Origin of the sequence: Phocaeicola plebeius (assembly GCF_003437535.1) — a bacterium.
Taxonomy (GTDB): Bacteria; Bacteroidota; Bacteroidia; order Bacteroidales; family Bacteroidaceae; genus Phocaeicola; species Phocaeicola plebeius_A.
In genome coordinates this window covers 1-57671 of record NZ_QSQT01000018.1, presented here as the reverse complement: position 1 = coordinate 57671, position 57671 = coordinate 1, and the positions used below count along the sequence as shown (strand labels likewise).

46 protein-coding genes and 3 tRNA genes (1 of these 49 running past the window's edge) are annotated in these 57671 nt (G+C 44.0%); 22 read left to right on the top strand and 27 right to left on the bottom strand.

What is annotated here, in order from left to right; genetic code table 11:
- From DXD04_RS10450 to DXD04_RS10410, 9 genes are all read right to left on the bottom strand, one after another.
- Nucleotides 1-256, bottom strand: partial view of a hypothetical protein gene (locus DXD04_RS10450; protein ID WP_005650230.1) — the 5' portion only. Its footprint begins 50 nt before the window's first position; 256 of the gene's 306 nt are visible here — the first part of the coding sequence; the start codon lies at nucleotides 254-256; the stop codon falls past the left edge of the window.
- A gap of 53 nt (nucleotides 257-309) precedes the next feature.
- Nucleotides 310-513, bottom strand: a complete 204-nt coding sequence (locus tag DXD04_RS10445; protein WP_117673114.1) for a hypothetical protein — start codon at nucleotides 511-513, stop codon at nucleotides 310-312.
- A gap of 62 nt (nucleotides 514-575) precedes the next feature.
- Nucleotides 576-815 (bottom strand): DUF6956 domain-containing protein, encoded by a 240-nt coding sequence (locus tag DXD04_RS10440; protein WP_005650234.1) that lies wholly within the window; start codon nucleotides 813-815, stop codon nucleotides 576-578.
- A complete protein-coding gene (locus DXD04_RS10435) occupies nucleotides 812-1033 on the bottom strand; it encodes a DUF3873 domain-containing protein (protein WP_072543831.1) in 222 nt (73 codons plus the stop codon). The genes DXD04_RS10440 and DXD04_RS10435 overlap by 4 nt, the downstream gene beginning before the upstream one ends.
- A 12-nt stretch (nucleotides 1034-1045) precedes the next feature.
- Nucleotides 1046-1303 (bottom strand): hypothetical protein, encoded by a 258-nt coding sequence (locus tag DXD04_RS10430; RefSeq protein ID WP_022232584.1) that lies wholly within the window; start codon nucleotides 1301-1303, stop codon nucleotides 1046-1048.
- A 26-nt stretch (nucleotides 1304-1329) separates the two neighbouring features.
- Nucleotides 1330-2610: a PcfJ domain-containing protein gene (locus DXD04_RS10425; protein WP_117673112.1), complete on the bottom strand. Its 1281-nt coding sequence runs from the start codon at nucleotides 2608-2610 to the stop codon at nucleotides 1330-1332.
- 1 nt (nucleotide 2611) lies between these two features.
- Nucleotides 2612-3022: a PcfK-like family protein gene (locus DXD04_RS10420; protein WP_022217992.1), complete on the bottom strand. Its 411-nt coding sequence runs from the start codon at nucleotides 3020-3022 to the stop codon at nucleotides 2612-2614.
- 7 nt (nucleotides 3023-3029) lie between these two features.
- Nucleotides 3030-3287 (bottom strand): DUF6926 domain-containing protein, encoded by a 258-nt coding sequence (locus DXD04_RS10415; RefSeq protein ID WP_005650248.1) that lies wholly within the window; start codon nucleotides 3285-3287, stop codon nucleotides 3030-3032.
- An 18-nt stretch (nucleotides 3288-3305) separates the two neighbouring features.
- A complete protein-coding gene (locus DXD04_RS10410) occupies nucleotides 3306-3527 on the bottom strand; it encodes a hypothetical protein (protein WP_022217990.1) in 222 nt (73 codons plus the stop codon).
- Between the two features lie 30 nt (nucleotides 3528-3557).
- Here DXD04_RS10410 and DXD04_RS10405 point away from each other — a divergent pair, with 30 nt between their 5' ends.
- From DXD04_RS10405 to DXD04_RS10390, 4 genes are all read left to right on the top strand, one after another.
- Nucleotides 3558-3854, top strand: coding sequence for a hypothetical protein (locus DXD04_RS10405; protein WP_117673110.1), 297 nt, complete (start codon nucleotides 3558-3560; stop codon nucleotides 3852-3854).
- Nucleotides 3855-4032: 178 nt separating this feature from the next.
- A complete protein-coding gene (locus tag DXD04_RS16695; RefSeq protein WP_181977480.1) occupies nucleotides 4033-4329 on the top strand; it encodes a hypothetical protein in 297 nt (98 codons plus the stop codon).
- A gap of 378 nt (nucleotides 4330-4707) precedes the next feature.
- The gene (locus DXD04_RS10395) at nucleotides 4708-7782 is read left to right on the top strand and encodes a metallophosphoesterase (RefSeq protein WP_117673108.1); all 3075 of its coding nucleotides are present in this window, start codon (nucleotides 4708-4710) and stop codon (nucleotides 7780-7782) included.
- A gap of 376 nt (nucleotides 7783-8158) precedes the next feature.
- A complete protein-coding gene (locus DXD04_RS10390) occupies nucleotides 8159-10216 on the top strand; it encodes a glycoside hydrolase family 20 protein (protein WP_259299543.1) in 2058 nt (685 codons plus the stop codon).
- A gap of 6 nt (nucleotides 10217-10222) precedes the next feature.
- Here the strand turns inward: DXD04_RS10390 and DXD04_RS10385 are convergent, their stop codons facing one another.
- From DXD04_RS10385 to DXD04_RS10365, 5 genes are all read right to left on the bottom strand, one after another.
- Nucleotides 10223-11257 (bottom strand): carbohydrate porin, encoded by a 1035-nt coding sequence (locus DXD04_RS10385; protein WP_259299542.1) that lies wholly within the window; start codon nucleotides 11255-11257, stop codon nucleotides 10223-10225.
- Nucleotides 11254-13908 carry a magnesium-translocating P-type ATPase gene (mgtA, locus tag DXD04_RS10380; RefSeq protein WP_181977479.1) on the bottom strand — a complete coding sequence of 885 codons (2655 nt, stop codon included), beginning with the start codon at nucleotides 13906-13908 and terminating at the stop codon, nucleotides 11254-11256. The genes DXD04_RS10385 and mgtA overlap by 4 nt, the downstream gene beginning before the upstream one ends.
- 180 nt (nucleotides 13909-14088) lie before the next feature.
- Nucleotides 14089-15459, bottom strand: a complete 1371-nt coding sequence (locus tag DXD04_RS10375) for a HAMP domain-containing sensor histidine kinase (protein ID WP_117673104.1) — start codon at nucleotides 15457-15459, stop codon at nucleotides 14089-14091.
- Nucleotides 15456-16151: a response regulator transcription factor gene (locus DXD04_RS10370; protein ID WP_117673102.1), complete on the bottom strand. Its 696-nt coding sequence runs from the start codon at nucleotides 16149-16151 to the stop codon at nucleotides 15456-15458. The genes DXD04_RS10375 and DXD04_RS10370 overlap by 4 nt, the downstream gene beginning before the upstream one ends.
- 80 nt (nucleotides 16152-16231) lie before the next feature.
- Nucleotides 16232-16305, bottom strand: a tRNA-Ala gene (locus tag DXD04_RS10365).
- 118 nt (nucleotides 16306-16423) lie between these two features.
- Between DXD04_RS10365 and DXD04_RS10360 the strand changes: the two genes are divergently transcribed.
- The 4 genes from DXD04_RS10360 (at nucleotide 16424) to DXD04_RS10345 (ending at nucleotide 20530) form a co-directional block, all read left to right on the top strand.
- Nucleotides 16424-16918 (top strand): GNAT family N-acetyltransferase, encoded by a 495-nt coding sequence (locus DXD04_RS10360; RefSeq protein ID WP_117673100.1) that lies wholly within the window; start codon nucleotides 16424-16426, stop codon nucleotides 16916-16918.
- A 131-nt stretch (nucleotides 16919-17049) separates the two neighbouring features.
- Nucleotides 17050-19497, top strand: coding sequence for an FAD-dependent oxidoreductase (locus DXD04_RS10355; RefSeq protein WP_117673098.1), 2448 nt, complete (start codon nucleotides 17050-17052; stop codon nucleotides 19495-19497).
- A gap of 2 nt (nucleotides 19498-19499) precedes the next feature.
- Nucleotides 19500-19889 carry a MarR family winged helix-turn-helix transcriptional regulator gene (locus tag DXD04_RS10350; RefSeq protein ID WP_007562955.1) on the top strand — a complete coding sequence of 130 codons (390 nt, stop codon included), beginning with the start codon at nucleotides 19500-19502 and terminating at the stop codon, nucleotides 19887-19889.
- A gap of 14 nt (nucleotides 19890-19903) precedes the next feature.
- Complete coding sequence (locus DXD04_RS10345; protein WP_117673096.1) at nucleotides 19904-20530, top strand: epoxyqueuosine reductase QueH; 627 nt, start codon at nucleotides 19904-19906, stop codon at nucleotides 20528-20530.
- On the opposite strand, the gene DXD04_RS10340 is transcribed toward DXD04_RS10345, so the two are convergent.
- Nucleotides 20493-21152, bottom strand: coding sequence for a hypothetical protein (locus DXD04_RS10340; RefSeq protein ID WP_177298813.1), 660 nt, complete (start codon nucleotides 21150-21152; stop codon nucleotides 20493-20495). The genes DXD04_RS10345 and DXD04_RS10340 overlap by 38 nt on opposite strands.
- 175 nt (nucleotides 21153-21327) lie before the next feature.
- Here DXD04_RS10340 and DXD04_RS10335 point away from each other — a divergent pair, with 175 nt between their 5' ends.
- The 3 genes from DXD04_RS10335 to DXD04_RS10325 are packed head-to-tail and all read left to right on the top strand — an operon-like array spanning nucleotide 21328 to nucleotide 23164.
- On the top strand, nucleotides 21328-21879 hold the full coding sequence (locus DXD04_RS10335) for a DUF4251 domain-containing protein (protein ID WP_117673094.1): 552 nt from the start codon (nucleotides 21328-21330) through the stop codon (nucleotides 21877-21879).
- Between the two features lie 16 nt (nucleotides 21880-21895).
- Complete coding sequence (locus DXD04_RS10330) at nucleotides 21896-22519, top strand: DUF4136 domain-containing protein (RefSeq protein ID WP_022053690.1); 624 nt, start codon at nucleotides 21896-21898, stop codon at nucleotides 22517-22519.
- Nucleotides 22520-22537: 18 nt separating this feature from the next.
- Nucleotides 22538-23164 carry an outer membrane beta-barrel protein gene (locus tag DXD04_RS10325; RefSeq protein ID WP_117673092.1) on the top strand — a complete coding sequence of 209 codons (627 nt, stop codon included), beginning with the start codon at nucleotides 22538-22540 and terminating at the stop codon, nucleotides 23162-23164.
- Nucleotides 23165-23222: 58 nt separating this feature from the next.
- Here DXD04_RS10325 and DXD04_RS10320 read toward each other — a convergent pair.
- Together DXD04_RS10320 and DXD04_RS10315 are read right to left on the bottom strand one after the other, a co-directional pair.
- Nucleotides 23223-23294 (bottom strand) — tRNA-Glu (locus DXD04_RS10320).
- A 42-nt stretch (nucleotides 23295-23336) separates the two neighbouring features.
- A tRNA-Glu gene (locus tag DXD04_RS10315) sits at nucleotides 23337-23408 on the bottom strand.
- 659 nt (nucleotides 23409-24067) lie between these two features.
- Between DXD04_RS10315 and DXD04_RS10310 the strand changes: the two genes are divergently transcribed.
- The 7 genes from DXD04_RS10310 to DXD04_RS10280 are packed head-to-tail and all read left to right on the top strand — an operon-like array spanning nucleotide 24068 to nucleotide 38865.
- Entirely contained in the window at nucleotides 24068-25099 is a 1032-nt protein-coding gene (locus tag DXD04_RS10310) for a fimbrillin family protein (protein WP_117673090.1), read from the top strand.
- 19 nt (nucleotides 25100-25118) lie between these two features.
- Nucleotides 25119-26717: a fimbrillin family protein gene (locus DXD04_RS10305; protein ID WP_117673088.1), complete on the top strand. Its 1599-nt coding sequence runs from the start codon at nucleotides 25119-25121 to the stop codon at nucleotides 26715-26717.
- 22 nt (nucleotides 26718-26739) lie between these two features.
- Nucleotides 26740-29907, top strand: a complete 3168-nt coding sequence (locus DXD04_RS10300) for a SusC/RagA family TonB-linked outer membrane protein (RefSeq protein ID WP_117673085.1) — start codon at nucleotides 26740-26742, stop codon at nucleotides 29905-29907.
- 19 nt (nucleotides 29908-29926) lie between these two features.
- A complete protein-coding gene (locus DXD04_RS10295) occupies nucleotides 29927-31909 on the top strand; it encodes a RagB/SusD family nutrient uptake outer membrane protein (RefSeq protein ID WP_117673158.1) in 1983 nt (660 codons plus the stop codon).
- Nucleotides 31910-31949: 40 nt separating this feature from the next.
- A complete protein-coding gene (locus tag DXD04_RS10290; protein WP_117673083.1) occupies nucleotides 31950-34970 on the top strand; it encodes a SusC/RagA family TonB-linked outer membrane protein in 3021 nt (1006 codons plus the stop codon).
- A gap of 18 nt (nucleotides 34971-34988) precedes the next feature.
- Nucleotides 34989-36740, top strand: a complete 1752-nt coding sequence (locus DXD04_RS10285; RefSeq protein ID WP_117673080.1) for a RagB/SusD family nutrient uptake outer membrane protein — start codon at nucleotides 34989-34991, stop codon at nucleotides 36738-36740.
- 46 nt (nucleotides 36741-36786) lie between these two features.
- Nucleotides 36787-38865, top strand: a complete 2079-nt coding sequence (locus DXD04_RS10280) for a rhamnogalacturonan lyase family protein (RefSeq protein WP_117673078.1) — start codon at nucleotides 36787-36789, stop codon at nucleotides 38863-38865.
- A gap of 152 nt (nucleotides 38866-39017) precedes the next feature.
- Here DXD04_RS10280 and DXD04_RS10275 read toward each other — a convergent pair whose 3' ends face one another.
- The 4 genes from DXD04_RS10275 to DXD04_RS10260 form a co-directional block, all read right to left on the bottom strand.
- Nucleotides 39018-41015, bottom strand: a complete 1998-nt coding sequence (locus DXD04_RS10275; protein WP_117673076.1) for a fructose-1,6-bisphosphatase — start codon at nucleotides 41013-41015, stop codon at nucleotides 39018-39020.
- Between the two features lie 23 nt (nucleotides 41016-41038).
- Nucleotides 41039-42700, bottom strand: a complete 1662-nt coding sequence (locus tag DXD04_RS10270) for a putative transporter (protein ID WP_117673074.1) — start codon at nucleotides 42698-42700, stop codon at nucleotides 41039-41041.
- 161 nt (nucleotides 42701-42861) lie between these two features.
- Nucleotides 42862-45051 (bottom strand): glutamine synthetase III family protein, encoded by a 2190-nt coding sequence (locus DXD04_RS10265; RefSeq protein WP_117673072.1) that lies wholly within the window; start codon nucleotides 45049-45051, stop codon nucleotides 42862-42864.
- Between the two features lie 56 nt (nucleotides 45052-45107).
- Nucleotides 45108-46337, bottom strand: a complete 1230-nt coding sequence (locus DXD04_RS10260) for an LL-diaminopimelate aminotransferase (protein ID WP_117673070.1) — start codon at nucleotides 46335-46337, stop codon at nucleotides 45108-45110.
- Nucleotides 46338-46494: 157 nt separating this feature from the next.
- On the opposite strand from DXD04_RS10260, the gene DXD04_RS10255 reads away from it, so the two are divergent.
- Both DXD04_RS10255 and DXD04_RS10250 read left to right on the top strand, forming a co-directional pair.
- Nucleotides 46495-47382 carry a YitT family protein gene (locus tag DXD04_RS10255; RefSeq protein WP_022053684.1) on the top strand — a complete coding sequence of 296 codons (888 nt, stop codon included), beginning with the start codon at nucleotides 46495-46497 and terminating at the stop codon, nucleotides 47380-47382.
- Between the two features lie 15 nt (nucleotides 47383-47397).
- Complete coding sequence (locus DXD04_RS10250; RefSeq protein ID WP_117673156.1) at nucleotides 47398-47985, top strand: Crp/Fnr family transcriptional regulator; 588 nt, start codon at nucleotides 47398-47400, stop codon at nucleotides 47983-47985.
- A gap of 38 nt (nucleotides 47986-48023) precedes the next feature.
- Here DXD04_RS10250 and DXD04_RS10245 read toward each other — a convergent pair whose 3' ends face one another.
- From DXD04_RS10245 to thiD, 5 genes are all read right to left on the bottom strand, one after another.
- Nucleotides 48024-49271 carry a hypothetical protein gene (locus DXD04_RS10245; protein ID WP_117673068.1) on the bottom strand — a complete coding sequence of 416 codons (1248 nt, stop codon included), beginning with the start codon at nucleotides 49269-49271 and terminating at the stop codon, nucleotides 48024-48026.
- A gap of 4 nt (nucleotides 49272-49275) precedes the next feature.
- A complete protein-coding gene (locus DXD04_RS10240; RefSeq protein ID WP_117673066.1) occupies nucleotides 49276-50934 on the bottom strand; it encodes an AMP-binding protein in 1659 nt (552 codons plus the stop codon).
- A gap of 126 nt (nucleotides 50935-51060) precedes the next feature.
- Nucleotides 51061-52761, bottom strand: coding sequence for an alpha-amylase family glycosyl hydrolase (locus DXD04_RS10235; protein WP_117673063.1), 1701 nt, complete (start codon nucleotides 52759-52761; stop codon nucleotides 51061-51063).
- Nucleotides 52762-52874: 113 nt separating this feature from the next.
- A complete protein-coding gene (gene fabD, locus DXD04_RS10230) occupies nucleotides 52875-53762 on the bottom strand; it encodes an ACP S-malonyltransferase (protein WP_117673061.1) in 888 nt (295 codons plus the stop codon).
- A 60-nt stretch (nucleotides 53763-53822) separates the two neighbouring features.
- Nucleotides 53823-54656 carry a bifunctional hydroxymethylpyrimidine kinase/phosphomethylpyrimidine kinase gene (gene thiD / locus DXD04_RS10225; protein ID WP_117673059.1) on the bottom strand — a complete coding sequence of 278 codons (834 nt, stop codon included), beginning with the start codon at nucleotides 54654-54656 and terminating at the stop codon, nucleotides 53823-53825.
- An 82-nt stretch (nucleotides 54657-54738) separates the two neighbouring features.
- On the opposite strand from thiD, the gene DXD04_RS10220 reads away from it, so the two are divergent.
- Entirely contained in the window at nucleotides 54739-55803 is a 1065-nt protein-coding gene (locus tag DXD04_RS10220; protein ID WP_117673057.1) for a mannose-1-phosphate guanylyltransferase, read from the top strand.
- Between the two features lie 83 nt (nucleotides 55804-55886).
- Here DXD04_RS10220 and tpx read toward each other — a convergent pair whose 3' ends face one another.
- On the bottom strand, nucleotides 55887-56390 hold the full coding sequence (gene tpx, locus DXD04_RS10215; RefSeq protein WP_117673055.1) for a thiol peroxidase: 504 nt from the start codon (nucleotides 56388-56390) through the stop codon (nucleotides 55887-55889).
- A gap of 126 nt (nucleotides 56391-56516) precedes the next feature.
- Here tpx and DXD04_RS10210 point away from each other — a divergent pair, with 126 nt between their 5' ends.
- A complete protein-coding gene (locus tag DXD04_RS10210; RefSeq protein WP_117673154.1) occupies nucleotides 56517-57431 on the top strand; it encodes a DUF368 domain-containing protein in 915 nt (304 codons plus the stop codon).
- The last annotated feature ends 240 nt before the right edge of the window (nucleotides 57432-57671 follow it).

The following is a 57671-nucleotide window of genomic DNA, read 5'->3' as shown; positions in this document are numbered from 1 at the left end:
TATCAAAGTACACTCCCTCGTATTTGGCTATCTCCTTGACCTTGATGTCCGCATACTTCGTCAGTGTCTGACGATAGAAATACATGGTGTATGTATCCGTGTCCTCATCCAATATGATTTTCAGTCTGTTGGCTGACGTCTTGTTCCTTGCAAGGCTCATTTGAAGTCCGTTGCCCAAATTGATATAGTTACGGCTTCCTGTCATGACGGTAAATCCATGACCGCCCAACTGCTGTAAGATTGTATTCGCTATCATCTGTATATGAATTTAAGTTATTGTCAATGGGTGGCTTTTGCCACCCAATTTTTTTATACGTTCATGCTCTGCCTTATATGCTCCAATGTGCGCTCGGCAATGGGGCGTGTTTCCTCCGTCCAAAGGTCATAGTCATGTACGGATATTTCCACACTCTGCAAGTCACGGATATAGCCGGACACATAATCTCCTGTAGGGAGGTAAACGAACTGCATCCATGCGTCCCTGCTGTCTGTCAATATAAAATAGTATTTCATGTTCTTTCTTTTTTATGGGTTATCTGTTTCGGGTGTGGGCGGTATTGTGTACCGCCACACCTTTAGTATTCTTTCATTTCGGCAATGGGGGTATATTTTCTGAGCCATTCCACCACATGCACCATGTTGTATTCGGAAGTAATGACTGCCGTATGTTCGTTTATCGGGGTCATTCTTGTACTTTCGTAGCTTTCTATCCATTCCTTTAGTGTTGCTACATCACAAGTATCGGTACACATCATATCCAAAATTCTGATAGGGTCGCTGAATGTCACAATCAAAGTATCATAGTATGCTGTCATAATCTGTCCTCCTTTCCTTTTATCCATTCATCACGCAGGTGTCTGCACTCCTCCAATGTCGGTCTCACGCAAGAGAAAAGTTCTCCGTCCGTGTGTCGGTAGTCATACTGGAAAAGGGTTGTTCTTTTCCGTCTGATAGTCGTTTGGTACTTTTCGTACTTCTCAGTACCTGCCGTCTGGCAGGTACTCACTCCGTTGATGGTCATTCTTGTTGTCATGGTAGTCATTTATTAAAATTCAACAATCAGCAGTCGGTTCTCCATTACCTTTTCGGGGTCGGTTATCATCCTTTGGGCTACCCAAAGGTGATGCGCTCCGAAGCCGTAGGCGAACAGCCTTCCGAAGTTCTCGTTTTCTGAAAGTTTCGCCATTGAATTGCGGATTTCCTTTTCACTGAAACTCAAGGACAAGGTGTTTATCAGACTGACAAAGATGTCGGTAACTTTCTCGTCCCATAATATCAGTATGTTTTCTATCTTTATTTCCATATCATGTATATTTTGAAGTCTATAAATCAAGCACTTATCCGCTTGCGGATAAGTTCGGCATTGCTCTCTACAAGGCTGATGATGCGGTCGTGGTATTCGGTATTGGAATTGCATACACCTCTGCTCTGCACCACCTTGAATGTTGTCAGTGAAACCTCTACCGTTTCAATGCGTTTGCCGTCAATGGTTGCGGATAGTATAAGAGAGTCTGTCCTCTTGTGATAGCTTCCCACACAATGGTGCATCAGTTTACCTTCAAGTTGCATTTCCGCCACACTCTCAATGACCTTTACAAGAATAAGGTTGTCGGTAAACACAAGTCCGAAGAACTTACCTTTGGACTTCAGATAATTCTTTTCGTCCTTGACCAACTGCTCCCTGCGTTGCTCTGCTCTTTCCCTTTCAATCTGTTCTTTGCGTTTTCTGACAAGTCGGTCATGTTCCTTTTTTAAGTCTGTCGGACAAACATATTTTGGGCAGTGGGTGTCTTTCCCGAAATGTCTGAGCAGTCTTACAAGGTCACACCACATGGAGGCATCTGCAATATGATAGCCGTTTCGGATACAGATTTTTATGGAGTTCCAATATTCATGTAAATTGATATTTGATATGACGGCATATCTGAACATTTCTGTCTGTCCCGCTTTAAGCAATGTTTCCTTTTTGCTGTCGGTCAGAATGGCGGTAAAAAATTCGTATGGGGTCAGTTCGTGGAATGCTCCCTTGAAGCCGTTCCGCCTTAATTCGGGAATGATGCGCATTGCCGGATAAGTCTTGTATGCGTCTATGTTGTATGCTTTCAGCATCTTGTTGCTGCGCAAATCCATATCGCTCCATTCACTCCAAAGGTCATAGTACATCGTGTGCATGGCTCTCAGTCGGGCAATAACCTCGGTCTTTCCGTTTGGGGCAATCCACCACTGCACCACCTCCCGAATGGAATACTCTGCCTTTTGTCCCACCTTGCATATTACACTTACCATAAAGTAGCGCAACACTTGATAGCCTTTTCGGGTCGTAATGATTTCATAATATGCGCTGTCCCTGAAAACTCTCTTTCGGGTATCAAGTATTTCAAGTTCCTTTCCGCAATGGGGACAGCTACAGCCACATATAGTTTCCGCAAGAGTGTGTCCGCCTTTCCAACGATGTCCACATTCCGAACAAGTGATAGTTCCGCCTTTTGTGCGGTAGGCATGATGCTTGAAGCAATGTTCAAAAGCGTATGCTTTCTGCTTGTCTGTCAATTCGGGCAGTCCGCTTGACAAACGGACTACCTCTTTCTGTATACGTGTTCTCGGTTTCATATTAAAAATCAAATAATGAGGGTTGGACTTGTGTTTCTTTTTTCGCTGTCGGCTTGTTGCGGTTCTGTAGCTTTTGGAGTTCCATCTGCTGATATTGGGCAACCGCCTTTCTTCTTGCTTCCTGCTTTTCCTCTTCTGTCAGTTCCACCACATGGTTTACAACTACTTGACATTGTATAGGCTTGCCTACTTCAATCTCGTTTTCATCGTAATAGTGAATGGCTTGTCCGTAAATCTCTCCGTCTGAAAAGCCGTTGCAACCGCTTTTCTGCACATAGTTCAGAATGTATGTGACACAATCGTCTATGTTCTTGGCTGGGTTGCGGTAGCTTTTGGCGAATAGTTCATCTTCCGCTGCTCTCTGCTCCAAAAACATCTGTATGGTTCGTTTGAAATGGTCTGTTCCTTTCATCATAATCTCAAATTTTAGTCGGGTTGTCGTTCAAATAAAGTATCTCGCAATCTTCCACTTCTGTGGGAAGTCCGAAAAGGGGGTAATGGGTGAAATAAGGCTGTGCGTTCCCTTCTTCATCTGTGAGGGGTGAAACATCTTGTACTTGCCATTGCTTCATCCATCTGTCTATTGTCTGAACTTCATCGTCTGTGAGTGCGGTTGCATCACCATTGATGATGTAGGCTAAACTCCATGTGGGTATCTTTTCCGTTGTCCTGTTCATATCCGTTCCTTTATGTGGTCAGACAATCTCTTGTAAAATCTCCGTGTGGTATTGTGGAGGACATTCCACCAAAAGAAAACCGATAAAGTCCTTTCTCGCTTCCTTGTTGAGTTCGTGGTATAGCCTTCTTAGGGTTGAATGGTTGCCGTTGATGTAGGTTTCCACCATATACTCAAAGATGTTGTCCACCTCGTAAAATCTGCATTGCTGCGCTGCTGTCCTGCTGTATCGTCTTGCCATATCCTTATTTGTTAAATAGTTAATAACCAAATGAAAAAGCCGATTGCCGTCATTACTGAGAATAGGGAGATTAGGATGCCGAACATGATGCTCAACATGCCGAATAGGATTTCTCCTATGATACCTACTACCAAACTGCCAGCACAAAAGGCTATGTTTGATGTTGCCGTTACTACTGCGGATAATGCTTTCCACAATACCTTTCCGATGTCACTCAATATCATTCTCATATTTTCCGATTTTAGATTGTTGATTACCTTGTTCGGATTTGGAGTGGGCGGTTTCTTTTTCTTTTCGCCTCTCTGTATGTCCGATGTTTTCTTGTGACGTCTTCCGACCGCATTGGTCGTTTTCGTTTCGGGGGCTTCTCAAAGGTTAGGGAGTAGGATTAGCAAATTTTTTAGACAAAATACTACCCCTGAAAGGGCGTGGAGATTTTTCGACAAAAAATTTGAGTTCCTAATCCCGTCTTTACCTTTGCCCCAAGCAACGAAAATGACACCTGATGCCGTCCTGGATGGCGGTATGGAAACAGAGGCATACGCATAGAGAGGCGGAAAGGAAAAGGGACAGATGTATTGGCGTGCAGCGCCATGTGGATGGATTAAGGGCGGTGCTACAAATAAGGGTAAAGTTGGCTTTCCGACCGCCGTGTGGAAGTCCTGTAACCGTCATTGTCATGCGTGCATGGCTTGCGGTTACTGGTGTTCCTCCGGTGGTACATTGTAGTAAAACGGGATTGTCTGCCGTTGCTTTGTCTGCAATGGAAGGCAAACTGGTTTTACGACACGGGACTTTGTAGCCGAAAATGGTCACAAGAACAGATCCACGCTTGGCGTGTCCTGTAGAAGTGGCATTTTCGGCTACTTGTATATGGATGAAATAATGACTATAAGAACGGTTTTACCGTTTTAGTACAAGCATATAAAAGAAGTGCCCACGGCGATGGCAGTGTCATTTATGACATTGTGGTCGCTGTGGGCTTTTCTTTTGCTTGTACTGTTTCTGAAATCGAATTTTGTGTGTCATGGGAAGATTCCTGGTTATTATTCGTGAGATTGCATTTTAAATAGCCTTTGCTGTTATATAAATAACAATTTGCTTGCTTTTGAACTTGATAATTATTAATTTTACAATATAATACAAAAAGTATTTTGCAAATTATTAGAAGTATAGCTATATGAAATTAGGAATCATTCAACTCTCTGATATTCATTTTAACTCATTGGAGGATTTTGTTTTAGGTAAAAAAGACTTATTTATAGATGCTTGTTGTTCTGAATTAACAGATTGTTCAAAAATAGTATTAGTTATCACTGGAGATATTTCATTTTCAGGAGATATGAATCAATATGATATCGCATATGAGTTCTTCAAGGAGATTGAACGCCAAATAAGAGAAAGATCTACATATATTAATTCATTTCAATATGTAATAGTTCCAGGAAATCATGACTGCGATTTTAAAGATGATTCAATAAGAGATATTGTAATAGATAGAATTTTATTAACTAATACAAAAATTGATGATAATATTATTGCCAAATGTTTGGAACCTCAAAAGAATTTTTGGAATTTTCTTAGTAGAATTACAGGTGTAAATTATGAACCATGCATTTCGTATAAAGTAGAAGTTCGTTTAACCCTTGATGAAAATATTGTTTTCCATTGTTATAATTCAAGTTTCCTATCAACATTAAATGAAAAAATTGGTTCTTTGATAATTCCTAAAGAAAAATATTTGTACCGTGATGGGACTAAGGAGAAAGTTGTGATTTCCCTATTTCATCATAATACTGGATGGTTATCTCCTGGTAATACACAAGAGAATCCTAAAAAAATGTTTGAATCTCACCTAATAGATGTTTCTGATATCGTGATGTGTGGTCATGAACATAGTCTCAAGCAACAGGTTGTTACAAGCTTAGAAAAGAAAGAGAATATAATATATCTAGAAGGAGGAGCGTTTCAATATAACGACATGTCAGAATTTGGCATATTAAAATATGATACAAGCACAAAGGAAATAGAGAATTTGAGATTTAAGTATGATGCAGATGAATTAATATATAGAAATATATCTGCAAGCAATAATATTTTTTATCTTCATAAAAAAATTATAGGAATTACATTGGATGATGTTTTTTATCAGTGGCTCAATTCAATTGATATACCAATAAAACATCCATTAAAAGAAAATTTGATATTACCAGATATATTCGTTTATCAAGATCTTGAGCCTATTGAGACTTTTAGCACAAAATATATTCAATATATTAATTCTAAAAGCATTCTTAAAAATGATTTTGGAGGAAAAATTACAATAATAGAAGGAGACACTCAATCAGGAAAGTCATCTTTAATGAAAATGCTTTTCTTAAATTTTTATGATAAAGGAATGTATCCATTATTAATAAAAGGAAAAGATATTAAAGCTATAAATATAAATGAACAAATAAAGAAAGCATATAAGCAACAATATAATAATGATAGTTTTTCCTATGAAAAATTCAAACAACTGAATAAGGATAAAAAAATTATTATTGTTGAAGATTTAAATGAATCTTACTTAAATAATGAAGGAAAATCTGCACTTTTAAATGAACTAATAAAATTTGCAGAAAAGATTATAGTGACGACAAAGGTACAAAATGATATCAAAAGTCTAATCATTAGTTCTCAAAAAGAATCCGATGTAAAACGCTTTCATCTGAAAAGTCTCGGATATGAAAAACGAAATGAGTTGATAGAAAAATGGATTCGTTTAGGACAAGATCCATTTACATGCGATAATATAGCAATAGAGCATGAGATTAAATTAACATTTGATCAAATATCAAATTTATTAGGAGAGCAATATGTACCTTCCTATCCTATATTTATATTGTCATTCCTGCAAGGACTAAATGGCAGTTTACGAAGATTCGATATTTCGCAAACATCATATGCCTTTTGTTATTATTCTTTGATGATAGCAGCTTTATATAAGGCTGAAGTTCCCCATAATAAAATAGAAGGTATTATAAAATTCCTATCAGAATTTTCATATGAGCTTTATTGCCTTAATAAAGATTCATTTACAAAAGATGAATTTTATGCTTTTTACACTAAGCATAAAGAAACTTACTTTGTTAGTTTTACACCCGATAAGCTATTAGAGATTTTATTTAAATCATATATTATAAAGGATGAAAGTGAGAATTTCTGCATCCCATATAAATATATATATTATTATCTTATTTCTCTAAAAATATCATCTATAGATAATAAAAAAGAACAAGAAAAGATTGTTACAAATTTATGTAACAATTTACATAAAGAACGTGAAGCTAATATTTTGATATTTCTAGTAAATCATAGTAATATAAGTTTTATTATAGATGAGTTACTCTTAACTACAATGCTTCCATTTAATGAGTATGATCCAATAACTTTAGATACTACGGACAAGTTGTTTACAATGTTAAATGACCTTGTTGATGATATAGGACATAAAGTATTAAGGGACGATGTTAACCCTCATGAAGAAAGAATAAAGCTATTAAAAAAATCGGATGAAATTTCACAAAAAATATCATTTGAAAATGAAAAAATTAACGATGAGGACTTTGAGAAGGATGAGAATCTTAAAGATATAAATGATTCTTTTAAAATAGTAAAGATATTAGGCCAAATTGTAAAAAATCAAAAGGATACTTTTTCAAAGAATCAAATAGTCTCGCTAATAAAGCAATCCTATTATGTTAGTTTTAGGTCAATTTCTTTTTTTGTAAAAATGATAGATGATGCACAAGATGAAATTGTTAATCTCATAAAAGATAAGAAATTAGATATAAAAGCTGATGCTAAAATTGAAGTTAAGATTCAGAAGTTGTTACAAATGATGCTGTATCGTGTGTGTCTTTCTTTCTTTTCCAATTTATCGTTATCTATTGGTACCCCCAATATGAAAGAAGTATTCAATGATATTGCAAAAGATATAGGAACCCCTGCTGCAAGAATTGTATCATTTACAATAAACACATATTACAACAAACTAAATGTCAAAGAATTAAAAGATTTAGTTAATGAGTTTGAAAATAATCCAGTCGTATTAGAAATAATTAGAGCGAGAGTTGTTAATTATGTATATCATAATTCTTTAGATTATAATATTCGACAACAAATAGGTTCTATTTGTAAATTGAAACTTGTTAATAAAGCAGGTTATATGAAGTATATTAAGGAAAATGTAAAATTAAAATCAAATTCATAACTAAAGCGGTTATTATTGACATAAGCTAATTGTATAGTATAAAAAAATAATGTATCTTTGTGAAGTAATGATGAAGCATAGACAATTGAAAGTCTATGGATGACAATAAAAGACAGTTTTCAGTTACTAAATCGTTACACTTGAAAAATTGAACTGAATTAAAATGTTGATTTATAAGGATTTTGGAGAGAAAGGTTCATAATCCTGTCTCTCCGCAAGGAAATAGTAATTCTCGTAAAATCAAGGTTTTACGAGATTTTTTTTGTTCTTTCTCAAAAATGAAAAACAGAAAAGTTTGCGCTGATTTGTTTTTTAGGAGAGAAATGGTTAACTTTAAAAATGCATGAAAGAAATTCATATTAAAATTATCGATAAAATGAAATCCTTGTTATTCCTTTATTTCTGTGTGGCAATGGCTTTTTCTGCCATGGCTTCTTCGGTATCTGACACGTATGTGATTCCTAATCCTCAGCAGATGGTGTGTGGGGACGGACATTTTGTGCTTCGTGCACAGGCATCTTTCTCCTGTAACCTGACAGGAACTGATAAAGACGATTTTGTATCTTATGTGAGTAACTCTCCTTTGTCGCTGACTTATAAGAAGAAAGGAAAGGCTGACATTACTTTTAAACTTGTCAGTCCGGAAAATGCGAAGATGAAAGAAGAAGCTTATCGTTTGAAAGTGACAAAAAAAGGTATTCAGGCTGAGGCTACTTCAGCTTCGGGGCTGTTTTATGCTTTTCAGTCTATTGTGCAGCTGGCGCGTGAGAGTGGAAATGGTACGTATCGGCTTCCTGAAGTGACGATAGAAGATGCTCCCCGCTTTTCGTATCGAGGCATGCACCTGGATGTGTCACGTCATTTCTATACAAAAGAATTTGTCAAGAAACAGATTGATGCACTGGCACGGTATAAGCTGAACCGCTTCCATTGGCACTTGACGGATGGAGCCGGATGGAGAATTGAAATCAAGAAATATCCGGAACTGACGCGTGAAACGGCCTATCGTCCTTTCCCAGACTGGAAAAGCTGGTGGAACGGCGGACGTACGTATTGCAGACAAGATGCTCTTGGAGCTTCCGGAGGATATTATACGCAGGAAGATGTGAAGGAAATCGTAGAATATGCCCGTCAGCGTCATATCACGGTGATTCCGGAAATTGAAATGCCGGCTCACTCGGAAGAAGTATTGGCCGCTCTTCCGCAACTGGCTTGTGGAGGGGATTTGAAACCTGGTGGAGAGTTTTGTCCGGGAAAGGAATTGACTTATGAGTTCCTGACCAATGTATTGAAAGAAGTGATGGAGTTGTTCCCTTCAGAATACATTCATATTGGTGGAGATGAGGCAAGTACCAATCATTGGAAACAATGTCCCGACTGTCAGGCACTCATGAAAGCAGAGGGAATGAAGGAAGAAGGTGAATTGCAGGAATATCTTGTATCCAGAATTGAGAAGTTTTTGAAAGAGAACGGCCGCAAGATGATTGGCTGGGATGAGATTCTGACAGGTGAACTGGATGAAACTTCTGCCGTAACAGTGTGGCGTGGAGAAGATAAAGGTGCGGAATCTGTAAAAAGAGGATTGCGTACCATCTTGTCACCGGGAGCATATTGCTATTTTGACAGCTACCAGGATGCACCGCGCACGCAGCCGGAAGCCATCGGAGGATACCTCCCGCTGGAAAAGGTTTATTCATACGAACCGATAACGGAGGCTTTCCCCGCTGATAAACTGGATTGCGTGTGGGGTGTACAGGGAAATGTGTGGACGGAATATATACCGACACCCGAGCATGCTGAATATATGATTTATCCTCGTTTGCTGGCTTTGGCTGAAGTTGCCTGGACAAATCCGGAGCAGAAAGACTGGAAACGTTTCCATGCAGAGGCTTTGCAGGAAGTAAAGGTGCTGAACTCAATGGGCTACCATACTTTTGACTTGCAAAATGAGGTAGGAAACCGTCCGGTAGCATTGAGCGTGGATAATCATCTGGCAAAGGGGAAGAAGGTGGAATATGTACGTCCTTATTCGGACTCTTATCCGGCAGGAGGAGAATCGGCATTGACTAACGGCATACATGGTGGTTGGGTATATACCGACCAGCGCTGGCAGGGATTCCTTGGAAAAGGGGCCGATGTGATTGTGGATTTGGAAAAATCACAACCTATTCAGCAGCTTTCCATTGATTTCATGCAGTTGAGAGGTCCGGGTGTGTTCCTCCCGCAGAAAGTCAGCTTCCTGATTTCAAACGATGGAAAAGAATATACACTTTTGAAAACCATCACTACTACACTGCCCATTACGGACGAACAGTTGACCATTCAGACGTATGACTGGACAGGTAGTTGTGAGGCTCGTTACGTACGCGTGCAGGCTGATATCAATCCTGAGGCCGGCGGTTTCTTGTTTACTGATGAATTTGTCGTAAAATAATAAATGTCAGGTAGTCGGGAGCACATAGCTGAAGCGCAATAAGCCTATCAGATAGTGTGCTCCTGCTTGCTGAATGAAATGTAAGGTGGGTTGTATAAATCCGTTGCCTGAACAGGGGATTTTCCATGTAAATTCACTGGCCCATTCGTATGAAGGGGAAAATCGGGCGTAGTCGGTGAACAGTCCGCCTTCTGTTTTTCCACATTGCCAGGTGAGACCTGCGCCGGCATAACTTTTGCATCCTCTGGAGGCACCTGACTGGAATGAACCTTGCAGGAGTGCATGCAGACCGGGAGCAAGACGTTGCTCTGCATATCCCCAAATTATTTTTCTCCTTTCTTTTTCTGTGTTTTCTGGAGTTCCCTCTTCATAGTCCATATACATGCCGCTATGTAGAGCAAAGCCCACATGATACTTGCTGCCATGTTGTTGATAGTTTAGTGAAGTGATACTGAGTATTCCGTCTTGCTGCGGGCAGAACCGGAATACGTTTTCTTTTCCTGCAAACCGGTAGTAACCTTTTCCGTTGTATACCGATGCTTGTAAGGACCATCGTGTGAATTGCAATTCATAATGCAGTCCGACGGAAGCTACCGGATAATTGGCTATTTGGTAATCGGCGGCCAAGGTGGGGAAGATACCACATGAACTGTTGGTGAATAACGAGGTAGCAGGGGAAGTGAAATAGTCTTCATTCAAGTTCCGGATACCGAAAAAGAGCGAGGAATGACCGAACTGTTGCTGGACGCCCAATGTAGCGAGGGCAAGCGGATGGTTTTCTTCTTCAATGTTGGAAAAGGTCTGAAAATCATCAGCCAGTGATTCGGAGCGGGTTCTGGCTGTACTGATGGTGGCAGCTTGTAATGTCGTGTGTTTGCCTAATGAATGAGTGAAATCCAGTCTTAGCAGATTAACCCAGTTACTTCCTTGTTTGAAATCGCTTTGTAGTTCTGTGGTGTAGCTTACTTGAAGTTCCTGAGCCAGGCCGCAGTGACAGGACACTGCGGCGAGGGACAGGAACAGTTTCATGAATCTTGTCATAACCATTTGGTAAAACGATGAATATACCAGTTCTTAATTAATTGAGTCAGTATGCAGTAGGACAACAGGATACCGATGAGCCAGGGGAAATAGCTTAATGGCAGCGCTTCCAGTCCGATAGAGCTTCCAAACGGGGTGAAAGGCAGCAGGATACCGATGGCCATAATCAGCAGGGTAAGTCCGGTTACTTGCCAGGAGGCACAGCTTTGTATGAAGGGGACTTTCCGGGTACGTATCATGTGCACAATCAGGGTCTGCGACAGCAAACCTTCGATAAACCATCCGGATTGGAACAGCGTCTGATGTTCCATGCTTTGGCATCCGAAAGCATACCACATCACCAGATAGGTAACGATGTCGAAAATGGAACTGATGGGGCCGATGAATATCATGAAGCGGCTCAAATCGGAGGCATCCCATTTACGTGGCTTCCGGAGGTATTCTGCATCCATCCGGTCGAACGGAATCGTGGTCTGCGAAATATCGTACAGCAGATTTTGAATCAGCAGGTGGATGGGGAGCATGGGCAGGAAGGGAAGGAATGCACTGGCTGCCATTACACTGAACATGTTTCCGAAGTTGGAACTGGCTGTCATTTTGATGTATTTGGTGATGTTGCCAAATGTTTTTCGTCCTTCCAGTACACCGTCTTCCAGTACCATCAGACTTTTCTCCAGCAGGATAATGTCGGCACTTTCTTTGGCAATGTCCACTGCAGAATCTACCGAGATACCGATGTCTGACTGACGCAACGCTGCGGCATCATTGATTCCGTCGCCTAAGAAGCCTACTGTGTGCTGTTGCGCCTGAAGCAGGGTGATGATTTCCGTTTTCTGTATCGGAGTAAGTTTGGAAAATACGGTCGTCTGGTTGACTGCTTTCATTTTTTCCTCTTCACTCATCGTTTCGAAAATGGGGCCTGTCAGGGCATTGTCGGTGCGGATACCCACTTGGCGGGCGATGGTGCGAACAACCGCATCATTGTCGCCAGACAGAATCTTGATTTCAATGCCGTGTTCATGCAATTGCTTGATGGCGCTGGCTGCCGATTGCTTGGGAGGGTCCAGAAAAGCCAGATACCCAATCAGTACCATGTCTTTCTCGTCCTCGATACGGAAATCGCAAGTTTTCTCCAGGTAGCTTTTGTGGGCTACGGCAATGACACGCATGCCTTGCTTGTTCATCTGCTCAATGATGTCGCGTGCCTTGTTTTTCAGTTCGATGGTCATGGGGTGCACCTCTCCATTAAACTCAGCATGTGAGCAGATGTCCAGCATTTCTTCTACGGCTCCTTTGGTGATAATCTGTCGTTTTCCTTGACGGTCTTCTACCACTACCGACATTCTTCGCCGGGTAAAATCAAACGGAATTTCATCTACTTTTGTGTAATTATCCTTCAGGTATTCCAAAGACAAGTCTTTTACGTGCGACAGAATGGCTTTGTCCATCAGGTTCTTTAATCCGGTCTGGAAGAAACTGTTGAAATAAGCATGGCGCAGGATACGTCGGCTTTCATCGTTGCTTCCATCGGCGTTGATGTACTTTTCTAATACAATCTGGTCGCAGGTAAGGGTACCGGTTTTGTCCGTACAGAGAATGTTCATCGCCCCGAAGTTCTGAATGGCATTCAGGTCTTTTACAATGGTTTTCTTCTTTGACATGGCTACGGCACCTTTGGCCAGATTGGCAGTAACAATCATCGGGAGCATTTCAGGAGTAAGTCCTACAGCTACTGATACGGCAAAGATAAATGCTTCCAGCCAGTCGCCTTTAGTCACACCGTTTACCAGGAAAACGAACGGAATCATGATGAGCATGAATCGTATCAGCAGGAAACTGACTTTGCTGATTCCCTTGTCGAAAGCTGTAGCGGCACGGTGTCCGGCAATGCTGCGGGCAATGGTGCCCAAATACGTACTGTTGCCGGTTGCAAACACGATACCGGTAGCAGATCCGCTGACTACGTTGGACCCCATGAAGCAGATGTTTTCCAGCTCAATTACACTTCCTTTGCTGTGCTTGTTTCCTTTGGCCTCCGGACGTTTTTCTATCGGGTCTGATTCTCCCGTCAAGGAAGACTGGCTTACAAACAAGTCTTTTGCTTCAATGATACGCATGTCGGCAGGAATCATGTCTCCTGCAGCAATCATGACAATATCTCCGGGAACGAGGTCGGTTATGTTGATTTCTTCGTCCTGGTTACCGGTTCGTTTTACGTAACAGGTATTGGTCACCATTTTCAGTAAAGCTTCACTGGAGGCATTGGCTTTCCACTCTTGCCAGAAACGCAGTATGCTGCTGGCGATAACCATGGTCAGGATGATTATAATGGCTGTCCAGTCCTGTTCACCTGGGTTGGCCAACAGTACGTCGAGTACAAAAGAAATGATGACCAGCGCCGTGAGTACGCCGATAAACGGATTGATAAAAGCTTTGATGAAAGTCGATATGGGGTTCTTTTTCTGCTCATGTTCCACTTCATTCTTCCCATAGAGAGACTGTCTGGCTTCCACTTCTTCTTGTGTAAGTCCGATACGGCTTGTCTGAAAATAGCTGAAAACTGTGCCAAGTGTCTGACTTGCTGCTAAAAATACCTTTTCGCCATTAAAGGTGAATGTGGTGCTACTTTTTCTTTTCTTCCACATGATCATTAAAATTCATAGGGTGATTACTATGTTTTCTTTTCACGTGGCAAAAGTAGGCAATGCCCCCGACAGAGGCTGTTAGAGAAATATTAGAGTGGTATTAGAAAACTATTAGAATTTGTGAGACTAATTTTCTAATACCACTCTGATGGAGTTTATTTTTCTTTGAATGGATGTGCCAAAAGATTAAATGTGAGGAAGTTCAATGATGAAGGTCGTTCCTTCTCCTTGTTTTGAATGTACGGCTATACTGCCCTGATGCAGGGCGATGATTTTCTGTGCAAGCGCCATCCCGATGCCGTGTCCTTCCGCATGCTGTTCCTGCTCTCCGCGGTAGAACAAGGTGAAAATCTTTTCTTTTTCTGCATCCGACATACCAATTCCGTCATCCGACAGGCGGATAATGGTCCATTTATCCCAGTAGGAAATCTGAATGAAAGAAGATTTGTCGTCCGAATACTTGCAGTTATTCTCAATCAAGTTAGCAAAGGCAATGGTTAGCAGGTAATCATTGCCCATGACGGTAATCATCCGGTCGTCTTCCGCATCTTCCTGTTCAAAAATCAGTTCGATGTGGTATTCCGGATGGGCACGAAGAATGATTTCCCGTGTATCGAGCAACAATTCGTCCAACCGGATTTCATGCATCTTGATCTGTTCTTTCTGGTAATCAGCTTTAGCCAAATTAAGCAGCCCGTCAATCAGTTTTGTCATTCGTCGTGCATCCTGTAGCACGTTCTGTATGGCTTGACGATATTGTGTTTCTGTACGGTCTTTCTGCAGACACAAATCCAGTTCCGCAATGAGGGCAGCCAGCGGGGTTCTCATTTCGTGAGACACGTTGCTGACAAACATTTTCTGGGAGTTGAATGATATTTCAAGTCGCTCCAGTAGTTCATTGAAAGCCTGGCTTAATTCTCCTAATTCGTCTTTCTCGTTTCTTACGGGCAGACGCTGGTCAATACGCGAAGCGGTAATCGTTTCTGCTTCTTTTACGATTTCCCGGATAGGTTTTAAGGATGCCCGAACCAGGAAATAGCAGGTAATAAATAAAAGCAGGAGACCGATAAAGAACAGGATAACCAAGGTTTTCTGAAGTTCCAGCAGGTTGGTGTGTCCGTAACCGTCGTAAGCTGCGGCCGTCACAATATAAGTCTGTCCGTTGAAAGGATAAACCATCCCGACGGCCTGGTATTTCCCGATATAAAATTCAATTTCCTTTTGTTGGAGAATTTGGGCAATCATTTCCGGATTCTCTTTGACAATATCATTGTCGATGGCGTCGTGGTAGAGCATGTGAAAGTCTGTGGTATATACAGCCACTTCCACCTCATTGATAAACTCCTTATTATTCAGGTAGATGGATTGCATGATGTCGGCATCTACCTGGTTTTGCAGGAACAGATGCACTTTAGTGACAGCTTCACTCTTCAGGTTATGGAAGAAGGTATTGCTTCGGATATGCTCGCTGACCAGATAGATTAAGGTCATGCAAAGCAGAAATACCACAGCTATGACTCCGGTATTTTTGAGCGTAAGTGCGGTTTTAATTTTCATGGCTTTTCGTCAGTAAGAATAAATCCGATTCCAGGTTTGGTGTGAATCAGTTTGGTTTCAAAGTCTTTGTCTATTTTTTTACGCAGGTAATTGATGTACACATCGATAAAGTTGGTACCGGTATCAAAGTGGGTATTCCAGACTTTTTCGGCAATTTCTATCCGGCTGATGACTCGTTCTGCATTCTGCACCATGTAGGTAAGCAGGTTGTATTCTTTTGGAGATAAGCGGATGAGGCTACCTTGGCGCATCACTTCCCTGCGGTTGGTATCAATCTGCAAGTCTTTGTAGGTAAGTTTCTCGGGAGCAACAACAGATACAGTTGCTTCTGCTTTTCTTTTCAGAAGCACTTTAATGCGTGCGTTCAGTTCCCGGAAGTCGAAAGGTTTTACCATGTAGTCATCTGCACCTGCATCAAATCCATCGAGTTTATCATCGGTTGACCCCAAGGCTGTCAGCATAAGTACAGGGATATGCGGATTTGCTTTGCGTATTTCTTTGCAGAGTTCAAAGCCATCCATTTTGGGAAGAATAATATCCGAAATAACCAGCTGAAAAGAGTGAGATTGGAACAGACGAAGCCCCATGGCTCCATCGTATGCCACCATGGTGTGATAGCCATTTTCTTCCAGTCCGGTTTTTAGCAAATCGGCTACTCGTTTATCGTCTTCTATGATTAAAATACTGTACATAATAATAAATTGAATAAGTCAGACAAGGTCTGTTTTTATATTTAATCAGGGAAAAGTCAAGTGGAGTAGAAAAGAAAAAGTGGAGCATACAGGACTCGAACCTGCCACCTTTTGACTGCCAGTCAAACGCTCTAGCCAGATGAGCTAATGCCCCATTTGTTTTTGAAGTTGTCACAAAGGTACAACATTATTTCAAAAAAACAAGAAACCTGCTCTATAAAACAGAAGAAAACCATTAGTTTTGCGTCGGTTTATCAAAATAGAAAAGACTTATGAATTTACAGATACGCAAGGCTACATTGGATGATTTGGACCGTTTGATGGAGATATTTGAAGAAGCCCGTCGTTTCATGTGTCGCACGGGAAACCCTAATCAGTGGATTAACGGATATCCCCAGCGGGAACTGATACAGGAGGAAATAGAAGCTTCTCACTGTTATGTGTGTGTAACGGAGGATGGAAGAGCAGTGGCCACTTTCTGTTTCATTCAGGGACCCGATCCGACCTATGCACGCATTGAAAACGGGGAATGGCGAGACGACTCTCCCTATTATGTGATTCATCGGCTGGCATCCGACGGCTCCTGCAAGGGGATAGGAAAACTGTGTGTGGACTGGTGCTTCCGTCAGTGGCCGTGCCTGCGTGCCGATACTCATGCAGACAACAAGGTGATGCAACATCTGCTGCTTTCTACAGGCTTTGCGTATTGTGGAATTATCTATGTGCGTAATGGAACTCCGCGACTGGCTTATCAGAAATTAGCTTAGAAAGAGACGCTTTCCCTTAATAATGCTTAATTGGTGAATATTTTCCATTGGAAATTTATTCTTTATGTAATTATTTATTTTCTTTGCAAAAAGTTTCCATTAGAAAATAATAACAAAGAAAATAAATAGTTATGAAGTATGTAATTGTTGGTGGGGTAGCAGGTGGAGCCACTGCGGCTACCCGTATTCGGAGAAACACGGAAAAGGCTGAAATCATTTTGTTTGAGCGTGGAGAATATATCTCTTATGCCAATTGTGGTTTACCTTATTATATAGGTGGGGTGATTCAGGAGCGCGACCGCTTGTTTGTACAGACTCCGGAAGCATTCTCCACTCGTTTTCGCATCGATGTGCGGGTACGTTCGGAGGTTATGGCAATTGATACTGCCCGTAAAGAAGTAAAGGTACGTACTTCGGACGGGAAAGAATATACTGAAACATACGATAAATTGCTGCTTTCACCGGGGGCATCGCCAGTGCGTCCTCCTTTGCCGGGAATTGATAATGAAGGAATCTTTACCCTGAGAAATGTGGCAGATACAGACCGCATTAAGACTTACATGCAGAGCCATGAGATAAAGAAAGCGGTGATTGTAGGAGGTGGTTTTATCGGATTGGAAATGGCCGAGAACCTTCATCATGCCGGTATTGAGGTGGCTGTAGTAGAGATGGCTGATCAGGTGATGGGACCGATTGATTTCTCTATGGCAGCGCTGGTGCATGGCCATCTGCAACAGAAGGGTGTCAAACTGTATCTGAAACAGGCAGTGGAAGCCTTTGAAAAGACCGATTCCGGACTGAGAGTTAAATTCCAGTCGGGGTTACAGGCAGAAGCTCAGCTGGTTATTCTTTCTATCGGTGTACGGGCAGAAACTCATCTGGCTGTAGAAGCCGGATTGAAGTTAGGAGAAATGAAGGGTATTTATGTAAATGAATACCTGCAGACTTCCGACGAGTCAGTGTATGCCGTAGGTGATGCCATTGAATATCCGCATCCGATTACCGGTAAGCCGTGGTTGAACTTTCTGGCCGGACCGGCCAATCGTCAGGCACGTATCGTAGCCGACAACATGACATTTGGTAACCGGGTGAAATATGAAGGCTCTATCGGGACTGCCATAGCGAAAGTATTTGACTTGACTGTGGCTTCTACGGGACTTCCGGCTAAGCGTCTGAAAGTTTTTGGTATGCCTTATCTGTCGGCAACCATTCACTCAGGTTCGCATGCCGGTTACTATCCCGGTTCCCTGCAGATGGACATCAAGATTACTTTCTCTCCTGAAGACGGTCGTTTGTATGGGGCACAGATTGTGGGATACAATGGAGTGGATAAGCGCATTGATGAATATGCACTGGTCATCAAGCAGAAAGGAACCGTATATGATTTGATGCAACTGGAACATGCCTACGCACCTCCTTTCTCTTCAGCTAAAGATCCGGTAGCGGTGTCGGGCTATGTAGCTGGAAATATCTTGAACGGCAAGATGACTCCTCTTTATTGGAGAGAATTACAGCAGGCCGATTTGACTAAGGTGACCTTGGTGGATGTACGGACAAAAGACGAATATGAACTGGGGCACATTCCTGGAGCGGTAAACGTACCTTTGGATGAAATGCGTTCACGGATGAAGGAAATTCCATCGGACAAACCAGTCTTCTTGTATTGTGGAGTCGGCTTGCGCGGCTATCTGGCTTCCAACATTCTGAAAGAAAACGGTTATAAGGATGTGCGCAACCTGATAGGTGGTATCAAGACCTACAATGCAGCGGTTACTCCGGTTTGCCAGCCGGAAGAAGCATGTGCCGTAGCCTGCTCGTGTGAAACGGCTGAAGGAAATTCGGATTGCAAAAAGGTACATGTGGTAGATGCCTGTGGCATACAGTGTCCTGGCCCTATCTTGCGTTTGAAAAAAGGGATGGAGGAACTGAAAGCCGGTGAGCAGATGGAAATTCATGCTACGGATGCCGGCTTCCCGAGAGACGCAGAGGCATGGTGCCGTACTACCGGAAACCGCTTCCTTTCTTCAAAGTCGGAAGGGGGAATCTATAAGGTAGTGGTAGAGAAAGCGACTCCTTGTGCCATAGAGGCTTCCCGTCAGGACGTGGGAGAGAAGGGAAAAACTTTCATCCTTTTCAGTGATGACCTTGACAAAACTTTGGCTACCTTTGTGCTGGCTAACGGTGCGGCAGCTACGGGCAAGAAAGTGACCATCTTCTTTACCTTCTGGGGACTGAATGCCATCAAGAAGGAACGGAAACCGTCGGTACAGAAGGATATTTTTGGAAAAATGTTCGGCATGATGTTGCCTTCCAGCTCTCGGAAACTCAAGCTTTCAAAGATGAACATGGGAGGTATGGGTACGAAGATGATGCGTTACATTATGAACCGTAAGGGAATCGATTCGTTGGAATCACTTCGCCAGCAGGCCATTGATAATGGAGTAGAATTCATTGCCTGTCAGATGTCAATGGACGTGATGGGAGTGAAAAAGGAGGAACTGCTGGACAACGTCACCATCGGTGGGGTAGCGACCTATATGGATCGTGCCGAGGAAGCCAATGTAAATCTGTTTATTTAAGTATGGAAAAAATAAAATGTATTTGTGTGATGAGAGAGCTCTTTCGGGCTCTCTCTGAACTTGAATCCCGTTTGATGCAGTCGCATGGAGTGTCGCTGAACGAAGCTATGGTGTTATGTGCCATCGGTAAGGAGCGGGTAGCGGCCAGTACGATTGTAGAGCGTACGGGACTGACTCCCTCGCATGCCTCCAAGGTGATTCGTGCGGTGGAAGAGCGGAATCTGTTGGTGCGTGCCTTGGGCGAGAAAGACAAGCGGCAAATGTATTTCTCTCTGACAAAAGAAGCGCATAACTGTCTGAAGGGAATACGCGAGCAGGGGATAGATATACCGGAGTTGTTGCAACCCTTGTTTGCTTCTTATGCGGAGGGAGTGTCTGATTCGTGTGAATAAAGGTGAGTGAAAGGATGAAAAAGAAGAAATTTGAATTGGAAGTACCGGGTGGAGCCGACAAAGTCTTGTTGCACACCTGTTGCGCACCGTGTTCATCGGCCATTATCGAATGTCTGTTGAATCATGGCATACGCCCTACTATCTATTATTGTAATCCGAATATCTATCCGTTGGAGGAATACAATATCCGTAAGGACGAGTGTACCCGCTATGCCCAGTCGTTGGGCTTGGATATTGTGGATGCAGATTATGACCATGCATTCTGGCGTTGTACGGTGGCCGGACTTGAAAACGAACCGGAGCGCGGAGGGCGTTGCCTGAAATGCTTTAAAATGCGTCTGGCCGATACGGCCCGTTATGCACATGAACACGGTTTCTCAGTCATCACGACCACGTTAGCTTCCTCTCGCTGGAAAAGCCTGGAGCAGATTAATGAAGCAGGACATTGGGCTGTAGCTGCTTATCCCGACGTAACCTGGTGGGAACAGAACTGGCGCAGGGGGGGCTTGAGTGAGCGTCGTATAGCCATTATCAAGGAATATAATTTCTATAACCAGCAGTATTGCGGCTGTGAATTCAGTATGCGGAAGCACGACGAAGAACCTACTCTTTCTTCTCTTCCTCTTTCTTCGCCTCAATAGGCATGGTGTTGTCCTTATAGGCGGAAAAACCTTTTACTTTTACGCGTTCTTTTTTCTCTTCCTCGTTGATGGCTGCCTGGCCTAACTGGTTCATGTTGTCCTTTATCACATTGTGCATGTCAAAGAAATAGTCCAGCAGCATTTTCATGTGTTCTTCCAGCTCTCCTTCTCTGGGAGAGAAGAACGTGTGGCAACGGGAGTGTAGTCCGATGGTCTTCTCATCCTCGTCCGCCATATAGACGGTAGTGACCAGTGAGTTTACATTGGCCAAATTGATAATCTCTTTCAGATAAGGAAGCGCTTCGTTGTCGGCATTGATGGAGCCCCACCATGGATTCCAGATCATGATAAATCGGTTCTCTTCTTCTGCCGCAATATAGAAATCGTCTCCCTGATATTTAAAGGTGATGTGATTTTCTTCATTCACCTTAGGCTGGCAGCCTATTTTCTTCAGAACGCTGATGACAAGGTCTTTTGTCGTGACTTCGTCCTGTTCGTCTTTTGTCATTCTTTCAATGTATTCCAACCGTTTTTGACGCTCGCGCAAGAAGCGCAGGGCGAACAATACGACCGGCCAGAGGGCCAGTGCAATGACGGCAATCAATAAGGTTATTTCGCTGATGTGTGTCATGGTACGGTTTTTTAAAGGTTATGAATAGATTTTTTCTTTATATATTCTAAAGATAACAATTTTATTTGAAAAGGGGGCAATACATTATACTTTTTTAAACAGGAATTATGCAGCAAAACGCTGAATTCGTTGTTTATAGTATGTAATCAATTAAAGACATAGATTTATGAAAAAGATGGTATCAATTCTGATATGCGCACTGGCCTTGATGGTCGGACATATTCAGGCTCAAGAAGTTGAGTTGACCAAAGAAGAAAAGAAAGCTCTTCAAGAGAAAATAGACAGTATCCAGCATGCAGAAGCAGTGGAAGCTATCAATGCAAAGAAGTTTACCCTTGAAGCAGACCAGGTGGTGTTCAAGTATGGGCAGACGGCTTACGTCACATCGAATACCAACTTTGTGTCTGTAGATGGAGAAGATGCAGTGGTGCAGGTGGCTTTCAATATTCCGGCGGCAGGTCCTAACGGACTGGGAGGCGTAACGGTAAATGGAAAGGTCTCTTCTTATGAGATGAGGACTGACAAGAGGGGGACGCTCTATTTATCCATGAATGTAATGGGTGTCGGCATTTCGGCTCGTCTGGACATCAGCATGCCGAAGGGAACGAATAATGCTACGGTTACCATTACTCCGAATTTTAATTCCAATCGTCTGACCCTGAACGGGGTGATACTTCCGGCTTTCAAGAGCTCAGTATTTAAAGGACGTTCAATTTGATAAAACAAGATGAATTATGAGAAAGATGTTGTTTTTTGCGTGTCTGTTGTTGGGGTTGTCGGCTTGTGAGAAAGACCCTGACATGAATCAGTTGGACGCGGATCTGGTGGTCTACACCGATTATGACAAGGATGCCGACTTTGGTGGTTATAAAACGTATTTCTTGCCTGACAGTATTTTAGAGGCAGGTGGTCATCGAGCTACCTACTGGAAGGATGAAAATGCAAAGGCGATTATTAATAAGGTTGCCGCAGAAATGGATGCACGCGGATACACCCGTATCCTTGATCCGGAAAAGAAGGAAGAAGCCAATGTGGGCTTGCAGCTTTCCTATGTGGCTCAGACAACTCAGGTCATTACCGGTGGCTATTGGGGCGGCTGGTGGGATTATGGTTTCTGGGGCCCCTGGTCCGGATGGTATTATCCGTATCCTGTGTCCTATTCCTATAATACCAATACCTTGGTGATGGAGATGGTCGACCTGACTGCCGATGAGGACGGCACACAGAAAAATCTTCCGGTGGTGTGGTATGCCAGCGCATCAGGATTCCAGTACAGCGGACAGTTTAATCAGATGATGTTGCAGAATTCGGTGGTACAGGCTTTCGAGCAGTCACCTTATATCAAATCGGTTAATTAATTAGAGGAGGAATTTGAAATGAAGATAAATATATTGAAAAAGATGGCGCTGCTGGCCTTTATGTGTCTGGGAGTGGCTGTAAAAGGATTTTCGCAATTCGATATCAGCAAGACTACTTTGAAGGTGGACTGGCAGATGAATGCGCCTTTTTCCACTGGTTTTGCAGATAAGTTGAGCGGATGGGGAATGAACTTTGAGCTGGGCTATCAGTTTACGCCTCGTTGGGAAGCTGGAGTCTTTGCTTCTTTCCATACCAACCATAAGTATGTGGGACGTCAGACATTGCCGTTGTCGCCTACGGAATCATTGACTACCGACCAGCAGCGTTCGGCCTTCCAGGTACCGTTTGGTGTGATGGGGGCATATAATCTCTCTACCAACCGTTATGTAAAGCCTTACATCGGAGTGAAGGCAGGTGCTATGTTTGCCCGTAATACCACTTACTTTGGTAGCGGAGGTGTGTACGACAAATCATGGGGATTCTACGTTTCTCCGGAAATCGGTCTGAAAATTTATCCGACAGGAAAAAAATGGGGATTCCATGTAGCCGGTTACTACAGTTATGCTACGAACAAGACGCAGACATTGACTTGCGACATTGAGGGGCAGAACCATGCCGGTTTCCGTTTGGGTGTAATCTTCTGATAAATCTGGATAGAGTATAAAAAGAAAAGGTCTGAACTTTTGTTCAGACCTTTTTTTGTAGCCCGTGGGGGAATCGAACCCCCCTTTCAAGAATGAAAATCTTGCGTCCTAACCGATAGACGAACGGGCCATCCTCTTGCGCCGGAATACCGTGCGTATTATTTTTTTTCAGTAGCCCGTGGGGGAATCGAACCCCCCTTTCAAGAATGAAAATCTTGCGTCCTAACCGATAGACGAACGGGCCATCCTGACTTTGTGTTGAGGTGTTTCTCAATCACGGGTGCAAAGGTACGACTTATTTTTGAATATGCAAGCGTTTTGCAGAAAAAATGTAGAATAATTTCTTCAAGAAGTACGGAAAGAGGGATAAAAAACGCAAGTGCGTTTAAGGTAAAACGTCCTTGCGTTTGAATCCAAACGTCCTTGCGTTTGCTTTGAAACGTCCTTGCGTTTGAATCTAAACGCACTTGCGTTTTTTTAGAGATGATTTTTCTGGTTGGAAAAATGGGAAAAGTATATCGGGAGAAACAGTCCGGAACTTATCTTTTTATGAATTAAAAACGCATGTAACTGTCTGGGTCTATAGAGAAGGCTTTCCTGTTTTCGGTCGATAAACCGGTGTGCGGCACGGCTTTTTCTCAATGAAATGGGAAAGGTGTAAAAAAAGCTTTTGCGGTTGGATATATCCCTTTGGGTTATGGCTAAAAGCCGTTTGTGTGTATATGAGGGGGAGAATCTGTACAAAATTCCATGTATTTGTACAATTATGGACTTTTGTATATTTAAATTTTCTGTAACATTGCGATGCAAATTAAAAATAAGAACCTTAAATAATGGCGAAAGAAACAAAAGTTATATACAAGTCAATAAAAACGATTAACAATTTTATTAAAAAACACATGTATGAAAAACATTAGTTCCATGGCGGCTTTAGCCGCATTGCTGCTTGTAAGTTGCGGGCAGGACACCGATGTAAAATTTGCTGGCGACGAAGGGGCGAAAGTCACTTTCAGCGCGTCAATCAACGAACAGAATTCGCAGGATGTATCCCGTGTGACTGGAGTGACCTGGGATGACGGCGATGAGGTGAGCATTTCCTGCGGACCTACACAGAAAAATGTGTTCTACCGTTACAATGCCGCCGACAATTCATTTACCGCCATCAACCGTTTTGATGAAATCTGGTTGCTTGGAAATGAGGAGTACGATGTGACCGCTTATTATCCTCACGTAGGAGAAGAAGGAACTGTGCCTCCCGTGCAGACAGTAGAAATCACTTCCGAAAATCAGGATACGCCCGAAGAACGTGCCGCCTTCGATTTCCTCTACGCTTCTACCAAGGCTACAAAAGCCGAGCCGAATGTGCATTTGAACTTCAACCACGCCATGAGCCGTGTGAACCTGAAGTTTGTGCCGGGAACAGACCCGGAAGGAAATCCGGTGACTTTGACAGATATAGAATGTTACTTGGTAGGTATCAAGCGGAACGGTACGTTCGACACGGAAACGGGTGTGGCTGCGGTGGCAGAGGATGCGGCTGTCAGCGACTTGCGTCAGATGCTGAATGCGGACAACGATTATACTTTCACCGCATATCTTCTTCCGCAGACGATAGGAGCTGAGGGGCTTCTGATTGAGGCTACGATGCGTTCCACTGACGGCCGCCGCATTTATTATTCTCTGGAAATACCGGTAAGCGACTGGCCGGAAATGAAGGCAGGTTACTCCTATAATTATACACTAACAGCGAACGACTATACGACTCCGAATGACACTCCTATCGTACTTGAAATTTCAGGCACAGACATTAATCCGTGGACAGAAGTAAATAAGGAAGAAACTCCGGATGCGAAGGCATTGGGTACGGAAGCTTATGTGAACGGAGCTGAATGGGGCGAAATGGAAAATGAAGAGATTGTTCCGGAAGTAAAATAATTAGTTAAATGAATAAGCGATGAAAATTTATAATAACCTTTCAATATGTGCTTTGGCTGGTCTGCTTGCTTTTACAAGCTGCACGAAGGAAGAAAGCTTGGGAAATGGTTCTACAGCACAGACTTTTCAGATTAGTGTTTCCGATATGGGCTTTCAAGGGATATCGGATGGACGTGCCATAGACGAAAATTTTAAAACAACTTTCGTAAAAGGGGACGCTATTGGAATGTATGGTGTAGAAAATGGTCAACTGGTAGATGGAATTTCCAATCGCAAATTTACTCTTAATGAAAAGGGGGTATGGGATTTGGATGGAAATCCTATAGAGTATGATAGTGAGCGTTTCAAAAATATCACATTTTATGCTTATTATCCATATCAGGAGAATGTGGCGTTTGATCCTGCTGCAGAAGATCCGTTTGCGGAATTTGTTGGTAATTGGGAAATTGCAGCTGATCAGGGAAGTACAAAGTATACAAAAAGTGATTTAATGACAAGTGCAGGTAAGGCAGAAGATGGGCGTTTGCAAGGTAAGGTAACCTTTTCAATGGAACATCGCATGGCTTTAGCTGTGTTGAAAATGCCTAATCTGGTCTATGATTTCACGAATGGAGGTTTGGATGATTATAGTTTGAATGTAGCTCCTAAAGAGCTGTTTATAAATGATGTGAAAACAACACCATATTACGATGCTGCTAGTGGTACTTATATGGCTTTGGTAAAGCCTGAAGCTGAGTATTCTATTTCTGGTACTTATCAGGGAGCCAAAGAAATGTCATTTAGTGCTGCAGGAAGTCTGGCTAGTGGTAAGGCTAAAATGTATACTATTAATGATGCTAATAAGCTGGATTATACATTGCAGATTGGTGATTACCTCTGTGCGGACGGTAATCTGGTAAGTGTAGATGCTACAACGGTTCCAGACAATGCAATTGGTGTTGTATGTTATGTGGGTAATCCTCAGCCGCATGTGTATGCTCCAGATGCTTGTTCCGAAACTCAGGATGCTTTGTATCGTGATTATCCTAACTGTTCTCATGGGTTAGTTCTTTCTTTAAATAATGCTGTTTTACCTGATGGAACAGCTACATCTCAGTATCACACAAGCAAGAGTGGAACTTATGATACATGGTTTGATTCAGATGAGGAATGGGCTGGTAAGTTTGTTTACTGCAATTCAAATCGTGATGGTAACTTGAAAAATGATGCATTGACTATGTTCCCGGCTTTCTTTGGTTATAACAATACGGTCTTGATGACTATGGTAACAGAAGAAGGTAAAGGTTCTCCTTCTACTTGCGATAATGCTTATAGCTTTATCGTGGCCTATCGTAATGCTGTAGCAGTTCCTTCTGCTGCGACTCCTTGGTATATTCCTTCTATTAAAGACTGGCAGCAAGTTGCTGATAATTTGACTAATATTAATAAGAGTATCATAAAGGTTGGCGGTGAAGAAATGACATCTGTTGATAATGGTGCTTTGACAGGACATTATTGGTCAAGTACTCAACGTAATGATACGTTTCAGTGGACTCATGGTATGGACGGAGGAGCATATAATTTGATTTGTGAACGTGGTTCACGTGCTGGGCAATTCCGCATGATGTTAGCTTTTTAAAATCAAAAATTAAAACGGCAATATGAATAAGAAAAAGAATTATATAAAAAGTACCGCTCTCCCCATGGCGATGCTTCTTTCGGCTGTGGCTGTCTCTCCGCTTTTAGGAGAAAAGGCATATGCGGCTGTAGAGGCCACTCAGCAGCAGGGCAATATCAAGGGAACGGTCGTCGACAGCAATGGTGAACCCGTTATCGGTGCGAATGTCATCATTGAAGGTACCACAATCGGTACTATTACAGATATTGATGGAGTGTTTATGATTAATGCCAAACCGGGACAGAAACTGACTATCTCGTTCATCGGTTATAATTCGGTAACCGTTCCGGCAAAAGCTGACATGAAAGTAACATTGTCCGACAATTCTACCATGCTGGGCGAAGTGCAGGTGGTAGCTTACGGTGTGCAGAAAAAGGTAAGTGTGACTGGAGCTATCTCCAGTGTCGGTTCGGAAGAACTGATGCGTACGCCGGTAAGTTCGGTCACCAATGTGCTGGGTGGTCAGATGACCGGTTTGACCACGGTGCAGTATTCCGGTGAGCCGGGTGCGGATGCGGCCGACATTCTGGTGCGTGGTAAAGCTACTTTCGGTGATTCTTCTCCGCTGATTCAGGTGGACGGAGTGGAACGAAGCATGACGGACATTGACCCGAACGAAATCGAGAGCGTGACCGTGTTGAAGGACGCTTCCGCTACGGCGGTGTTTGGTATCCGTGGTGCGAATGGTGTTATCTTGATTACTACCAAGCGCGGTAAGGAAGGAAAGCCGAAAATTTCGTTCTCTACTTCTGCCAGTATCCTTCAGCCGACAAAGATGGTGGAACAGGCCAATTCGTATCAGTATGCCACTTTCTATAACCAGTTGATGAAGAATGACGGACAAGACGAGGTTTTCTCGCCGACGATTGTGGAGAAATTCCGTACCCATTCCGACCCTATACGTTTCCCGGATACCCGTTGGGCCGATTACATCATGAAAAGCGCGGCGTTGCAGAGCCAGCATAACATGAGTGTGTCGGGCGGTACGGACAAGGTGCGTTATTTCATTTCGGCCGGAGCTTATACGCAGGACGGTCTGTTCAACAGTTTCAATCTGCCGTATGATGTAAGTTATTCTTACAAGCGTTTCAACTATCGTGCGAACTTTGATATTAACGTCACCAAGTCGACACTTTTGTCGTTCAACGTGGCAGGTAATGTAGATAATAACAGCAAGCCTCATACCAGCCAGGGAACATCCGGTATGATTAAGAACATGTACTATGCCACTCCGTTCTCCAGTCCGGGTATTGTAGACGGAAAGTTTATTACCACAGCTACCGATTACAGTGACGAAAGACTTCCTTTTACCGGAGGTAATGGTATGGCATACTATGGTGCCGGTTTTGATAGGGTCAGCAATAACAAACTGACGGCCGACCTGATGCTCGACCAGAAACTGGATTTCATTACGAAGGGACTTTCTGTCAAGTTGAAAGGTTCTTACAACAGTGGTTTCGTAGTGACAAAGACCGGTACGGGTGGTGCCGTAGCCACTTATACTCCCGTGTTGCAGGAAGACGGAAGTCTGGCTTACCGTAAGGCAGGCGAGAATACGGATGTAAGTTATTCTTACAGCACCGGCAAGTCGCGTGACTGGTACATGGAGGCCAGCTTGAACTATGCCCGTTCTTTCGGCGACCATAATGTGACGGCCTTGCTGTTGTACAACCAGTCCAAGCAGTATTACTTTGGCAGCAGTAGCTCTCAATACCGTGACATTCCCCGTGGGTATGTAGGTCTGGTAGGACGTGTGACCTACGACTGGAAAAACCGTTACATGGCCGAGTTCAACATCGGTTACAACGGTTCCGAGAACTTTGCGCCGGAACGCCGCTTCGGTACCTTCCCGGCAGGTTCTGTGGGATGGATTATGAGTGAGGAAAAATGGTTCCAGCCGCTGAAGCCGTGGATGACATTCCTGAAACTGCGTGCCAGTCTGGGTCTGGTAGGTAACGACAAGCCGAGCGACCTGAACCTCCGTTTCCTTTACCTGGCCGACCCGTATGAAGTGAATAACGGCAGTCTGCCTAACCGTAACGGCGGATACGGATACAGCTTTGGTATTGAAAACAGTACAGTCAGTCTGGGAGCAAGAGAAACCGCCAAGAACAATGCCGATGTGGGTTGGGAAACAGCCTTGAAACAAAACTATGGTGTCGACATGAATTTCTTTGACGACCGTCTCCGTACTTCGGTGGACTATTACCGTGAGCACCGTAAAGACATTCTGCTGATTGACGGAACGGCTCCGGGGCTGCTGGGCTTCACCGTGCCTTACGCCAACCTGGGAGAAGTGGAGAGCTGGGGATGGGAACTGTCCTTGAACTGGAACGACAAGATTGGCGATAACTTCCGTTATTGGGCTACTTTTAACCTCTCTTATAACCAGAATGAGATTCTGGAAGACAAGCAGGCGCCTCAAAGCTATGATTATCAGTACACCAAAGGACATCGTATCGGCGCACGTTCGCAGTATGTGTTCTTCCGTTACTACGATGAGCAGACTCCCGAACTGTATGAGCAGACGTTCAACCGTCCGTATCCGGAACAGATTCAGACCTTGCGCAACGGAGATGCCGTCTATGTGGACTTGAACGGTGACCGTAAGATTGATACCAATGATATGAGTTATGACTATGGTTATACGGACGACCCGGAATACATGGCCGGTCTGACCTTGGGTTTCAGTTGGAAGAACTGGGAAGTGAGCACGCAGTGGACGGGCGCATGGAACGTGAGCCGTATGATTTCCGATGTGTTCCGCCAGCCTTTCTTCTCATCGGCCGACGCTTCTCAGGGAGGTTTGCTGGCTTACCATCTGGACAACACATGGACGGAAGACAACCCGTCGCAAAGTTCCAAGTATCCTCGTGCCACATTTGTGAACCGTGACAATAACTACGCTACTTCCACATTGTATGAACAGGACTCCAAGTACTTGCGTTTGAAGACCTTGCAGGTGGCTTATAATTTTAATCTTCCGGTGATGAAGAAACTGGGATTGAACACGTTCCAGTTGGCTTTTAGCGGCTATAACTTGTGGACACTGACCCCGTATTTGTGGGGCGATCCGGAAACCAGGGCCTCCAATGCGCCTTCTTATCCATTGTCTAAGACATATACATTGAGTTTGAAACTTGGATTCTAAACAATTAAAGATAGAAAATATGAAATTAGGATATAAACTTTTGTTCGGCGCATGTGTGGCGGCTAATCTGATTGCCACGTCATGTGTGGACGATATGAAATTCGGAAATTCATTCCTGGATAAGGCTCCGGGTGGTACCGCCACAGTGGATACGGTATTCAGCAGCGCGGTCTATACCCAGCAGTTTCTGAATTCAATTTATGGTCGTCAGTATTATGGATTGCCTTATAAGGATGATACTTCCTTGCCGGTGTCCAGCAGCCCGTATTGCGGTAAGGTAGAGGCTTTGACAGACTGCTGGCAGTTGCACTGGCGTGACGCGCAGCTTTATTCGCAGTATTACAGCGGTATCCATACGGCCAATTACAGCCGCCGTCAGGATAAGTTCTGTTATAACGATGAAAAGGTGTGGGAAGTAGTGCGCTGGTGCTGGCTGCTGATGGAACACATCGACGATGTGCCCAATCTGGATGCCAATGAAAAGGCGCGTATGATTGCGGAGGCCAAATGCTTGATAGCCGTGCGTTACTTTGACATGTTCCGTCATTACGGGGGGCTTCCTTTGCTTTATGCCTCTTTTGAAGGAAATGAGTCCAGCTACGAATGTCCGCGTGCCACGGTAGAAGAAACAGTGAACTACATGATTAAGATGTTGGATGAGGCCATTGATTCCGGGGCTTTGCCCTGGGCATACGGTCCCGGTGCCGACGGAAGTTCCACCTATACCGGACGCTGGACCAAGGCAGGTGCTATGGCGTTGAAGTGTAAAATCTGGCAGTTTGCCGCTTCTCCTTTGTTCAATGACAATCAGGGTTATGCGGGCGGTGCCTCAGAAGCGGAACAGCAGCATCTGGTATGGTACGGAGGTTATCGTCCGGAATTGTGGGAAAACTGCCTGAAGGCTTGCGAAGACTTCATGAACGCATTGCAGGCAAATGGTTATTATGAATTGAACCAGTCTGTCAATAACACACCGGCCGGTTACCGTTATGCCTACCGTATGGGGTACCTTTATCAAGGAAGTAAGGAAGTCATTCATTCTGTCAGGGTTCAGATGGGAGACGCTTTTAATTCCAGTACTTATTTCTGGCATAATTGGAGCGATTTGGGACGTAACTCTTATACGCCTACACAAGAATATGTGGAAATGTTCCCGTGGGCCGACGGTAAACCGTTCAATTGGGAGGAAACAGAGGCAGAAGGCAAGCTGGATGAAATGTTCGCGAAAGGTACTTTGGCCGACAATAACCTGGAATTGACCCGTGACCCTCGTTTGTATGAGACAGTGATAGTGAACGGATTGCCCAAGATGCTGGACTGGTCGAACAATGCCGGGTTGATGTCCGGACAGCCATACGAACTGTGGGTAGGCGGTTATGATGCCGGAAACAACTCACGGGATGAGACCATGCGTTTTGCTACTGGCTATGACAATATGAAGTATTATATCGGTACGGAATATCAGCGTCAGTATTGCCAGTGGGTGACTTTGCGTCTGTCGGATATTTATCTCACTTATGCGGAAGCATTGCTTCAGGCAAAAGGGGACAATGCGGGTGCGTTGACCTGGATAAATAAGGTGCGCGAACGTGTAGGCCTTGGCAAGCTGGAAGATTGTAATCCGGAAAAGAACCTGACTTCAAACAAGGAAAACTTGTTGGAAGAATTGCTGCGTGAGCGTGTGTGTGAGCTTGGTATGGAAGACGCACGTTTCTTTGATTTGATTCGGTATAAACGTGCGGACCGGTTTGAAAAAGAGCTGCACGGACTGTTGATTTACCGTCTGGATGAGAAAGGAAACCGTATAGAGACGAAATGGTTTGAAGGTGACCAGAATCAAGGAGCTCCCCAGCCCGTTCATTTTGACTATGAAAGATTTACGTTGCACAATATCCGTCGTTACTGGTGGGATTATGGTTTTGACACCAAATGGTATTTGTCACCGTTCCCTCAAACGGAAATAAACAAGGGATACGGACTGGTTCAGAATCCTGGCTGGTAATTTATAAAAGTATAAGTAATAGATTTTTGATAATAGCTTTATGAAAAAATATAAGAATCTGATGTGGGCATGCCTGGCCTTGCTGGCTGTTCCTGCTGGTGCTCAGGACACGGACAACAATGTCAGAGGAATGGTTGTCGACAAGTGGGGGCATCCGGTTTATGGTGCTTCTGTCATGGTGAAAGGGATGCCGGAAACAAGAGTTGAGACAGATAAGGATGGAAAATTTTCCATAGAAGCTTCTGCCGGACAGCAATTGAATATTGTGTCAGTAGATAAAGGTACGACTACGGTAAAGGCGGACGGAAAGTCGCTGGTGAAGGTCGTACTGAATTACGCGGGGCAGTCTGTCGACGTGGGCGCCGGACGTGTTTTTACCCGTGCCGAGTCTACGGCAGCCGTTTCTACCATTTATAATGAAGACTTTGATAAGCGTAGTGCTAAAAACATGTCTAATTCTCTGTTAGGGCAGGGAATGGGTATGATGGTCTTGCAGAATTCGGGAAATTATGCGGATGTGGAACCTACTTTTTATATCAGAGGACTTCAGAGTCTTTCCAGCAGCAATCCGTTGATATTGGTTGATGGTCTGGAAAGAGACATGAGCCTGCTTAGCCCGGAGGAAGTGGAATCTGTATCCGTTTTGAAAGATGCGGCCGCTGTAGCTTTGTATGGGTATAAAGGAATTAATGGGGCTATCCTGATTACGACCAAACGCGGTAAGTATAATTCCAAAGAAATCAAGTTTACTTATGACCATGTAAATAATTTCATGGACCGGAAGCCGGAGTTTGTGGATGCGGCCACTTATGCGCAGGCTTATAATGAGGCACGCAGGTATGAAGGTTTGTCTCCCCGTTATGCGGATAAGGAAGTGGAGTATTTCCGTAATGGAGACTTCCCTTATTTGTATCCGAATGTAAACTGGCTTGATGAGACTTTCAAGAATTCGGGCATTTCCAACAAGTATACGATTGAATTTCGCGGAGGTGGTTCTAAGTTCCGTTACTATTCTATGCTTGACCTGGTGACAGACAGAGGTTTCGTGAAAGAAGGCAATATGAACGAAGGCTATTCTACCCAGAACAAGTATTCGCGTGCCAATCTGCGTACCAATATGGATATTGATGTAAGCAGTACTACAAAACTGAAAGTGAATATTTTGGGTACATTGTCGGAATCTCTCCGTCCGGGTGCTTCTGCCAATCTGTGGGATATGATTTATACCCTGCCGGCAGCCGCTTTTCCTGTAAAGGATGAGGACGGCTTATGGGGAGGAAACAATACCACTTGGTTGGGAACCCAGAATCCGGTGGCTCAATCTCAGGGAGCGGCATATTCAAAAGGTCATACGAGAAGCTTGTTTGCGGACCTGACCTTGGAACAAGACTTGTCGGCTGTTACAGAAGGTTTGGGATTCAATTTCAGATTGGCTTATGATAACTATTCTTCTATATGGGAAGACCATAGCCAGGCTTATACTTATGGCGGATATACGGTGACTTATACTGATTTGACAGGACCTTTGTATACGCATACAACTGGAGGTGAGCCTACAGAAATGGGAAAAGACGGAAGCATAAATAACTGGACACGCCAGTTCAACTTCTCTGGTGGATTTAGCTATAACCGGAACTTTGCGGATACACACGATGTGTATTCTCAATTGAAGTGGGAATATGAGTACCGTGATTCATACGGCTTGAATACAACCATTTATCGCCAGAATGTGTCATGGTTTACTCATTATGGATATGACAAGCGTTATTTCCTTGACTTGGCGTTGGTAGGCTCCGGCTCCAGTCTGCTTGCTCCCGGTCATAAATGGGCGTTTTCTCCTACAGTGTCGGCGGCATGGGTGCTTTCGGAAGAAAATTTTATGAACAATGTGTCATGGATTGATTTCTTGAAACTTCGTGCTTCATTCGGCATTATCAATGCGGATTATCTGCCGGCCAGTGATGTGTATGATTACTGGGACCAGATTTATACCACAACAGGTACGCGCTATATGTTCAATAGTGCGTATGATTCTTCATTCGGTACGACAGAACTCGGCCGTTTGGCAAGTACGAATTATACGCATGAGAAAGGATATAAATACAATGTCGGTGTAGACGCCACGTTGTTTAAAGGGTTGAATCTTTCGGTAGACGCATATTATCAGCGTAGAAACAACATCTGGGTTTCTTCCGAAGGTAAGTACACGGCTGTCTTGGGACAGACTCCTCCGTATGAGAACGCCGGTGTGGTAGACAGTTGGGGCGGCGAGTTCAGCCTTGATTACACGAAGCGTGTGGGAGATGTGGTGCTGAATGCTGGAGGTAGCTTCAACTGGAACCGGAATGAGATTAAGGAGCAACTGGAGGAACCTAGAATGTACGATAATCTTGTACAGACCGGCCACTCGTTGAACCAGGTTTATGGTCTGGAAGCTGTAGGTTTCTTTAAAGACGCAGATGATATAGCCAACAGTCTGCCTCAAAGCTTCGGAACGGTCTATCCGGGAGATATTAAGTATCGTGATGTGAATGGAGATAAAATAATCGACAGCAATGACGTGACGGCTATCGGTTATAGCACAGTCGCTCCGGAAATTTATTATACGTTCCATTTGGGAGCGGAATGGAAAGGACTTGGATTTGACGCCCAGTTCCAGGGAACAGGCCGTTATTCTGCCATCTTGAATACGAAGAGTATGTTCTGGCCTTTGCTGAGCACAACTACGCTTTCTACTCATTATTATGAAAATCGTTGGACTCCTGATAATCAAGATGCAAAATATCCTCGATTGAGTACTCAGAGCAATACGAACAACTACCAGACAAATACAGTGTGGTTGGCAGATCGTTCCTTCTTGAAACTCCGCAATATTGAAGTTTATTATAATTTCCCTAAATCATGGTTGCAGAAAACAAAATTCATCGGCGATGCAAGATTGTATGTACGAGGAGTTGATTTGCTGTGCTTTGATAAGATTGATGTGTTAGACCCTGAATCTTATGGAGCGACAAACCCATTGAACAAGAGTCTGATTGTAGGTTTGAAAGTAGGTTTTTAATCTTAAAAGAAACGAAGAATGAAACTTAGAAAAATTGTCTATGGTATGTTGTGTATGGGAGCATTGGCTTCGTGCTCAGACCAAATGAACTACCATGAATATAATAATTATGATGAAGATTTTGTGAAGCTGAATTTTAGTAATGTTGGAGGTCTGATTACCACTATTTACCTGGATTTGGATACTGATTTTGGTAATTATTCTGGAGCAATATTAGGATCGGCTACTGATGAGTCACAGTATGCATATACAGGAAATTCTATTGAGACATTTTATAATGGCTCATGGAGTCCGACTAATGCTCAAAGTGGAACTTGGAGTACATGTTATTCGGGTATTTCAAACTGTAATCTGTTTTTGGATAAGTATGTTGGATTGACATTCCCAGAGTTAGAGCAGAATGCAGACTATAAACCTCAGATGTTCCGTTACAATAACTATCAGTATGAAGTACGTTTTCTGCGTGCCTATTTTTACTTTAATCTGGTGCGTCAGTATGGAGATGTGCCGTTCATCGATCATTTCTTGAGTGCAGATGAGAGCAATACATTGAGTCGTACTCCGGCTAAAGATATTTTTGATTATATTATTTCAGAGTGTGATGATATAAAGGATCTGATAATTGAAGATTATGCCAACCTTCCTGCAGATGTGGTATTACCTAGTGAATCTCCAGAAACAGGTCGTGTAAATAAAGCTACAGTTTTGGCCTTGAAAGCTCGTGCGGCTCTTTATGCAGCAAGTCCATTGTTTAATACAGATAATAATCCAGAATTATGGCATCGTGCGGCTACAGCGAATAAAGAATTATTGGATTATTGTGTAAATGAACGTGGCATGAAGCTGGTTAGTGACTATGCCTCTTTGTGGGATAAAAATAACTATAAGAATGCTACGGATGAATTAATTTTTGGTCGTCGCGCGAATCGTGAATCTAGTACTATGGAGTCTTATAATTATCCGGTTGGAATTGAAGGTGGAAATGGAGGGAACTGTCCGACACAAAATCTGGTGGATGCGTATGAGACTACCGACGGTTATGACGTGCGCCTGGTCAATGGAGCGTGGATTGCGGATGGCAGCCGTGTGTTTGACAAGGCAAAACCATACGATAACCGTGACCCGCGTTTGAGAATGACTATCTGTGTGAATGAGGAAACCGGATGGCCGACATGGAATGAAGGTACGATTTACACTTATCAGGGAGGGGCAAACGGACAGCCTCTGAACGGAGGTACCCCAACTGGATATTATTTGAAAAAATATTGCCAGGGAGACATTGACCTTCGTTCTAATAGTACTAATAAGTCGGCTTATCATACATGGATAACTTATCGTTTGGGAGAATTCTATTTGAATTATGCAGAAGCTGTATTCCGTTATTTGGGAAGTGCGGATGCAACGGATGCTGAGTTTACTATGTCGGCTCGCCAGGCAGCTAGTATGACTCGTGAACGTGAAGGAGTAGGAATGCCTGCCTTCCCGTTAAATATGTCAAATGATGCGTTTTGGGAGGCTTATAAAAAAGAACGTATGGTGGAACTTGCTTTTGAAGGACATCGTTTTTGGGATGTACGTCGTTGGAAAGAGGCTGACAAATATTTTGTAAATATAGAAGGTCTGCAAATCTCAAAAACAGGAGATAATACTGCTTATTCTTATTCTACAGTGGTAAATACTCGTCAGTGGGACGATAAGATGTATCTCTTCCCGATACCTCAATCCGAGAGAATGAAAAATCCTAATTTAAGTCAGAATCCGGGCTGGTAAGTCCCGGATTCCGGAAAAGTATAAATATTTAAAAATATAAGATATCATGAAAAGACTATTTACAAGTTTCTTAGGTGCTGTCTGTCTTTTTGCATTATCAGCATGTTCGGATGAAGAAACTCCGGCTCCGCAACCAGGAGGTGGTGATACAGAAGAACTGCCTGCACTTCCCTCTGAAGTGGTAAAAGACGGTCGGGCTATGTGGGTAAGTTATGATCCTACTCCTGATGCGGATGCTAATTCTACTACTTTTATACATGGGGCTTTGGTTAGCTGGCGACTATTGCAAAGCGATCCGTCTAACGTGGCATTTGATATTTATAAATCGGTAGATGGAGGGCAGGAAGTAAAATTGAATGGCGAGGCACTGCTTAATTCAACTTGCTTTCTGGATGAAAATATAGATGCTACAAAAGCAAATCATTATCGTGTCACATTATCTGGAAACACTGAAACAATTTGTGAGTGTGATTTTACGCCAGAGATGGCTCAAACTTATTACCGTAAAATTACATTGAATGCAAATCCTTCTACAATTGAATTGCCGGAAAGCGGTTCTTATGTAGCAGATGATATTCAGGTAGGTGAACTGGATGGTGACGGTGAAATGGAAATCGTGATTAAGCGTGAACCTTATGATGGAGCTAATCAGGGGGGATGGCATAATGGTACTACTTTATTGGAAGCCTATAAATTGGATGGAACTTTCCTTTGGCGTATTGACTTGGGAGTTAATATTCGTTCGGGCTCTCATTATACTTCTTATATCTTGTATGATTTTGATGGTGATGGGTTGTGTGAAATTGCCTTCCGCTCTGCTGAAGGTACCCAGTTTGCAGATGGAAAGATGATTACAGGAGAAGATGGAAAAGTTCATGATTATCGTATTCGTGATTTAAATGGTGCCGGATGGGCTTCAGGTGCAAAACTTCCTACTACTTGTGGCTTGATTTTTGAAGGTCCTGAATACATCTCAATTTGTCGTGGGTATGATGGACGTGAAATAGCACGTACAGATAATATTCCTCGTGGAGGTGAAGGTTCTAAAGTAGAACGTGCTGAGTATTGGATGGATTATTGGGGCGATGATTATGGAAACCGTATGGACCGTTTCTTTATTGGTGCTGCTTATTTAGATGGGATTCCTGATCCATCAACTGGTGCTAGAACAAGTAATCCTAGTCTGATTGTGACTCGTGGCGTGTACAAGAACTGGCAGGTTTGGGCCTTTGACCTAAAAGGATCGGAACTGGAAAATCGTTGGAAATTTGATACCAAGGATCATGATGAAAAATGGTTGGCAATGTGTTCTCATGCTTTTCGTGTAGCAGACTTAGATAATGATGGAAAAGATGAAATTCTCTATGGACAGGCTGCAATTGATGACAATGGAAATGAACTTTGGTGCACTGGAAATGGACATGGAGACTGTTTGCATGTGGGTAAATTCATTAAAGATCGTGATGGCTTGCAGATTGTGGCTTCCTTTGAAGAAGAAAATACATATGCAGTACAAGGATTGGGGTATGGATGCCAGGTTATTGATGCACGTGACGGTTCATTAATTTCTGCTCATGGTGCTGGAATGCATGGTGATGTAGGGCGTTGTATTGTAGCAGACGTAGATCCTGATAGTCCTAATATGGAATTTTGGTCTTCGATGAATTCTGGAATGTACAATTGTGGAGGTTCTATAGATGTACCTATAAGTCCTGATATGCCTACTGGTATTGGTGGTGGTACGTTATATAATGCAGCAATTTGGTGGACTGGAGAATTGACTCGTGAGTTGTTTGACCGTGCTTTGATTGTAAGCTATAAAGCTAATCCGAGAACGAATAAGAACCGTCTTGTGAATTTTGCAACTGGATATGGAAGCAATGAAGGTAATCATAGTACAAAATATAATCCTTGTTATTACGGTGATTTCCTGGGCGACTGGCGTGAGGAAGTAATAATGGGCTCTTCAGACCATTCTGCGATTTATATTTTCTCTACGAATTATCCGACAGAGCATCGTTTCCCGCATCTTATGACAGATCATACTTATGATATGAGTCAGGCAATGCAGAATATAGGTTATAATCAACCCACTCATTTAGGCTATTATATCGGATCCAAATAATAGTAAACAAAAGTTAGTTAGATTTCGGTTGGTGTGTGAGCAAGTGATTGTGTGGACGCCAACCATTTTTTATTTTGTATAATAACAAAAGAGACTATTTCTCGGAAAAATGAAATAGTCTCTTTTGTTTTTTGATTGAATAAGACGAAAATTTAAATACCCCTTTCCTTGATAATGCCGTTCTGGTAAGCTACCAGCAGTTTCTTCAAATCTTCAATTTGTACCATCAGTTCGCGGCCTTTGTCGGTATCTTTCACCATCATGCGCTGACTGCTCAATTCTACGATTTGGGTGGTCGACTTAATGTCTTGTCCTTCTTCAATAGCTTTCTGGGTAGAAGTGAAGGGTTCGTGCTGTACAAGCTGGAAACCGCGTGAGTGGTACACCAATGTGTAGCCTGCAATACCCGTTTCCGGTTGGTAAGCCTTGGAGAATCCACCATCGATAACCATCAGTTTACCGTTGGCTTTAATTGGTTTTTCTCCTTTGACTGCTTTTACCGGTACATGTCCGTTGATGATGTGGCGGTGTTCTCCTTCCACTCCGAATTCATCCAGAATCATGTCGCAGATATCTTCACGGTCGCGCAAGGTGTAATAATAGCCTTTCACTTCTTTATGAGTTTCCTTGTCGGTCAGGAAATAACGTTCGAAGGTAGCCATTTTACTCTTATCGAAGGCCGGAGAGTTCTTTCCGCACCACAGGTACCAGATGAAGTCTCTGGCAAATGCTTTTTCCGGATCATCTTCTTCTGCAAAATAAGCTGTACGGATAAGCTGGCCTACGCGCTTGAGCAGGGCTTCTCCCTTGTATTTCTTTCCGAGTATGTCTACTTCCTTAAGCGTTCCGTCGGCATTCATCGGCATAGAAGCGTGGAAGAGCAGGTTTGAGTTGCATACATTGTACATGCATCCGTAACGGAAAATGCATTTCATGTGCTTGCGCAACTTTTCGCTTCCCGTGAAAGATTTGTGCAGTTTCTGTACGATTTCTTCTTCTTCTTCTGTCAACTGGTATGGGTTTTCCGGATCGATGGTCGGGAACAGGCAGTCGCGCATCTCATAATCTTTTCCGTCAAGCTGGAATACTTTCCGCTTGAAGTCGATGTGGTGCAACAGCAGACGGCTGTCCATGTCGAATTCCGGATGACGCCGGATGGCAGCAGCTTCCAGCTTGAACTGGATAATGGTGATGGCCTTGTGCATCTGCGAGATGAGCCGCAAGGTCTTGTCATTGTATGAACTGCTTTCGGGTGCAATCTTAGGAGCAAAGTATTCGCATGGGTCGTTGGCGTAGGCTTCCATAGCAAAGGTAGCCAGCGGAAGCAGGTTGATGCCGTATCCGTCTTCCAATGCCGGAAGGTTACCGTAGCGCATGGCCAGACGCAGTACGTTGGCAATACAACAGTCATTTCCTGAAGCGGCTCCCATCCAGAGGATGTCGTGATTGCCCCATTGGATGTCGAAGTTATGGTAGTTGCAAAGTGTGTCCATGATGATGTGAGGACCAGGACCACGGTCGAAAATATCTCCTAAGATATGCAGTGAGTCGATGGTCAGTCGCTGTATCAGGTTACACAGTGCAATGATGAAGTCGTCGGCACGGCGTGTCTCAATAATGGTACGGATAATGACATTGATGTAAGCCTGCTTGTTGGGATCCATGGGACTTTCGTGAAGCAACTCCTGAATGATGTAGGAGAATTCTTCAGGCAGCGCCTTGCGTACCTTTGAACGTGTATATTTGGATGATACATTCTGGCAGACTTTTACCAGCTGGTTCAGGGTGATGACATACCAGTCTACGAGGTCTTTTTCCACTTCCTTTACCAGTTGTAACTTCTGTTCCGGATAATATATCAGCGTGCAGAGTTCCTTTTTCTCCATTTCGCGGAGGTTGTTGCCGAAAATCTCGTTTACCTTCCGTTTGATAGCTCCGGAAGCATTGCGGAGCACATGCTGGAAAGCTTCGTATTCCCCGTGCAGGTCGGCCAGAAAATGTTCCGTTCCTTTCGGAAGGTTCAGAATGGCCTCCAGGTTGATGATTTCCGTGCTGGCTGCAGCCAGGTTAGGAAAATCGTGTGAAAGGAGTTCCAGGTAGCGGATGTCCTTCTGTATCATTTCCGGGGTAATTTGTTTGTAGGTTTTCATGATATTGAGTGATTTAAAAGTTGCTATAAAAATAACATGAGCACTAATTGTGCGATGATGACGCGGGTAAACATTCCGAGAGGGTAGACCGTCGCGTAGCTTACCGAAGGTTCATCTCCTGGAATGATGTCGTTGGCATAGTTCAGTGCCATCGGGTTGGCCATACTTCCGCAGAGCATACCGCATGTATTGCCGAAGTCCATTTTGCACAGACGAAGGGATACCAAAGCCATGATAACGACAGGAATAAAGGTTATCAGGAATCCGATGCCTACCCACAAGGCTCCTTCCGGACGCATGACGGTTTCAAAGAAGTGCGCACCGGCATCCAGTCCAAGACAAGCTAAGTAAAGAGACAAGCCGATACCTCGGAGCATCAGATTGGCACTGCGCGTGGTATAGGTCACCAGATGCAGACGAGGCCCGTAGGCTCCAATCAGGATACCGATTACAATCGGTCCGCCTGCCAGTCCTAATTTGACAGGTGAGCTGATGCCTGGAATGGCAATAGGAATGGACCCTACGATGAGTCCCAGTATGATGCCGATAAAAATAGAGGCTAAGTTAGGGTCTTTAAGCGTTTTTACGGTATTTCCCAATACTTTCTCCACATTCTGAATGGCTGCCGCTTCACCTACTACCGTCAGACGGTCACCTAATTGCAGTACCAGTCCCGGAGTGGCCAGCAGTTGTACACCGCTTCGCAGCACACGACTGATATTGATGCCATACGTGTTGCGCAGACGGAGTGAACCCAGTTTCTTTCCGTTGATTTCCGGTCGGGTGACGATAATGTGCTTGGAAATCAGTTTGCTGTCGATGGCATTCCAGTCAATGTCTTCTTTGTTCCAGTCCCGTTTTTCCTGTTCACCGAACAGAATGGTCAGTGTGGGCGCATCTTTTTCGGTCGTGATTACCAGAATACGGTCATTCTCTTTCAGTATCTTTTCAGAAGTCGGAATGCTCACGGTACCTTCACGCCAGAGTCGTGAGATGACGAATTTGGGATAGCCTACCTGAGCAATATCCTGTATACTCTTGTTGAAGATGGCGGGATTGTGTATCTGAAAAGTAGCAATGTACGTGTGGTTGGAGTCGTCGTGTTCATGCTCCTGCATGTCAGACGGGCGTACGAAGAACTTTCTGATAACGACGATGGCAAAAATAACTCCCACCACTCCGAGCGGATAGGTCACGGCACAACTGAGGGCAGCTCCACTGGTGGGCTCACCTAACTGTTTCAGTGTCTGCTGTGCGGCACCCAAGGCAGGAGTATTGGTAGTGGCTCCGCAAAGAATACCTACCATGTCAGGCAGACTGATGGGGGTGGTCATGCTCAGTACTACGGCCATTATTGTACCGAGGAAGATGACTCCTAATCCTAACAGGTTCAGACGGTATCCGCCTCGCTGAAATGAGCTGAAAAATCCCGGACCGACCTGTAGTCCTAATGAATAGACAAAGAGAACCAATCCGAAGCTTTCTGCATAGCTGAGCATTTGCGGATCGATGGCGAGACCTAAATGCCCGGCCAGAATTCCGGTGAAGAAAACAAATGTGACTCCAAGGGAGATACCGCAGATATGAATTTTCCCTAATCCTAATCCGATTGCCGTAATCAACGACAGTATGATAACCGCCTGAAGAGCGGATTGTTCCACAAATAAATTAATTAGCCATTCCATGCTGCAAAGATATATACTTTGTGGAAAATAATTCTTTCGTGTCAGACAAAATGTTAGAAAAAGTATGCAGAAAAGAAATCCCCGAAAGGCTTTCATCGCCAATTTGGCCGATAAAAGTCTTTCGGGGATGATAAAATAATGGTAGGACTTGTATGCCGGAATTATCGAACGAACAACAGTTCGCGATATTTCGGAAGTGTCCACATCTGATCGTCGACAATCAGTTCCAGCTTGTCGATGTGGTAACGGATTTGTTCCAGCATCGGAGCTACTGTATCGTGATAAGCAATGGCTTTTTCACGTTCGCTGGTAATGCGGTTAGCTACCTTGCGGGCTTCTACCATTTCATCCACATGCTTCTTGATGAAGGAAGTATGTTCTGAAATTTCCTTGATGATAGCCAGGTTTTCAGCTGACAAAGTCTGAGCTTCTTCTTCTGAGAACAATGATTTCATCTTGTATGCATTGTCTATCAGTTTTGTCTGGTATTCAATGGCTACCGGAACCACGTGATTCATTACCAGGTCACCCAATACGCGGGCTTCAATCTGGATTTTCTTGGTGTACATATCCCATTTCACCTCGTTACGGGCTTCCAGCTCTTTGCGGGTCATGACACCGGTTGATTCGAACATGCGGATGCTCTCCGGTTTCAGGTAGTTATCGAAAATTACCGGGCAGCTGGTTTCGCAGTCCAAACCGCGTCGTGCAGCTTCTACCTTCCACTCATCGCTGTAGCCGTTGCCGTCGAAGCGGATAGGCTTGCATTCCTTGATGCATTTGCGAACCACCTGGATGATAGCAGAAATCTTAGGTTCTCCTTGTTCTATCAGTTCGTCTACTTCTTTCTTGAACTCAATGAGCTGTTCGGCTACCGCTGTATTCAGGGCAATCATGGCGCTGGCACAGTTAGCTTCTGAACCCGGAGCACGGAATTCAAAGCGGTTTCCTGTAAACGCGAAAGGAGAAGTACGGTTACGGTCTGTATTGTCAATCAGCAGTTCCGGAATCTGAGGAATATCCAGTTTCATTCCCTGTTTGCCACCCAAAGACACTAAGTCGTCGTTGGTACTTTCTTCCAAGTGGTCGAGCACCTTGCTGAGCTGTGTTCCCAGGAAAGAAGAAATGATGGCAGGAGGAGCTTCGTGACCACCCAAACGGTGTGTGTTGGTTGCACTCATGATAGAAGCTTTCAGCAGTCCGTTGTGGCGGTAAACGGCCATCAGGGTATTTACTACGAAGGTGATGAAGCGCAGGTTTTCTTCAGAAGTCTTTCCCGGAGCCATCAATAAAGTACCGGTGCTGGTTCCAAGTGACCAGTTGTTGTGCTTACCTGAACCGTTGACACCTTTGAACGGTTTTTCGTGGAGCAGTACGCGGAAACCATGGTTACGTGCCACTTTTCTCATCAGTGACATAACCAGCATGTTGTGGTCTACTGCCAAGTTACATTCTTCGTAAATCGGAGCAAGCTCGAACTGGTTTGGAGCTACCTCGTTGTGGCGTGTCTTGACCGGGATACCCAGTTCCAGTGACTGGATTTCCAAATCTTTCATAAAGGCAGCTACACGGGTTGGAATGGCTCCGAAGTAGTGGTCTTCCAGCTGTTGGTTCTTGGAAGCTTCGTGTCCCATCAGGGTACGGCCAGTCAGCAGCAAGTCCGGACGGGCAGCATACAAGCCTTCGTCAACCAGGAAGTATTCTTGTTCCCATCCCAGGTAAGAGATGATTTTCTTTACAGAAGGGTCAAAGTAATGCATCACATCCAGAGCAGCCTTGTTTACGGCACGCAGTGCTTTCAGCAACGGAGCCTTGTAGTCGAGTGATTCTCCGGTATAAGCAATGAATACGGTCGGGATGCACAAGGTGTCGTCTACCACGAAGACCGGTGAAGACGGGTCCCATGCACTGTATCCGCGGGCTTCGAATGTATTACGGATACCTCCATTGGGGAATGAAGAACCGTCTGATTCCTGCTGAACAAGCAATTTTCCTGAAAACTCTTCCAGCATGCCACCCTTTCCATCGTGTTCCACAAAAGCATCATGCTTTTCGGCTGTACCTTCTGTCAGCGGCTGGAACCAGTGTGTATAGTGGGTCACCCCTAATTCGATCGCCCATTTTTTCATTCCGTCGGCTACGGCATTGGCGATGCTGCGGTCGAGGGTGGCACCGTTGTCAATCACATCAATGAGTTTGGCATATACGTTGCTCGGCAGATACTTGAACATTTTTTCGCGGTTGAATACATATTTCGCAAAGTATTCACTGGGGCGTGTTGCTGGCGAGGCCACTTCTACCGGTTTTTTGTGAAATGCCTTTTCTACTACTCTGAATCTTAATTTTGACATAATACCTTATTTCTTATTTTAAGTTATTTGATTTCTATATTTACAGGTTGTTTTGTTTACAGACACTGGCAAATTCGCTGGATGCCTTCTTCGCACTGATGGCGTTCCCCGAAAGAGGTCAAGCGTACATAGCCTTCGCCGCTTGGGCCGAAACCAACTCCGGGCGTGCTTACCACTTGTGCTTCGTACAGAAGTTTGTCGAAGAACTTCCAGGAAGTCTGGTTGTCCGGTGCCTTTATCCATAGATACGGAGCGTTTTCTCCTCCAAAAAATTGTATGCCTGTCTTCGAGAGCATCTTTTTCATGATTCGGGCATTGTCCATGTAATATTGTACCATGGCTTTTACTTGCTCTTTTCCTTCGGGAGTATAAATAGCTTCTGCTCCTCGTTGGGTGATGTAAGATACACCGTTGAACTTGGTGGATTGTCGTCTGAGCCATAGTTTGTTCAGCGGAATCCGTTTGCCTTCCAAAGTGGCTGCGGTCACTTCCTTGGGAATTACCATGTATCCGCATCGCACACCGGTGAAACCTGCGGTTTTCGAGAAACTGCGGAACTCGATAGCTACTTTCTTGGCTCCTTTTATTTCATAAATGGAATGAGGAATGTCCGGATCTTGTATGTATCGTTCGTATGCGGCATCAAAGATAATCAGTGCATCGTTCTCTATGGCATAGTTGACCCATTTTTTGAGTTCACTTTTACTCAATACGGCTCCAGTAGGATTGTTGGGGTAGCACAAGTAAATAATGTCAATGCGTTGCTTGGGAATTTCCGGAATAAAGTTGTTCTCTATACGGCAGGGCATGTACACCACATTACTCCATTTGCCGTCTTTTTCCAATGTGCCGGCTCTTCCGCATGAAACGTTTGAATCAATGTAAGCCGGATAGATAGGGTCTGTCACTCCGATGCTGTTGTCGTGGCGCAGTATATCGCCGATATTGCCCGTATCCGATTTGGAACCGTCGCTGATGAAAATCTCATTGGCATCGAAATAAATGCCGTGGGCGGCGTAATCATGCTTCAAAATGGCTTCGATCAGGAAGTCGTATCCTTGCTCAGGTCCGTATCCTCTGAATGTGTTGGGATTCCCTAATTCACCGGCTGCTTTTTGCATAGCCTCTACACATGCTTTGGGGATAGGGAGGGTCACGTCGCCGATTCCCAAATGAATAATGCGGGCCTGGGGATGTGTCACTTTAAAAGAATTAACTCTTTTCACTATATCGGTAAACAAGTAGTTTTCCGGTAATTTGAGCAGGTGTTCGTTGACTAATGCCATTTATTCTTCTATTTGGCGGCAAAAGTACGAAAATCATGTCATTTTTAAAAGATTGTCCCCGCTTTATTTTTCTTATTTTTTGAAATTGATATAAGTCAATTGTATGGAATTTTTCTTACTTTTGCAGCTGAATTTTTTTTAGAAAATCGATACGAAAATGAATCCAGCTTTGCCTGCTACAAGAAAGCAGAAATTTTTGAGAGAGACCAAGGATTATTTAATGATTGCTTTGGGTATGATTATGTATGGCATCGGATGGACCGTATTTCTGTTGCCGAGTGATATTCCTTCAGGAGCGGTGCCGGGTATTGCATCTATCATTTATTGGGGAACCGGCTTTCCAGTGCAGTATACCTATCTGATTATAAATTTTCTACTGCTTCTTCTTGCGTTGAAGATCTTAGGATTGAAGTTCTGCCTGAAGACCATATTTGCCGTCTTTACGTTGACGTTTATATTAAGTGTCATTCAGAATTTTGTCACCGGAGAGTTGATTCATGACCAGCCTTTCATGTCGTGTGTGCTGGGAGCTTCTTTCTGTGGAGCCGGTATCGGAGTCGCATTCTCTGCCAACGGAAGTACAGGAGGTACCGATATTATTGCGGCCATTATCAACAAGTATCGTGACATTACGCTGGGAAGGGTCATCCTGATTTGTGACGTGATTATCATTTCTTCAAGTTACCTAGTGTTGCATAACTGGGAGAAAGTCGTCTATGGATATGTGGTGCTCTTTATTTCCAGTTTTGTATTGGACCAGGTGGTAAACAGTGCCCGTCAGTCTGTTCAGTTCTTTATTATCTCCAGTAAATATGAAGAAATAGGTGCGCGTATTAATAAAGACTTGCATCGTGGAGTTACTTTTATTGACGGTGTAGGCTGTTATACGCATAACGGAGTGAAAATGATGTTTGTCTTGGCTAAGAAAAGAGAATCCAACACTATTTTCCGTTTAATTAAAGACATTGATCCTAAGGCATTCGTCTCTCAGAGTGCGGTTATTGGTGTATTTGGTGAAGGTTTCGATCGTATTAAGGTCAAATAATTAGAAATGAATAATATGATGACAAATATAGAAGTAGCCAAGATTATGGTTTCCGGAATGAAATGTATGTTAAGCCGGGAACAGATTCATGAATTGACTGACATATTGGTTTGCCGGAAATTCAAGAAAGGCGAACGTATCCTCGACGAAGGGGAGGTTTGCCGTTCCATGCTTTATCTGGAAAAAGGACTGACTCGTCAGTTTTATTTTAAATACGATAAGGACCTGACCGAACATATAGCGTATGAAGGAGGGGTCGTGATTTGTCTGGAAAGCTATTTGAAAGAAGAGCCTACCCGTCTGATGATTGAAACCTTGGAGCCTACCATTGCGTGGGATATACCTAAAGATAAAATAGAAGAGCTGGCTTTAAAGGATGCAGAGATAGGAGTGTGGTATCGCAAACTATTTGAAGCTTCCTTGATTGAATCTCAGGTAAAGGCTGATACGTTGCGTTTTGAGCCGGCGCATGAACGTTATAATAAATTGCTTCAGTTGCATCCCGAAATCCTGAAGCGTGCTCCTCTAGTCTATATCGCTTCTTTGCTTCAAATGACACCGGAAACCCTGAGCCGTGTGCGTTCTGCAAGTCTGAACGGATAAGTAAAATCTTTTATTCATATAAAAAGGAATGGTTTTGTTTAGAACAAAACCATTCCTGCTTCAATCACCATTTTCTTATCGAAAGCCTGATTGCCTTTATATGTCCGGGTCCATCCGTATCCACCGGCAAGGAACAGGCCGAATTTCTTTGTCAAGCTATATTCCAGACTTATTCGCGGCTCGATAGCATATAAACGGGCCGGATAACCATGGTGCTTGTTTTCTAATGATTCTATGTGATAATATCCAAGGTCGGCACTGAGGTCTAATTTGTCAGTCAGGCTGTGATATACGCCTGCACGATAGAATCCTGTGACGGAAAGTTTATTGTCTACGCCCAGATAGTATGCACCTGTACCGATTTGCGTATAAGTATATTTGTTCTTGAACCGGATAGACAGGCTGGCTTTATTGGCGTTACCTCCGGATATAAGCATTTGCACACGGGTTTGTGGTTTCAGGTTGATGCATCCAATCTGATGGGCCGTACTGTCCGTACTGACATTGACAATACCGATCTGATAACCTTTGGAACTGTTTTTAGTATTGACATTTCCTACTCCTAACTGTACCCCTCTGTTAGTGACGCTGTAATTGAGCAAGGCAGTTTGTACTCCTTTATTTTCTACACTCACATTTCCAAGTCCGGCTAACTGCCATCCTTGGTTAGACTTTCCACTTACGTTTAATAGCGAGGTCAGTTGTACACCTCTGGAGGAATTTCCGGAAACGTTCATCAATCCTCCGATAATGAGTCCGGCCTGAATATCCTTGTTTACGTTGGCCAAGCCGGAAATAGCAAGTCCTCTGGTATCTTCGCTGACATTGACCAAACCGGCAATGCCAACACCTTTAATGTCTCCTCCGGAAATATTTCCCAAACCAGCAATGGATAAGCCGTATGCAGAAGTACCTGTAACGTTTGTCAATCCGGAAAGGATAAACCCGCAGGCTCTTTTACCCGTCACATTGGCAATACCGGAGATTTGTACCCCCGTAGATTTCAGTCCGGACACATTGGTAAATCCAGAAATCTGCATACCATACGAATTATAATGCTGAAGGCTGGAAATCGCGTTGATACCAAGTCCGTTCAAACAAGAATAATTGCTAAACAAGCCGAGGTTTACGTATGTCCTTGGCGGAAATTTCTTTTTATTGGTGATGTTCAGTGAAACATTCGGACCTTTTTTCAGAGCTGAGGCTGGTTTCGTTTCCTGTGCAGATAAGTGCGTTCCTGCCAGGATACCTCCTAACAGGAACGCGGATATAAATGTTCGTTTCATGATGCTACTTGACTTCTTGGTATAAGAAACGCTTGATGCTTTTCTTAGGTGTCTTTTCAAATTCTTCCGGGTAAATCTTGATGCGCGTAATCTGAGAATAAGCAGGAAGTTCCGCATTCACTGCTACACGGTTTTCTTCCATGATTCTTTCAATATCGGCATCTGTCAATCCCTGTTTGTAGGCTTCCTCAAAGTCCGGATAGATAAGCGCAGCCAGTTTATGGTCACTTTGCTGAATCACAATGTTTTCGCATACATACGGCAGGTTGCTTATCTTTTCTTCGATTTCTTCCGGGTAGATATTTTGTCCTGAAGGTCCTAACAGCATATTCTTGCTTCGGCCTTTGATGGTCACGTTTCCTTCTTCATCCATTACCCCCAAGTCGCCTGTGTGCAACCAGCCTTCCGCATCGATCGCTTGTGCCGTTGCTTCCGGATTTTTGTAATATCCTAACATCACGTTTTCTCCTCGGGTAAGAATCTCTCCTACAATATTCTGAGGGTCCGGACTGTCTATCTTTATTTCCATGCGTGGTGCGGCTTTACCGCAAGACCCCGGTTTGTAGCGCAACCAGTCCTCGTAGCAGATAATCGGTCCGCATTCGGTCATTCCATATCCTACCGTATATGGGAAATCCAGACTTCTGAGTAGTCTTTCTACGTCCTGATTGAAAGCTGCTCCTCCAATAATGACTTCATAGAAATTTCCACCGAAAGCCTGCACCATGTGTTCACGTACGGCTTCCTTAATCTTATCGTTGATCAGAGGAACCTTCAGCAGAAGTTTCATTTTCAGCGTTTCCAGCTTAGGCAACACGTTCTTTTTGATAATCTTCTCAATGATAAGTGGAACCGAAATCACAATGTGAGGCTTCACTTCCGAGAACGCCTGGAAAATAATCTTGGGGCTTGGCATACGGGTGAGGAAGTACACATGGCAACCTGCACAGAATTCATAGATAAATTCAAATGCCAGTCCGTACATGTGTGCCATAGGCAAGATGGAGATTACCTTATTGCCAGGTTGCAGGGTCAACACCTCAAATGCGAACTGTGTATTCGACCATAAGCTGCGATAAGGAAGCATTACCCCCTTAGAGAAGCTGGTCGTTCCAGAGGTATAGTTGATAAGTGCCAGTTCTTCCGGAGTATCTCTTCGGTAGCTGACATGCTCCTTCCGGAAATTGCGTGGAAATTTCTTTCCAAACATTTCGTTCAAGTGTTCACGGGCATATTCCAACTGCTTGCTGCGGCATACTAACAAGGTAAAGTCGGTCATCAGAATGATACCTTCCAGGTTCGGCATTTCAGCCTCGTTCAACGCTTCCCATACCACATCTCCCACGAAGAGAAGACGGGCATCGGAATGATTGACGATATTATGTACATTGTCTGCCTTGAATTCATGAAGAATAGGAACTGCTACCGCACCGTATGTCAGGATAGCCAGAAAGGCTACTCCCCAGTGTGAACTGTTGCGTCCGCACAAGGCTACCTTATCGCCCGGCTTGATGCCACTTTCCTCCAGCAAAATATGCAGTTTTTCTATTTTACGTGCTACATCCTTGTATTGCAGAGTGGCACCTTTGTAGTCTGTCAGGGCATCCAGGTCCCAGTTCTTTTTGATACTGTCCTCAATGAAGGCCAGAAAACTTTTTTCCATATAATTGTATTTATAGTTTGCACAAAGTTATGCTATTTGTGCAAAGATACCTTTTTGTTTCAAGTTTCCAAACAAAATAAATTAAAACTATTTACGTTTGAAAGCTATCAGTCCTGTTTCGGCTGTTTATTTTACTTTTAGTTTAAAAATCTTTCCACCGTATGCAGGCAGTTCCGTGCAAGTGGGACTTTCGGGCGTGAAGCAGATTTTTTCTGTCTTTCCGGTAAGCAGGTCCTTGGCATTGCATTGGGCAGATGGAGTCATTTTGAAGTATTCAAATGCATGAGCCGGCACGTTAACTGCTACCTGAGTTGCCGTGTCGCTGAAGTTTACCATAATGAAGAGTACTTCCTGACCGTATTTACGCAAGAAAGCGTACTGCTTGTGCTCATTCATCTGCCATCCGTTCAGGTTCACATACATCAGGTCGAAGAATTCACCTTTGCTGATGGCCTGTTCTTTCTGGCAGATATGCAGGATGGTTTCGTAAGTTTTACGCAGTTCCTTTTCCTTTTCACTGAGCAGATGCGTATTCCAGCGTCCGCGGTTACTCCAGCGGTAAATGCTGTCTACGTTCCAATAGTCGAAGATAGTGGTTCGTCCGTCCTGTCCGCTGAAACCCTCGCAGTCCATTCCTTTTTCGCCCAATTCCTGTCCGAAATAGACCATGACCGGATTGCTTCGCAGGCAGGAAGATACGATGAAGGCAGGAACAGCCTTGAATGGATTGCCAGCAAAGAAGTCGGATGCAATGCGCTGTTCATCGTGGTTTTCCAGGAAATTCAGCATGTGGTCCTGAATGTCGTCTACACTTTGCCAGCAGTGGGTGATTCCGGTGGCTGAACCATATCCGCAAGTAATGTTTCTCAGCGTGTCATACAGTCCTACCTTATCATATAGGTAATCGAAATGTCCGTTGTAAATATAGTTACGGTATTCATTCGGATTGTACACTTCGGCAATAAAGATAATCTGCGGGAAGGCAGCCTTGATACGAGGAATAACCCATCCCCAGAATTCGCAAGGTACCATTTCGGCCATGTCGCAACGGAAACCGTCGATACCTTTTCCGGCCCAGTAGCTCAGTATGTCTTCCATTTTCTTCCAGGTGTCCGGTATCGGGTCAAAATGTCCTCCGGTGTGATGCAGGTAGTCCACTCCATAATTCAGCTTGATGGTTTCATACCAGTCGTTCCGGTTGGGCCATGCGTCAAAGCGGTCGTTTCCGGTAGCCTTGGCCGGCATTTCCTCGTAATTCCCTTGTTCCGGATCATAAAGGTCGATTTCGCCTGCCAGCTTCTGTCCCGGTATATAGTAGAAATTGTTTTGTGGATTGAAATCCTGAGAGCAGTCATCGTTCTCACCCAAATCCTTTACACCAGCCGGTTTGGCCAGAGAGTGATACTGCCGTGCCACATGGTTCGGAACGAAATCCATGATGACCTTCAGTCCGCATTCATGGCTGCGTGTAACCAAATGCTCGAATTCCTCCATACGCTTGTCTACATGCTCGGCCAAGTCCGGGTCGATGTCATAATAATCGCGGATGGCATACGGAGAGCCTGCTTTCCCTTTCACAATGGAAGGGTGGTTCTTGGGAATGCCGTATGCAGTGTAATCCGTTTGCGAAGCGTGCGCTATCAGTCCGGTGTACCAGATGTGTGTAGCGCCTAATTTTTTTATTTCGTGTAAGGCCTGTTTGGTAAAATCATTCATCTTTCCACATCCGTTTTCTTCAAGGCTGCCATTCGGACGGCAGGTCTTGTTCTGGTTACCAAACAAGCGGGTAAAAACTTGGTATATGATAATCTTTTCTGTTGTTTCCATAATGTTTGAATAATTTTAAAAACGAAAAAAGCACGAATTATACTTTCGCACGGATAAGAAAGAGAATCCGTCTGCTTTGTATAATTCGTGCCCTTGTCAGACTCATGGCCTGATTATGCTATTCCATGCGCATTGGCGTCTTTGTTGATTTTCTTGATCAATCCTTGCAATACTGCACCCGGACCACATTCTGTGAAGTCATCAGCTCCGTCGGCAATCATCTGCTGTACAGTCTGTGTCCAGCGTACAGAAGCAGTAAGCTGTGCCACCAGGTTCTTCTTGATTTCAGCCGGATCAGTGTGTGGAAGTGCATCCACGTTCTGATAAATCGGGCATTTAGGTGTATGGAATTCTGTAGCGTTGATAGCAGCTTCCAGTTCTACTTTAGCAGGGTTCATCAGCGGAGAGTGGAACGCACCACCTACTTTCAGCGGGAGGGCACGTTTGGCACCTGCAGCTTTCATCAGTTCGCAAGCCTTGTTGATACCTTCGATGCTACCAGAAATCACAATCTGTCCCGGGCAGTTATAGTTGGCTGCCACACAAACTTCTCCTTCAGCGGCAACTGAAGCACAGATTTCTTCTACTTTCTCATCAGGCAATGCGATGATGGCAGCCATGGTTGACGGCTGAGCTTCGCATGCTTTCTGCATAGCCATGGCACGTGCATACACCAGTTTCAATCCGTCTTCGAATGACAGAGCACCGGCAGCTACCAAGGCAGAAAATTCACCCAAAGAATGTCCGGCAGTCATTTCTGGCTGGAAAGCGTCGCCCATGCACAATGCAGAGATTACAGAGTGCAGGAATACGGCAGGCTGTGTCACCTTAGTCTGACGCAAGTCTTCGTCAGTACCTTCGAACATGATGTCTGTAATGCGGTAACCTAAAATATCATTGGCTTTCTCGAATAATTCTTTAGCGAGCGGAGAGTTTTCGTACAGGTCTTTTCCCATACCTACGAATTGTGCTCCTTGTCCAGGAAATACAAATGCTTTCATAATGATTATCTTTCTTGTTTATAAGTTATTGTCTGCAAAGGTAATGATTCTTTTGAGATATTACTCATTTTTGTCGAAAATGTGCATGGCGACGGGGGAGTGGAAGTGGTTCAACGGGCCGTGTCCGCCTCCGATGCAAACGTCTTTTCCAGATTCAATACCTTTGTATACATATTGTTTGGCTTTCTTTACAGCTACAGACATGGGTTCTCCCAATGCCAGAAACGTGGCGATGGCAGAAGACAAGGTACATCCTGTGCCGTGTGTATTCCGGCTGTTTACTTTCGGGGCTGTAAACAAGTGCGGGGCTTCTTCCGTAGCCGTTTGCAGCACATCGCACATCAGTCCTCCGTCCAGGTGTCCTCCCTTGATGAGCACTCCTTTACATCCTAATTTCAGCATTTCTTTTGCCTGCTGCTTCATGTCTTCTACGGTGCTGATTTTTTGTCCGGCCAGGATTTCCGCTTCACTCAGATTGGGAGTGATGAGGCTGGCCAGAGGTATAAGCCGGGTAGTGATGGCTTCGATAGCTTCGTCTTCCATCAGCTTGCATCCGCTGGTCGACACCATAACCGGGTCGAACACCACGTATTCAGGATGATATTTGAGAATAGATTCTGCTATTACCCGTACGATTTCCGCATCATTGATCATTCCGATTTTCACAGCTTTCGGGCGAATGTCGTCCATAACGGCCTCTATTTGCCCTTTCACGTAAGCGGGAGGAACGGGGTGAATGCCCGTTACTCCGAGCGTATTCTGCACGGTAATGGCAGTAATGGCACTGGCTGCGTATGCACCTAACGCAGATATGGCTTTAATATCAGCTTGTATGCCTGCGCCACCGCTGCAGTCGGAACCGGCGATGGTCAGGACGCATGGATATGTTCTCATTTTCAGTTGATAATTTTTTGCAAAGATAGGAAATATTCAAATTAATGAGTTAACTTTGCGATATTATCAAGAAAAGTTTGTTATGAATCCAATGAATAACCATGTGGTCATTATGGCCGGAGGCATAGGCAGTCGCTTTTGGCCGATGAGCAGCCCGGAGATGCCCAAGCAGTTTATTGATGTGCTGGGTTGCGGACGTACGCTCATCCAATTGACCGTCGATCGTTTTAAAGATGTATGTCTGCCGGAAAATATATGGGTGGTAACCTCGGCCAAGTATGCGGAGATTGTAAAGGAGCAGCTCCCGGAGGTTCCCGTTGATCATATTTTGTTGGAGCCGTGTCGTCGTAACACGGCACCTTGTATTGCGTATGTAAGCTGGAAAATCAAGGCACGTAATCCGAAAGCCAATATTGTGGTGACCCCGAGTGACCATGTGGTCATGAACGTACGTGAGTTTGCCCGTGTAGTTACATCGGCCATGAAGTTTACGGCCGATTCGGATGCCATTGTGACATTGGGAATGAAAGCCAATCGTCCGGAGACAGGCTACGGCTACATTGAAGCGGACTTGTCAATGGCCTGTCCTTCCAATAAGGAAATCTATCGTGTAGATGCGTTCCGTGAAAAACCGGACCTGGCTACTGCAGAACGCTATTTGCAGCGTAACAATTATTTCTGGAATGCAGGAATCTTTGTTTGGAATGTGAATACCATTGTCAATGCCATCCGGGTATATCAGCCGGCCATGGCAAGAGTGTTCGAACGTCTGCTTCCTTATTATTATACAGACAAGGAACAGGAGATGGTGGATGAGCTCTTCCCGACATGTGAAAACATCTCGGTGGACTATGCTGTGATGGAAAAGGCAGATGAGATTTATGTATTTCCGGCTTCTTTCGGATGGAGCGACCTGGGTACCTGGGGGTCTCTTCATGAAAATTCCAAGCGTGATGCGCATAACAATGTCTGCATCGGTTTGAATATAAAAATGTATGAATCGCGAAATTGCATCGTACATACCACTCAGGAAAAGAAAGTAGTGGTACAGGGGCTTGACGGGTATATCGTGGCCGAAAAAGACAATACTTTGCTGGTATGCCGCTTGACGGAAGAACAGCGAATCAAGGATTTTTCTGCGGAATAAGAAAATAGACAAAAGATAAAAAGAAAAGGGACAGACGTGAAAAATACGGACTGTCCCTTTTCTTATTTATATACCTTTAAATTTTATTTGAGTGCAGCAAGTGCAGCATCATAATCCGGTTCCTCTACGATTTCCGGAACCAGCTGGGTGTAGATAACCTTTCCTTCCGGATTGAGAATAACCACGGCGCGAGCCAGTAGTCCACACAGCGGGCCGTCGGTCATTAGCACTCCGTAGTCTTTTCCGAAAGTGGAAGTATAGCGGAAGTCAGACAAAGGAATAACGTGTTCGATTCCTTCTGCCGTGCAGAAACGTCCTTGTGCAAACGGAAGGTCTTTCGAAATAGCCAGTACCAACGTATTTTCCATTCCGGCTGCCAGTTTGTTGAACTTACGTACAGAAGCAGCGCATACTCCGGTATCCATGCTGGGGAAGATGTTCAACACTACAAATTTTCCTTTGGCATCAGCCAGAGAAAAAGTGCTTAAATCGCCTTTTACCAATGAAAAGTCGGGAGCTTGTACCCCTTTTTGTATAAACTCTCCGGCCAGTGCTACGGGAGTTCCTTGAAATAAAGTTGTTGCCATAATGATTCTATTTTTGAATATTCGTCATAAATATAACAACAAAAACCATAAAATGTTTTTGGAGATAGTGACTCCGAGCATTTTTTTCACTTACTTTGCATTCGCTAATCATTTATGGAAAAATTGATGGAACGAAAACTGAAAGACTATGCAGTTCTGATGCTGAAAGGAATGGGAATGGGAGCCGCGGATGTAGTTCCCGGAGTCTCAGGAGGAACCATTGCCTTTATCGTAGGCATTTATGACGAACTGATTAACTCGATTAAAAGTATTAATCTGGAAAGCCTGAAACTTTTCTTCTCTGGAAAATGGGCGACTTTCTGGAAGAAAATCAATGGTAATTTCTTGTTTTTCCTGCTTGCAGGTATCGGTATCAGCGTATTTTCATTGGCCAAGCTGATTACATGGCTGTTGATAAACCAGCCGATATTGGTGTGGTCGTTCTTCTTCGGACTGGTGCTGGCGTCTACCTGGTTTGTATCGAAAGACATTAAGGAGTGGAAGAGCTGGAAAACGTGGGTGGCTTTTGTCATTGGGGCAGTGGTTGCCTTTTATATTACCGTGGCAACTCCGGCCGAAACGCCTTCTAATCTGCTTTTCATCTTCCTGTGCGGAGCTATTGCCATTTGTGCCATGATTCTTCCGGGTATTTCCGGTAGTTTCATTCTGGTGCTGTTAGGCAAGTATTTTTTCATTATGGATGCAGTGAAAACGCTTGATGTAGTGGTGATTGCTGTATTTGGAGCAGGTGCCTGCATCGGAATTACCTCTTTCTCGCGTATCTTGTCGTATGCGTTGGCACATTTCCGCAACATCACGCTGGCGGTATTGACAGGCTTTATGTTGGGCTCCCTGAATAAGGTTTGGCCTTGGAAGGAGGTGGTAGAGACATTTGTTGACAGCCACGGAGAAGTAAAGCCTTTGATAGAAACCAATATATTGCCTAATGCACATGTGCCAGAAGCAGTAGTGCTGATGGTAGTAGGCTTTTTCTTAGTGTATTTTCTGGAGAAACTTTCGGCTAAGACACCGGTTCGTTAAGGTGTTTCTTTATAGGTATACGATGCCGCTGGAGAGATTTTGAGCGTCTTTTCAGCGGTATTTTTTATGCTTTTCATAAGAACAAGAGAAGGGGTGAAAAAACGTAAGTGCGTTTGATATGAAACGCAAGTACGTTTGAGTTCAAACGCAAGTACATTTTACTTCAAACGCACTTGCGTTTTACTTTAAACGTCGAAGCGTTTTAAAAGAAATGCCCTTGCGTTCTGAATCAAACACAAG

Excerpts from the sequence above, each read along its gene's own strand:
- DXD04_RS10310 (WP_117673090.1), top strand. The coding sequence starts at position 24,068 with ATGAAAAACATTAGTTCCATGGCGGCTTTAGCCGCATTGCTGCTTGTA.
- DXD04_RS10350 (WP_007562955.1), top strand. The coding sequence starts at position 19,500 with ATGGAAAAAATAAAATGTATTTGTGTGATGAGAGAGCTCTTTCGGGCT.
- DXD04_RS10330 (WP_022053690.1), top strand. The coding sequence starts at position 21,896 with ATGAGAAAGATGTTGTTTTTTGCGTGTCTGTTGTTGGGGTTGTCGGCT.
- DXD04_RS10275 (WP_117673076.1), bottom strand. The coding sequence starts at position 41,015 with ATGAAAACCTACAAACAAATTACCCCGGAAATGATACAGAAGGACATC.
- DXD04_RS10385 (WP_259299542.1), bottom strand. The coding sequence starts at position 11,257 with ATGACAAGATTCATGAAACTGTTCCTGTCCCTCGCCGCAGTGTCCTGT.
- thiD (WP_117673059.1), bottom strand. The coding sequence starts at position 54,656 with ATGAGAACATATCCATGCGTCCTGACCATCGCCGGTTCCGACTGCAGC.
- DXD04_RS10440 (WP_005650234.1), bottom strand. The coding sequence starts at position 815 with ATGACAGCATACTATGATACTTTGATTGTGACATTCAGCGACCCTATC.
- DXD04_RS10265 (WP_117673072.1), bottom strand. The coding sequence starts at position 45,051 with ATGTCAAAATTAAGATTCAGAGTAGTAGAAAAGGCATTTCACAAAAAA.
- DXD04_RS10370 (WP_117673102.1), bottom strand. The coding sequence starts at position 16,151 with ATGTACAGTATTTTAATCATAGAAGACGATAAACGAGTAGCCGATTTG.
- DXD04_RS10410 (WP_022217990.1), bottom strand. The coding sequence starts at position 3,527 with ATGGCAAGACGATACAGCAGGACAGCAGCGCAGCAATGCAGATTTTAC.
- DXD04_RS10355 (WP_117673098.1), top strand. The coding sequence starts at position 17,050 with ATGAAGTATGTAATTGTTGGTGGGGTAGCAGGTGGAGCCACTGCGGCT.
- DXD04_RS10270 (WP_117673074.1), bottom strand. The coding sequence starts at position 42,700 with ATGGAATGGCTAATTAATTTATTTGTGGAACAATCCGCTCTTCAGGCG.
- DXD04_RS10240 (WP_117673066.1), bottom strand. The coding sequence starts at position 50,934 with ATGGAAAAAAGTTTTCTGGCCTTCATTGAGGACAGTATCAAAAAGAAC.
- DXD04_RS10395 (WP_117673108.1), top strand. The coding sequence starts at position 4,708 with ATGAAATTAGGAATCATTCAACTCTCTGATATTCATTTTAACTCATTG.
- mgtA (WP_181977479.1), bottom strand. The coding sequence starts at position 13,908 with ATGATCATGTGGAAGAAAAGAAAAAGTAGCACCACATTCACCTTTAAT.
- DXD04_RS10420 (WP_022217992.1), bottom strand. The coding sequence starts at position 3,022 with ATGAAAGGAACAGACCATTTCAAACGAACCATACAGATGTTTTTGGAG.
- DXD04_RS10250 (WP_117673156.1), top strand. The coding sequence starts at position 47,398 with ATGATGACAAATATAGAAGTAGCCAAGATTATGGTTTCCGGAATGAAA.
- DXD04_RS10390 (WP_259299543.1), top strand. The coding sequence starts at position 8,159 with ATGAAATCCTTGTTATTCCTTTATTTCTGTGTGGCAATGGCTTTTTCT.
- DXD04_RS10375 (WP_117673104.1), bottom strand. The coding sequence starts at position 15,459 with ATGAAAATTAAAACCGCACTTACGCTCAAAAATACCGGAGTCATAGCT.
- DXD04_RS10445 (WP_117673114.1), bottom strand. The coding sequence starts at position 513 with ATGAAATACTATTTTATATTGACAGACAGCAGGGACGCATGGATGCAG.
- DXD04_RS10325 (WP_117673092.1), top strand. The coding sequence starts at position 22,538 with ATGAAGATAAATATATTGAAAAAGATGGCGCTGCTGGCCTTTATGTGT.
- tpx (WP_117673055.1), bottom strand. The coding sequence starts at position 56,390 with ATGGCAACAACTTTATTTCAAGGAACTCCCGTAGCACTGGCCGGAGAG.
- DXD04_RS10360 (WP_117673100.1), top strand. The coding sequence starts at position 16,424 with ATGAATTTACAGATACGCAAGGCTACATTGGATGATTTGGACCGTTTG.
- DXD04_RS10335 (WP_117673094.1), top strand. The coding sequence starts at position 21,328 with ATGAAAAAGATGGTATCAATTCTGATATGCGCACTGGCCTTGATGGTC.
- DXD04_RS10345 (WP_117673096.1), top strand. The coding sequence starts at position 19,904 with ATGAAAAAGAAGAAATTTGAATTGGAAGTACCGGGTGGAGCCGACAAA.
- fabD (WP_117673061.1), bottom strand. The coding sequence starts at position 53,762 with ATGAAAGCATTTGTATTTCCTGGACAAGGAGCACAATTCGTAGGTATG.
- DXD04_RS10290 (WP_117673083.1), top strand. The coding sequence starts at position 31,950 with ATGAAAAAATATAAGAATCTGATGTGGGCATGCCTGGCCTTGCTGGCT.
- DXD04_RS10235 (WP_117673063.1), bottom strand. The coding sequence starts at position 52,761 with ATGGAAACAACAGAAAAGATTATCATATACCAAGTTTTTACCCGCTTG.
- DXD04_RS10300 (WP_117673085.1), top strand. The coding sequence starts at position 26,740 with ATGAATAAGAAAAAGAATTATATAAAAAGTACCGCTCTCCCCATGGCG.
- DXD04_RS10255 (WP_022053684.1), top strand. The coding sequence starts at position 46,495 with ATGAATCCAGCTTTGCCTGCTACAAGAAAGCAGAAATTTTTGAGAGAG.
- DXD04_RS10280 (WP_117673078.1), top strand. The coding sequence starts at position 36,787 with ATGAAAAGACTATTTACAAGTTTCTTAGGTGCTGTCTGTCTTTTTGCA.
- DXD04_RS10435 (WP_072543831.1), bottom strand. The coding sequence starts at position 1,033 with ATGACAACAAGAATGACCATCAACGGAGTGAGTACCTGCCAGACGGCA.
- DXD04_RS10210 (WP_117673154.1), top strand. The coding sequence starts at position 56,517 with ATGGAACGAAAACTGAAAGACTATGCAGTTCTGATGCTGAAAGGAATG.
- DXD04_RS10305 (WP_117673088.1), top strand. The coding sequence starts at position 25,119 with ATGAAAATTTATAATAACCTTTCAATATGTGCTTTGGCTGGTCTGCTT.
- DXD04_RS10295 (WP_117673158.1), top strand. The coding sequence starts at position 29,927 with ATGAAATTAGGATATAAACTTTTGTTCGGCGCATGTGTGGCGGCTAAT.
- DXD04_RS10415 (WP_005650248.1), bottom strand. The coding sequence starts at position 3,287 with ATGAACAGGACAACGGAAAAGATACCCACATGGAGTTTAGCCTACATC.
- DXD04_RS16695 (WP_181977480.1), top strand. The coding sequence starts at position 4,033 with ATGCCGTCCTGGATGGCGGTATGGAAACAGAGGCATACGCATAGAGAG.
- DXD04_RS10245 (WP_117673068.1), bottom strand. The coding sequence starts at position 49,271 with ATGAAACGAACATTTATATCCGCGTTCCTGTTAGGAGGTATCCTGGCA.
- DXD04_RS10405 (WP_117673110.1), top strand. The coding sequence starts at position 3,558 with ATGAAAAAGCCGATTGCCGTCATTACTGAGAATAGGGAGATTAGGATG.
- DXD04_RS10260 (WP_117673070.1), bottom strand. The coding sequence starts at position 46,337 with ATGGCATTAGTCAACGAACACCTGCTCAAATTACCGGAAAACTACTTG.
- DXD04_RS10425 (WP_117673112.1), bottom strand. The coding sequence starts at position 2,610 with ATGAAACCGAGAACACGTATACAGAAAGAGGTAGTCCGTTTGTCAAGC.
- DXD04_RS10220 (WP_117673057.1), top strand. The coding sequence starts at position 54,739 with ATGAATCCAATGAATAACCATGTGGTCATTATGGCCGGAGGCATAGGC.
- DXD04_RS10285 (WP_117673080.1), top strand. The coding sequence starts at position 34,989 with ATGAAACTTAGAAAAATTGTCTATGGTATGTTGTGTATGGGAGCATTG.
- DXD04_RS10430 (WP_022232584.1), bottom strand. The coding sequence starts at position 1,303 with ATGGAAATAAAGATAGAAAACATACTGATATTATGGGACGAGAAAGTT.